The organism is Pseudomonas sp. F1_0610 (genome assembly GCF_047470865.1).
In the GTDB taxonomy this organism is placed as follows: Bacteria; Pseudomonadota; Gammaproteobacteria; order Pseudomonadales; family Pseudomonadaceae; genus JAZDRH01.
In genome coordinates, this window is record NZ_JAZDRH010000003.1 from 114933 (window position 1) to 172603 (window position 57671).

The 57671-nt window shown below is 43.9% G+C and carries 55 protein-coding genes (1 of these 55 only partly in view); 24 read left to right on the plus strand and 31 right to left on the minus strand.

Translation table 11 applies throughout. From position 1 onward, the window contains the following. Window positions 1-162: 162 nt before the first annotated feature. Window positions 163-1116 carry a DegV family protein gene (locus tag VQ643_RS02915; RefSeq protein WP_414197772.1) on the plus strand — a complete coding sequence of 318 codons (954 nt, stop codon included), beginning with the start codon at window positions 163-165 and terminating at the stop codon, window positions 1114-1116. A gap of 30 nt (window positions 1117-1146) precedes the next feature. Here VQ643_RS02915 and nhaD read toward each other — a convergent pair whose 3' ends face one another. The 6 genes from nhaD to prlC all read right to left on the minus strand — a co-directional run bounded on the left by nhaD (window position 1147) and on the right by prlC (window position 7794). After that, window positions 1147-2388, minus strand: a complete 1242-nt coding sequence (gene nhaD / locus VQ643_RS02920; RefSeq protein WP_414197851.1) for a sodium:proton antiporter NhaD — start codon at window positions 2386-2388, stop codon at window positions 1147-1149. Between the two features lie 91 nt (window positions 2389-2479). After that, window positions 2480-4012 carry a GTPase gene (locus VQ643_RS02925; RefSeq protein WP_414197773.1) on the minus strand — a complete coding sequence of 511 codons (1533 nt, stop codon included), beginning with the start codon at window positions 4010-4012 and terminating at the stop codon, window positions 2480-2482. A gap of 2 nt (window positions 4013-4014) precedes the next feature. Further along, window positions 4015-5106 (minus strand): YcjF family protein, encoded by a 1092-nt coding sequence (locus VQ643_RS02930; RefSeq protein ID WP_414197774.1) that lies wholly within the window; start codon window positions 5104-5106, stop codon window positions 4015-4017. A 9-nt stretch (window positions 5107-5115) separates the two neighbouring features. Beyond that, window positions 5116-5448, minus strand: a complete 333-nt coding sequence (locus VQ643_RS02935) for a tetratricopeptide repeat protein (protein WP_414197775.1) — start codon at window positions 5446-5448, stop codon at window positions 5116-5118. A gap of 38 nt (window positions 5449-5486) precedes the next feature. Further along, entirely contained in the window at window positions 5487-5750 is a 264-nt protein-coding gene (locus VQ643_RS02940) for a YheV family putative zinc ribbon protein (protein WP_414197852.1), read from the minus strand. A 1-nt stretch (window position 5751) separates the two neighbouring features. Further along, window positions 5752-7794: an oligopeptidase A gene (gene prlC, locus VQ643_RS02945; protein WP_414197776.1), complete on the minus strand. Its 2043-nt coding sequence runs from the start codon at window positions 7792-7794 to the stop codon at window positions 5752-5754. A 97-nt stretch (window positions 7795-7891) separates the two neighbouring features. Between prlC and VQ643_RS02950 the strand changes: the two genes are divergently transcribed. Further along, window positions 7892-8434 carry a gamma carbonic anhydrase family protein gene (locus tag VQ643_RS02950; protein WP_414197777.1) on the plus strand — a complete coding sequence of 181 codons (543 nt, stop codon included), beginning with the start codon at window positions 7892-7894 and terminating at the stop codon, window positions 8432-8434. Between the two features lie 27 nt (window positions 8435-8461). Here VQ643_RS02950 and VQ643_RS02955 read toward each other — a convergent pair whose 3' ends face one another. From VQ643_RS02955 to def, 10 genes are all read right to left on the minus strand, one after another. Continuing rightward, the gene (locus VQ643_RS02955; protein ID WP_414197778.1) at window positions 8462-8917 is read right to left on the minus strand and encodes a hypothetical protein; all 456 of its coding nucleotides are present in this window, start codon (window positions 8915-8917) and stop codon (window positions 8462-8464) included. 87 nt (window positions 8918-9004) lie between these two features. After that, entirely contained in the window at window positions 9005-9517 is a 513-nt protein-coding gene (locus tag VQ643_RS02960; protein WP_414197779.1) for a YbjN domain-containing protein, read from the minus strand. Window positions 9518-9717: 200 nt separating this feature from the next. After that, window positions 9718-12813, minus strand: a complete 3096-nt coding sequence (locus VQ643_RS02965; RefSeq protein WP_414197780.1) for a molybdopterin dinucleotide binding domain-containing protein — start codon at window positions 12811-12813, stop codon at window positions 9718-9720. Then, entirely contained in the window at window positions 12806-13945 is a 1140-nt protein-coding gene (gene nrfD / locus VQ643_RS02970) for an NrfD/PsrC family molybdoenzyme membrane anchor subunit (protein ID WP_414197781.1), read from the minus strand. The genes VQ643_RS02965 and nrfD overlap by 8 nt, the downstream gene beginning before the upstream one ends. Further along, complete coding sequence (gene dsrO / locus VQ643_RS02975) at window positions 13929-14705, minus strand: sulfate reduction electron transfer complex DsrMKJOP subunit DsrO (RefSeq protein ID WP_414197782.1); 777 nt, start codon at window positions 14703-14705, stop codon at window positions 13929-13931. Before dsrO ends, nrfD begins: the two co-directional genes overlap by 17 nt. A 179-nt stretch (window positions 14706-14884) precedes the next feature. Beyond that, window positions 14885-16336, minus strand: a complete 1452-nt coding sequence (locus VQ643_RS02980; RefSeq protein WP_414197783.1) for a TrkH family potassium uptake protein — start codon at window positions 16334-16336, stop codon at window positions 14885-14887. 30 nt (window positions 16337-16366) lie between these two features. Continuing rightward, window positions 16367-17740, minus strand: coding sequence for a Trk system potassium transporter TrkA (trkA, locus tag VQ643_RS02985; protein WP_414197784.1), 1374 nt, complete (start codon window positions 17738-17740; stop codon window positions 16367-16369). Further along, complete coding sequence (gene rsmB, locus VQ643_RS02990; protein ID WP_414197785.1) at window positions 17737-19050, minus strand: 16S rRNA (cytosine(967)-C(5))-methyltransferase RsmB; 1314 nt, start codon at window positions 19048-19050, stop codon at window positions 17737-17739. The genes trkA and rsmB overlap by 4 nt, the downstream gene beginning before the upstream one ends. Continuing rightward, complete coding sequence (fmt, locus tag VQ643_RS02995) at window positions 19047-19991, minus strand: methionyl-tRNA formyltransferase (RefSeq protein ID WP_414197786.1); 945 nt, start codon at window positions 19989-19991, stop codon at window positions 19047-19049. Before fmt ends, rsmB begins: the two co-directional genes overlap by 4 nt. 58 nt (window positions 19992-20049) lie before the next feature. Then, complete coding sequence (def, locus tag VQ643_RS03000) at window positions 20050-20562, minus strand: peptide deformylase (RefSeq protein ID WP_414197787.1); 513 nt, start codon at window positions 20560-20562, stop codon at window positions 20050-20052. Between the two features lie 150 nt (window positions 20563-20712). Between def and VQ643_RS03005 the strand changes: the two genes are divergently transcribed. The 8 genes from VQ643_RS03005 (at window position 20713) to VQ643_RS03040 (ending at window position 28613) form a co-directional block, all read left to right on the plus strand. Then, window positions 20713-21738, plus strand: a complete 1026-nt coding sequence (locus tag VQ643_RS03005; protein ID WP_414197788.1) for a LysM peptidoglycan-binding domain-containing protein — start codon at window positions 20713-20715, stop codon at window positions 21736-21738. Window positions 21739-21853: 115 nt separating this feature from the next. Further along, window positions 21854-22966, plus strand: a complete 1113-nt coding sequence (dprA, locus tag VQ643_RS03010) for a DNA-processing protein DprA (protein WP_414197789.1) — start codon at window positions 21854-21856, stop codon at window positions 22964-22966. Window positions 22967-22992: 26 nt separating this feature from the next. Continuing rightward, window positions 22993-23550 carry an L-threonylcarbamoyladenylate synthase gene (locus VQ643_RS03015; RefSeq protein WP_414197790.1) on the plus strand — a complete coding sequence of 186 codons (558 nt, stop codon included), beginning with the start codon at window positions 22993-22995 and terminating at the stop codon, window positions 23548-23550. A gap of 17 nt (window positions 23551-23567) precedes the next feature. Then, window positions 23568-24476 carry an oxygen-dependent coproporphyrinogen oxidase gene (gene hemF / locus VQ643_RS03020; protein WP_414197791.1) on the plus strand — a complete coding sequence of 303 codons (909 nt, stop codon included), beginning with the start codon at window positions 23568-23570 and terminating at the stop codon, window positions 24474-24476. Next, the gene (aroE, locus tag VQ643_RS03025) at window positions 24476-25300 is read left to right on the plus strand and encodes a shikimate dehydrogenase (RefSeq protein WP_414197792.1); all 825 of its coding nucleotides are present in this window, start codon (window positions 24476-24478) and stop codon (window positions 25298-25300) included. The genes hemF and aroE overlap by 1 nt, the downstream gene beginning before the upstream one ends. Before the next feature lie 306 nt (window positions 25301-25606). Beyond that, window positions 25607-26959 (plus strand): magnesium transporter, encoded by a 1353-nt coding sequence (gene mgtE, locus VQ643_RS03030; RefSeq protein ID WP_414197793.1) that lies wholly within the window; start codon window positions 25607-25609, stop codon window positions 26957-26959. A gap of 141 nt (window positions 26960-27100) precedes the next feature. Next, window positions 27101-27808, plus strand: a complete 708-nt coding sequence (locus VQ643_RS03035; protein ID WP_414197794.1) for an MgtC/SapB family protein — start codon at window positions 27101-27103, stop codon at window positions 27806-27808. Between the two features lie 346 nt (window positions 27809-28154). After that, entirely contained in the window at window positions 28155-28613 is a 459-nt protein-coding gene (locus VQ643_RS03040) for a hypothetical protein (RefSeq protein WP_414197795.1), read from the plus strand. Between the two features lie 51 nt (window positions 28614-28664). On the opposite strand, the gene ilvD is transcribed toward VQ643_RS03040, so the two are convergent. Next, entirely contained in the window at window positions 28665-30503 is a 1839-nt protein-coding gene (gene ilvD / locus VQ643_RS03045) for a dihydroxy-acid dehydratase (RefSeq protein ID WP_414197796.1), read from the minus strand. Between the two features lie 179 nt (window positions 30504-30682). Further along, the gene (locus VQ643_RS03050; RefSeq protein WP_414197797.1) at window positions 30683-31879 is read right to left on the minus strand and encodes a class I SAM-dependent rRNA methyltransferase; all 1197 of its coding nucleotides are present in this window, start codon (window positions 31877-31879) and stop codon (window positions 30683-30685) included. A gap of 89 nt (window positions 31880-31968) precedes the next feature. On the opposite strand from VQ643_RS03050, the gene VQ643_RS03055 reads away from it, so the two are divergent. Then, a complete protein-coding gene (locus VQ643_RS03055; RefSeq protein ID WP_414197798.1) occupies window positions 31969-32874 on the plus strand; it encodes an SdiA-regulated domain-containing protein in 906 nt (301 codons plus the stop codon). A gap of 405 nt (window positions 32875-33279) precedes the next feature. Here VQ643_RS03055 and VQ643_RS03060 read toward each other — a convergent pair whose 3' ends face one another. Beyond that, window positions 33280-33894, minus strand: a complete 615-nt coding sequence (locus VQ643_RS03060) for a TetR/AcrR family transcriptional regulator (protein WP_414197799.1) — start codon at window positions 33892-33894, stop codon at window positions 33280-33282. Between the two features lie 170 nt (window positions 33895-34064). On the opposite strand from VQ643_RS03060, the gene VQ643_RS03065 reads away from it, so the two are divergent. Continuing rightward, the gene (locus VQ643_RS03065) at window positions 34065-35273 is read left to right on the plus strand and encodes an MFS transporter (protein WP_414197800.1); all 1209 of its coding nucleotides are present in this window, start codon (window positions 34065-34067) and stop codon (window positions 35271-35273) included. A gap of 55 nt (window positions 35274-35328) precedes the next feature. Here the strand turns inward: VQ643_RS03065 and rpiA are convergent, their stop codons facing one another. After that, complete coding sequence (rpiA, locus tag VQ643_RS03070) at window positions 35329-36000, minus strand: ribose-5-phosphate isomerase RpiA (RefSeq protein ID WP_414197801.1); 672 nt, start codon at window positions 35998-36000, stop codon at window positions 35329-35331. 123 nt (window positions 36001-36123) lie between these two features. Here rpiA and ilvA point away from each other — a divergent pair, with 123 nt between their 5' ends. The 4 genes from ilvA to VQ643_RS03090 all read left to right on the plus strand — a co-directional run bounded on the left by ilvA (window position 36124) and on the right by VQ643_RS03090 (window position 39635). Beyond that, a complete protein-coding gene (ilvA, locus tag VQ643_RS03075; protein ID WP_414197802.1) occupies window positions 36124-37641 on the plus strand; it encodes a threonine ammonia-lyase, biosynthetic in 1518 nt (505 codons plus the stop codon). Window positions 37642-37651: 10 nt separating this feature from the next. Then, entirely contained in the window at window positions 37652-38098 is a 447-nt protein-coding gene (locus VQ643_RS03080; RefSeq protein ID WP_414197803.1) for a DUF2269 family protein, read from the plus strand. 135 nt (window positions 38099-38233) lie between these two features. Next, window positions 38234-38674, plus strand: coding sequence for a hypothetical protein (locus VQ643_RS03085; protein WP_414197804.1), 441 nt, complete (start codon window positions 38234-38236; stop codon window positions 38672-38674). Window positions 38675-38741: 67 nt separating this feature from the next. Next, window positions 38742-39635, plus strand: a complete 894-nt coding sequence (locus VQ643_RS03090; RefSeq protein ID WP_414197805.1) for a cation diffusion facilitator family transporter — start codon at window positions 38742-38744, stop codon at window positions 39633-39635. Between the two features lie 30 nt (window positions 39636-39665). Here the strand turns inward: VQ643_RS03090 and VQ643_RS03095 are convergent, their stop codons facing one another. The 4 genes from VQ643_RS03095 to VQ643_RS03110 form a co-directional block, all read right to left on the minus strand. Further along, window positions 39666-40151 carry a GDYXXLXY domain-containing protein gene (locus VQ643_RS03095; RefSeq protein ID WP_414197806.1) on the minus strand — a complete coding sequence of 162 codons (486 nt, stop codon included), beginning with the start codon at window positions 40149-40151 and terminating at the stop codon, window positions 39666-39668. Continuing rightward, a complete protein-coding gene (locus tag VQ643_RS03100) occupies window positions 40144-41229 on the minus strand; it encodes a DUF4401 domain-containing protein (RefSeq protein WP_414197807.1) in 1086 nt (361 codons plus the stop codon). The genes VQ643_RS03095 and VQ643_RS03100 overlap by 8 nt, the downstream gene beginning before the upstream one ends. Continuing rightward, window positions 41222-42199, minus strand: a complete 978-nt coding sequence (locus VQ643_RS03105; RefSeq protein ID WP_414197808.1) for a DUF2157 domain-containing protein — start codon at window positions 42197-42199, stop codon at window positions 41222-41224. The genes VQ643_RS03100 and VQ643_RS03105 overlap by 8 nt, the downstream gene beginning before the upstream one ends. 164 nt (window positions 42200-42363) lie before the next feature. Then, entirely contained in the window at window positions 42364-43158 is a 795-nt protein-coding gene (locus tag VQ643_RS03110; protein ID WP_414197809.1) for a thymidylate synthase, read from the minus strand. A 165-nt stretch (window positions 43159-43323) separates the two neighbouring features. On the opposite strand from VQ643_RS03110, the gene VQ643_RS03115 reads away from it, so the two are divergent. Then, the gene (locus VQ643_RS03115; RefSeq protein WP_414197810.1) at window positions 43324-43779 is read left to right on the plus strand and encodes a bacteriohemerythrin; all 456 of its coding nucleotides are present in this window, start codon (window positions 43324-43326) and stop codon (window positions 43777-43779) included. A 41-nt stretch (window positions 43780-43820) separates the two neighbouring features. Here the strand turns inward: VQ643_RS03115 and lgt are convergent, their stop codons facing one another. From lgt to VQ643_RS03150, 7 genes are all read right to left on the minus strand, one after another. Beyond that, complete coding sequence (gene lgt / locus VQ643_RS03120) at window positions 43821-44621, minus strand: prolipoprotein diacylglyceryl transferase (protein WP_414197811.1); 801 nt, start codon at window positions 44619-44621, stop codon at window positions 43821-43823. Between the two features lie 9 nt (window positions 44622-44630). After that, a complete protein-coding gene (locus VQ643_RS03125) occupies window positions 44631-45425 on the minus strand; it encodes a sulfite exporter TauE/SafE family protein (protein WP_414197812.1) in 795 nt (264 codons plus the stop codon). 42 nt (window positions 45426-45467) lie between these two features. Then, the gene (locus tag VQ643_RS03130) at window positions 45468-45956 is read right to left on the minus strand and encodes a GNAT family N-acetyltransferase (protein ID WP_414197853.1); all 489 of its coding nucleotides are present in this window, start codon (window positions 45954-45956) and stop codon (window positions 45468-45470) included. 87 nt (window positions 45957-46043) lie between these two features. Next, window positions 46044-47402: an MFS transporter gene (locus VQ643_RS03135; protein ID WP_414197813.1), complete on the minus strand. Its 1359-nt coding sequence runs from the start codon at window positions 47400-47402 to the stop codon at window positions 46044-46046. Between the two features lie 174 nt (window positions 47403-47576). Then, a complete protein-coding gene (locus VQ643_RS03140) occupies window positions 47577-49169 on the minus strand; it encodes a GMC family oxidoreductase N-terminal domain-containing protein (RefSeq protein ID WP_414197814.1) in 1593 nt (530 codons plus the stop codon). Window positions 49170-49173: 4 nt separating this feature from the next. Beyond that, complete coding sequence (locus VQ643_RS03145) at window positions 49174-49725, minus strand: twin-arginine translocation pathway signal protein (RefSeq protein WP_414197815.1); 552 nt, start codon at window positions 49723-49725, stop codon at window positions 49174-49176. A 27-nt stretch (window positions 49726-49752) separates the two neighbouring features. Further along, entirely contained in the window at window positions 49753-51168 is a 1416-nt protein-coding gene (locus VQ643_RS03150) for a coniferyl aldehyde dehydrogenase (protein ID WP_414197816.1), read from the minus strand. A gap of 254 nt (window positions 51169-51422) precedes the next feature. Between VQ643_RS03150 and glyQ the strand changes: the two genes are divergently transcribed. From glyQ to VQ643_RS03185, 7 genes are all read left to right on the plus strand, one after another. After that, window positions 51423-52370: a glycine--tRNA ligase subunit alpha gene (gene glyQ / locus VQ643_RS03155; protein ID WP_414197817.1), complete on the plus strand. Its 948-nt coding sequence runs from the start codon at window positions 51423-51425 to the stop codon at window positions 52368-52370. Continuing rightward, complete coding sequence (gene glyS / locus VQ643_RS03160) at window positions 52367-54424, plus strand: glycine--tRNA ligase subunit beta (RefSeq protein ID WP_414197818.1); 2058 nt, start codon at window positions 52367-52369, stop codon at window positions 54422-54424. Before glyQ ends, glyS begins: the two co-directional genes overlap by 4 nt. Before the next feature lie 67 nt (window positions 54425-54491). Then, window positions 54492-55022, plus strand: coding sequence for a D-glycero-beta-D-manno-heptose 1,7-bisphosphate 7-phosphatase (gene gmhB / locus VQ643_RS03165; protein WP_414197819.1), 531 nt, complete (start codon window positions 54492-54494; stop codon window positions 55020-55022). Window positions 55023-55031: 9 nt separating this feature from the next. Then, window positions 55032-55853 carry a lysophospholipid acyltransferase family protein gene (locus VQ643_RS03170; RefSeq protein ID WP_414197820.1) on the plus strand — a complete coding sequence of 274 codons (822 nt, stop codon included), beginning with the start codon at window positions 55032-55034 and terminating at the stop codon, window positions 55851-55853. Between the two features lie 279 nt (window positions 55854-56132). After that, window positions 56133-56606, plus strand: a complete 474-nt coding sequence (locus VQ643_RS03175) for a flavodoxin family protein (protein WP_414197821.1) — start codon at window positions 56133-56135, stop codon at window positions 56604-56606. An 84-nt stretch (window positions 56607-56690) separates the two neighbouring features. Beyond that, window positions 56691-57662 carry an HlyD family secretion protein gene (locus VQ643_RS03180; protein WP_414197822.1) on the plus strand — a complete coding sequence of 324 codons (972 nt, stop codon included), beginning with the start codon at window positions 56691-56693 and terminating at the stop codon, window positions 57660-57662. Continuing rightward, window positions 57650-57671: the start of an ABC transporter permease gene (locus VQ643_RS03185; protein WP_414197823.1), read on the plus strand. 1127 nt of this gene lie beyond the right edge of the window; 22 of the gene's 1149 nt are visible here — the first part of the coding sequence; the start codon lies at window positions 57650-57652; its stop codon lies off the right edge, out of view. The genes VQ643_RS03180 and VQ643_RS03185 overlap by 13 nt, the downstream gene beginning before the upstream one ends.

Consider the following 57671-nt stretch of genomic DNA (forward strand, 5'->3'; position numbering starts at 1 on the left):
GGTTATTAAGCATAAGAGGCTCTTAAAATAAAGTTATTTTATGACTGATAAGTATTGTTGTGTTACTTATATGACTATGGTTGGATGGTTAAAAACGCATAAACCGATAAATTAGTCATGAAAAATTTGCTAACAAAATAACAATTATAAAACGGAGCTTTTATGCGCTTGGGCTTAACTATTGATTCTGCTTGTGATCTGCCTAGCTCGTTTATCGAGCGCCATAAAATTGTAGTTATTCCAATCAAAATTGAAACAGGCAAACAGATTCTGTTAGATACGCGTGATGAGGCGGCTACACAGGCGTTTTATCGCAGCGGTATCTTAAAACAGAATGCGGGTGTGCGTTCTACCGCTTTAACCGAAGATGAAATCACGCAGTTATTTAAAGAGCAAGTAGTACAACAGTTTGACTTTAACCTAGTACAAACTATCACCCAAAGCCGCAGTTTAATCTTTGCAAATGCATCACAAGCAGCGCATCGTATTCTGTCAGAGTACCGCTCAATCCGTGATGCTCAGTATAAAAAGCCGTTTTCGATCAGAGTGGTAGATACCCACAATATGTTTGCTGGGCAAGCTGTGATTGCAGCTGAAACTGTACGTTTAGCGCTAAGTAATTTATCGCGCAGTGATTTACGTCGACGTGTCGAGTTGTTAGCGTCGCAAGCGTATTGTTATGCCGTATTGCCAGACTTAGCCTATGCTCGTGAGCGTGGCAAGCTGCGCGGTGATAAAAGTATTAGTTTTCTCGGTGCTTTAATTGGTAAGGCACTTAGTATTTCGCCAATTCTGTGTGTGCATCAGGGAAAAACTTTTCCTGTGGCTAAAACACGTGGTTATGAGCAATCTATTGAGTACTTACTGCGCTATGTAGAGCAGAGAATCTATAAAGGGTTGATCTCTCCTTACATTGTTATGAGTTATGCTGGTGATATTCATGACCTTAATTATTTGCCAGGTATCGAGCGCTTGGAGCGTTTAGCTCAGGCCAATAACTTGCGTATATTGCGTACCGTAATGAGTATGACGGCAGGTGCCAATCTGGGGGCGGGAGCCTTTGGTATTGCTTTTTGTGATTCGCCACATCAGTTCAGTGATTTTGCGGATAACTAGCTCTGCTTCAAACAGAGCTAGTTATTGTCATTAAAGCAAGAAGCTCACTAGGTAGACGCCAGCAAAACCAATAGTATAAGCCACTAATAAATAACCTGAATAACGTAAGTAGGTTAAGAAGGTTAATGCTTCTACTTTGCTCATAGCCACTACGCCAGCGGCAGAGCCAATAGCTAATAATGAGCCGCCTACACCAACGCTGTAGGTTAGGGTTAACCATTGCGCTTCGTTCATGTCAATGCCTGACTTCAGCAAAGCAGCAGTTAATGGTACGTTATCAAATAAGGCAGAGATTAAACCCACCACGAAGTTAGCGGCTAAGGGTGGTAAGTGTTCATAGAGTTTAGGAAAGTGGGCGAGTACACCCAATTCTTTGAGAATACCCACAATCAATAAAACGCCTAAAAAGAACAATAAGGTGTCGAATTCAATACGGCGTATATATTCCAAGACAGGCTCATCTTTATTCAGGAAGTGCACTACCATAAACATCAGCGCTAGCCCAAATAAGAACGTCAGTACGGGCGGAATACCAAAAGCAATATTGGCGATAATAGTGCCTATGATGGTGCACAAAAACATGCCTGCAATGATTTTATCGCTAGTCGCAATATTAAAGGTGCGCGTTTCTAAACTTACTGTACCTTTTAGTGGAATCGCCAACAATGTTGCTAATACAATCACAGCAAAAATAGCCGGTAGGCTGAGTAAAATAAGATCAAATATTTTTACTTTACCAGCTAAGAAAATCATTAATGTGGTTACATCACCAGTGATTAACGCAGCGCCTCCCGAGTTAACCGCAAATACTGTAAGTACCAGATAGCGGATTAATTTATCGGTGGATAAACGCAAGCTAAGTAAAACAGTAATACACACTAGGGTAGCGGTAATGTTGTCCGCCATGGATGAAAACACGAAGGCAAACAAGCCAACAATAATCATCAATTTGCGCTCAGACATTTGTTTGGGCAGCACTTTATTGACAATAGCTTCGATAATGCCTTTGCTGGATACATAAGCAACAAAGGTCATTGCAGCCATTAAAAAAAGCCACAAGGTGGCTATTTCTAAAAGGTTTTCATTGAGCGATTGCATAATGCTGTCAACATTTTGCTGCTCAGGGGGAAACATGAAGTACAGCATCCACGCCAAAGTACCGAAAAACAGCGTACTTTTGGCTTTATCTATATGAATAATATCTTCAAGGATAATGGACAAAAACCCTAATATGGCAAGGCATAGCAGAACGATTGTCATAGCAGATCTCAGGTTGGAAAAAATAATATCAGTTTAACCAGTTAATCTTTTCATGATATGTGCCATTAGTCGGTGCATCTATATCAATTAAAGGTCAAAGCTACTACTTTTGGTTATGCCTCTTTAAGGCACAAGCAGATTTTAGCAGATTGCCCATTGTATGCAGCTCCTGCTTAATGCTGAATTCACTGGCTTCATGACGGCGGCGGTTAAGTTGAACATTTAATGCAGCGTCGTAGTTTTTTTCAAGCACTGCCAGTAGCTGCTGCTCGTTAAATATCAGTTGATCATCAGTATTTAGCGCTACAGGTACTATTGCATCTAATTTCAATAGCTGTTGGTTGTAACTGACGGCTTGTTGGATAGTTACGGCCTCTGGACTGTTTGCAGTAGGCATATTAGGTAAGTTTTTGACGAGCTTATCGACCTGAGTTAATACACCAATAATGGGCGGCATTTTGCGTGAGCGCTGCTTCTTCTCTGTAAACCACGTACGCAAAGTAGTTAGCATAAGTTTATCTAATTCACGTGCTGGCTGGTTGGCTTTAAGCGCCCATAAAATAAGGTCGCACTCTTTTAAGGATGCTAGGTTTTGCGCTTGCAGTTTTTCGTTGTGATCAATACCTGGTAAATCAACTAAATGAGCAGCTTCTCCAGCATGTGTGGTGAATGAATAAACCTGTTCCTGTTCAGCACAAGGAATGGCACCCACTTCCGCTTGAAAATGCCCAATGAAATAATTTACAAGAGATGACTTTCCAGCGCTGACCTGCCCAATAATGCCAATACGCAGTGGTTCTGCTTCAGGTGCCATCCGTTTGCTATCTGCTTGTCCTGCTTTGGATAGGCGTAGTTCATCATCAACAAAGGTAAAGTGCCCACCATAGAGATCGATAGCCACCCGTAGGGCTTCGTTAACTAGTAAGTATTTTATTTTGTCTGTAATTTCATTACTTACACCATCAAAGGCTTGATCAAACATCATACTGCGCGCTTCAGCCAGTAACCCTGTAGGTGTAATGATACGGAGCTTGCGATATACCTTATAGGCTGTGTGAAAGAACTTAAACCGCTGTAGCTGATCATGCCCGCGTAGTATTGAGGAGATTTTTATATGCTCAATGGCCGGCACATTTTCTTTGAGGACCCGTCGATAACGCTGACTAATATTTTCCATTACTTTAAAAAACTCAGGTAAGGAAAATGACCACTGAGCATAGGCTTTATCACTATAAGCACTAGCCGTAAGTTGCATAATGGTTAAGCCGTGGTTGTGCAAAGAGTTCCAGTCGGCATTTTCTGTTAATAAAGCTTGTGCTTGGGGTAGTAACTGATCATATTGTTGTCGATCAAAATCTGTCCAGTAGGCTGGCTGCTTATCTTGCGTAATTGTTTTAGCATCAAGCTGTTTAGTTTGAATAGGTTTGGGGCGAGTGACTAAAAGCAGTGAAACAAATATTAAGGTGCTAATTAGTAATGCGCCTACCAGCCATAACCACCAGCCTTCCACGAAAATGGCATAAACACCAAAGCCTGCAAAAACCAGTAAAGGTACAAGAGAGTATAGGACCAGCATAGGTATAACACGCTGTGAAAGACGCTGAAAAGTAGTCAGCGTTTGCAAGTTTTTATCCATACTCAGCTCTTTTCGCGTAAGGTCAGCATTTGCGTAAAGGTATCATCAAAGGTGCGTTTTAAGTCGTCACGACTAACCGGCTCTTGGCGAACTTTACGGTAGAAATACATGGCGGCTACGCGCCCTAAGGCATAGGTCACGGCATAACTAATGGCGGCGGCGGTGACACTACCAACAACTTGACCATATACGGGAATAAACTTAATCAGCTGGCGTAAGCCAAAACGCGAAGCCTGCTGGATAAGAAAACCTGTACCTAATGCACCGATAAATTCAGACAGCAGCTGCTTGTCCCAAGGTAAACCATATTGTTGGGCTAGGCTATGTAGCATTTTGCCTTGAATTGTAGGTACTACAACCGCACCAATGGCAGGAACAGCATCGGCCGCACCAGCTGCACCTGCATACCAAAGGACTTCGGTTTTAAAGCGTTGGAAGTTTTCTGCTTCTATATCGCTATGCTGTTGGTCAATGAGAATTTCGTTAAGAATAGGTAGCATTTGGCTGATTTTTGGCACTAATAGCTGCTTAGCTTTAAGCTCGTCTAAAAAGCTCACTGCAACGTTATCAGTATCACCTAAAATGGCCTTTACTTGCTCTTGATTGTATTTAATGCAATGTTGTAACTCAGTGTCGTCGGCAATAAGGTCGATTCCTGTATGAATAACTAAGCACTGTTCAATGGTGCCTGCTTTTTTAATTTGTTTGAGTGCATCCAGCACTTGTTTTTGTTCAGGTTCATCAACACGCATTAAAATTAGTAAAGCATGGCTTTGTTGGGTGCAGGCTTGTATATCAGCACTGGCATCGTAGTCTGCTTCTGCTAGACCACGGGTATCCAAAAACGCTATGGTTGGAAAGTTGCTAGGATAAATATAACGCTGAGCGCTTTGTGTACAGGGTTGAAAGCCATTGCCAATCTCTACTTCAGTTAAACCCGTTAAACAGCGAATCAAGCTTGATTTTCCAGTGCCTGTTTTACCCAACAACCAGAGTGTAGGTAGGTGCTTTTCGCTGTAGCTGAACGCTGTTTTTAGCTCATCATCTTTTTCAGGGTTAATGGCTTGGTAGATTTTTTGCAGAAAGTCTTTCATCCCTAATACTCACTCTTTGGTTAAGTTTTTTTGCTCACGGCGCATAAAAACTTCTAACTCCTTGACCACTTGCATATCACCTTTGGCTTGGGCTACAGCTAAACCTTGCTGATAAGTAGCCAGTGCTTTCTCTGATTCACCTAAAGCACTGTACGAGCGCCCTAGTAATTTCCATGCGACTGAATAGTTAGCATCATGGCGTACTGCTGCGTCTAAATGAGTCGCTGCTTTGCCAAATTCTTTTGCTGCAAAATACGCATTGCCTAAGGAAAAGCGCAACATGGCATTGTCTTGCCCTTTGGCGAGCATTTGTTCGAAGCGTTCAATGATATCAACGGGCATGCTAACTCCTAGCAAGGCAGCTTAGCTGCCTTGGGTTGTTATTGCTTAAGCTTAGGATTAGGGAAAAACTGCATGGTATGGCTAGCCGTTGTTTTTTTTGGCTGCGCTTGGGTTTGATTAACGCGCGTGCTTAACTCTTTAGGCACTATATTACCTTGGGCGTTGAGCTTGTCACTGTAACCACATTGGACACATTCCCGATGTTGTTCATCGTTTTCTTGCCAACGACGAATAGTATCCATAGTTTCGCAAGCGGGGCATACTGCCCCTGCGATAAAGCGTTTTATAGGTTGGTTGTTCATATCAGACATTACTGGTTAAGCCACTATGGCGCAATAAGGCGTCTGTGGAAGGTTCGCGGCCGCGAAAATCAACAAAAAGCTGCATAGGCTCTTGTGAGCCTCCGCGCGCTAAAATAGCATCACGGAAAGCGCGGCCTGTTTCAGGGTTAAGTACGCCTTCTTCCTCAAAGCGTGAGAAGGCATCAGCAGAAAGCACCTCTGCCCATTTGTAACTGTAATAGCCAGCAGCATAGCCGCCAGCAAAAATATGCGCAAAGCTATTGGCAAAACGATTCCAGCTTGGCGGTTGGTTTACAGCAACTTCATTGCGCACAGTATTGAGTACTTCTAGTACGCTACGTCCATCACCGTGGGTTGCGTGTAGTTCAAAATCAAATAAAGAGAACTCAAGTTGACGCACCATCATCATACCCGAGTGAAAGTTTTTCGCGGCTAACATTTTATCAAGTAGTGCTTGTGGTAAGGCTTCGCCTGTTTGGTAATGACGAGAGATTAAGGCTAGACCTTCAGGTTCCCAGCACCAGTTTTCCATAAATTGGCTTGGCAGCTCGACAGCATCCCAGGCCACACCATTGATGCCTGACACACCAAGGTAATCAATACGGGTTAATAAGTGATGTAAGCCATGCCCGAATTCATGGAATAAGGTAGTGACTTCATCATGTGTGAGTAAGGCTGGCTTACCTTCAACGGCAGGCGTAAAGTTACAAACTAAATTGGCGACTGGCGTTACTAAGCTATTGTCTGCTTTGCGATAACGGTCACGTGCGCCATCCATCCAAGCGCCACCGCGTTTATTAGGTCGGGCGTAAAGATCGAAGAAAAAGCGGCCAATGGTTTGCCCGTCTTCTTTAATTTCAAATAAACGAACGTCCGGGTGCCAGCTTTCAAAGTCATGCAGTTCATTAATGTGAATGCCGTAGAGCTTTTGCACAATACTAAATAAGCCGCTTAATACCGTATCAATAGGGAAATATTCACGCACTTGTTCTTGGCTGATGCTATAGCGTTGCTGGCGCAGTTTTTCGCTGTAGTAACTCATATCCCAAGCTTCCAGTTGCTCTACACCTTGCTCTTTGGCGAAGGCACGTAAAGCGGCTAAGTCTTGCTCTGCAAATGGCTTACTTTGCTGCGCTAAGGTGCGTAGGAAGGTTAAAACCTGCTCAGTGGAGTCTGCCATTTTGCTGGCAAGAGATAACTCGCTGTAGTTTGCAAAACCTAACAGTTGTGCCAACTCGGCGCGTAGCTCAAGAATTTGCTGCATGATAGGGCCGTTATCATGTTTTCCTGCATTCGGCCCCTGATCAGAAGCGCGAGTGCTGTAAGCAAAGTAGATTTCTTCACGCAATTGACGATTATCTGCGTAGGTAATAACCGCATAGTAACTAGGGAATTCTAGGCTGATTAGCCAGCCATCTAAGCCTTTTGCTTGAGCGGCTTGCGCCATTTGAGCAGTAGCTGATTCAGGCAGCCCTGCCAGTAGCTCTGGCTCAGTAACATGCTTACTCCATGCCTGAGTTGAGTCCAATAGCTGATTGGCAAACTGGCTAGTTAACTCTGAAAGTTTCATTTGAATTTCGCCATAGCGCTTTTGCTGTGTTTCAGGCAGATCAATGCCTGATAAACGAAAATCACGTAGTTCGTGGGCTAAAATAGTTTTTTGTGCCGTATCTAGATTTTTACTCTGTACGCCGTTCGCTAGTGCAGAGTAAGCCTCAAATAAAGCTTTATTTTGACCAATTTCAGTGGAGTAAGCTGAAAGCAATGGCAGACAAGCTTCATAGGCTTCACGCAGCGCAGGGTTATTACAAACCGCATTGAGATGGCTAACCGGACTCCATGCTCGGCTTAAACGCACACTGAGCTCGTCTAATGGCTGTACTAGGCTGTCCCATGTAGGTTCGGTTTGTGGTAGCAATTTTGCAATGGCTTCACGGCTTTGTGCCAAGATATGTTCAATAGCAGGTTTTACATGCTCAGGCTTAATGCTAGCGTAAGGTGGTAAATCAAAATCTTGTAATAACGGGTTAAGCTCTTGGGTCATGGGTTCACCTTAAAATAGTTACGCGTGAGCTTGTCACACGATCTTGGCTTCTATGGTATAGCCTTAAAACATTATTCGCAGCTTGAGGATGACTATTGTGTCGATTAGAAACTTTAACAACATACGACCACACTTTGCTGAGCGGGTATTTATTGACCAATCAGCGATCATCATTGGTGATGTAGAAATAGGTGCTGATTCTTCGGTTTGGCCATTGGCGGTCATTCGCGGCGACATGCATAGTATACGTATAGGCGAACGCACCAGTATTCAAGATGGCAGTGTGTTACATATTACACATAAAGGGCCTTATAACCCCAATGGCTATCCTTTAATGATTGGTGATGATGTTACCGTTGGTCACCAAGCATTATTACATGGCTGCACTATCGGCAGCCGCGTTTTAGTGGGTATGCGCAGTACGGTGATGGATGGCGCTGTTATAGAAGATGAGGTAGTGCTAGGCGCAGGCAGTTTAGTACCACCAGGTAAGCGTTTAGAAAGCGGTTTTTTATACGTAGGTAGCCCAGCTAAAGCGGTTCGTCCTTTGACGGAAAAAGAACGTAGCTTTTTTGCTTACTCAGCACAAAATTATGTGAACTTAAAAGATGAGTATTTAGCAGAAGAAGGGCATATGTAATAAGGCGCTTGAAGCGCCTTATTGGTGCTATGGACGCGAAAGGTACATTTCTTCGAGCTGTTCCACAGTGCTTGCCCAAATTTCAAAATCAGTTTTCAAATTGAGCGCATTAACTTGGCCTAAGGTTCGTACAGGCATTGTTAACACCAGTTGGTTGTCTTTACGGAAAAGGCGACCATAAAGCATGTGTTGATTCCAATGATTAATCCCTTCTAAGTTTAGGCTGGTTGCGGGGTAGCGAGTAGAAAACACCATATACTGGCAACCTTGCTGGGCATCACAATCATAGAAAGTTAGCCTGTACTTAGCGTTATAGACATCTCCTTGTATGCTTGGTTGAGCACCAGTAGTAACTAACTGGGCTGTGCCAAAGCCTTGGGCAAACTGAGCGATGGCTTGAGGTGAGTTGTCAATTAAAGCCTGTGCGCTCGCTGAGCCAACAAAGGCTAAGTTTAATAGACTCAATAAAATAGTTTTTTGCATAGTAAATCATCTAAAAGGGTTAGATAAAATGCAAACAACCGCGAAAATCGCGGTTGTTTAGTGTGTCGCTAGTACAGCCGTTGACGGCTATTTTGTTTCCTGTGCTTTCTCTGATGCTTCAACGGCTGCATTTTCAGGGAAAATAGTGCTTTCAAATTCTGGAACAACATCATTCCACCATTGAAAGCTAGCACGTAAGTTATCTTCTGTTACACCGCCATCAATATTGACTGACATTTCTAAAGTAGGGTCTTTTTCGCCATCTAAGTAGGCTTGGCCGTATAGCATTTCAGAGTTCCAAGTATTCACTTGCTCTAAAGTAATATTGCCAGAAGCTGACCATGCGGATGAAAACATTAAATCTGTGCAGTTTTTACCGTTTTGGCAGTTATGGAAAATGATGCTGTAATCTGTTTCGTTCATTCTGCCAGTAATCAGAGGATCACCCTCATCATCTGTAGATAATTCTGCTGTGCCAAATTCTTGCGCCATGGCTAAGATAGCTTTGGTATTGTTGTTATCAATTACCTGTGCAGCATACAGTGGAGTAGCAAGCAGTAGGCTGCTCAGCGCAGCAGCGCCAACAAGTTGTTTAAGCATGGTATGTACTCGAAGGTTGTGGTGTTGGGCACTATAACAAATATAATGACGTATTAGTTAGGCTTAGAATCACTAAAACAGCGAGTTTTCAGTAGTGAGCTTGATAAATAAAAAGACATACAAAAGGCAATGCTGTTAGAACCAGTCTGGCTATTTAGATGACTAAGAGCAGCAGCAAGTACTGCTCTTAGTGTGGTTAATTAGCCTGTAACTTTTCGTACCTTTACAGGCAAGCCTTGCCGAATACTCGCGCCGCTGACGTGCTCTAACCAAGTGGCGGGTACTTTACGTGTAGGATCTGCAAAGCCTAGATCATTGAGGTTAACGCCTGCACCTACCCAGTCGAGTGAAGGTTTGGCTTGGCCATCAATAATATGTTGGCTAGCGCCCAATTCACGATGGCCAAAGCCATGCTCAATACCTATAGCACCACGTTTAACGCCCTCATTGATGAGCGCCATGCCTAATACCTTTCCGCCAGGGCTTTCAATTTCAATGATATCGCCATGGGCAACGCCAAAGGCTTTAGCATCTTCCGTATGCAGTAGCACAGGGTTGTAGGGCTTAATCATTCGTAAGCGTTCTAAACCAATGGCATAGGAGTTCATGAGATTAGACTTAAAGGAGAATGCTAATAGCGGCCATTCGTCTTGCGTGTAAATTTCACGCATAGGCGTACCATCATAAAAACGTGCTTCTTGAAACTGAGGATGACCGACATAACGCTTGCCAGTAAGGCTATCTATAGCAGTACCAAGCTCTTCGTTATACAAGCACATAGGTTTTAGCCAAGCATGTTTATGTAATCCGTCCTTAAAGGCTTGATCATAGTCCTCAAAGCGCCCGCCTCGGCTATACATATAAGTAACTGGGCCGCGTTCCTCCGCTTTTAACGTGCGTTCAATCATAGGTAGTAAACGCTCTACGCTGCCGTATTTTATATCTTCGGCATGAGCGATAGGTAATGGTTTGCCTTGGAAGGCCACGTTAGCGGCGGCGCGTAGATAGAAATCTTCTGCGCGGTTAAGCGGGTGCAAATTACCTTGTGCGTCTGGAATGGCATTTTCGCCAAACCCTGGCAAGTTTAAACGCTTGGCCACGGCAATTAAGAAAGCGTCCATTGTGACAGGTTCGCCTTCCGCTGTTTTTTGCTGGCGCGGTTCAACTACAGGCCAGCAAGCCGTTGTTGTTTTGGTGTTGGTACCGCCCCATGAACCGGTAAAACCCCATACTTCGTACATAACAGAGTCAGGCACTAAGTAGTCAGCATAGCGATTAGTTTCATTAATGAAACCATCGATACCAATAAATAAGTTAATTTTGCTCGGATCTTTAAAATCATCGCCAATTAGGTTATTTAAGCCCGCTTGCCCATAAAGCGGGTTAGCCATGCTGCTGATAACAGCCTTTAAGTGATAGGGATAACCATTGATGCCTGATGATAAGTGCTCAGTCACTAAAGGCGGTGCTAGTGGACGCCATGGGCCATCGGCAGGATAAGGATTTTGCCCTGCTTCTTTCTTGCGTTTGAACTCCGAAGACTTGGCATACGGAAATTTTGAACGTGATAAAAATACGCCCTTGGGTGTACGCATGTTCGGAAAGCTGGCCATGTCATAGCGAGGGCCAGCGCCAACGCCATTAAATTGCCCGCCATCTTTAATAGCGCCGCCGCGACGGTTAAAGCTACCCGCTAAAATATTGAGAGACGCAATGCCAAATGATGCATAAACGCCAGTGGCTGACATCATACCGCCATGGCAATCAGCCACTGACTGACGACCATGTTGCGCAAATTTAGCCGCAATAGCTTCAATGGTTTTTACATTGACACCGCAATTATCGGCATAGTGTTGCATGCTAAATTCATTGGCGGCACGACGTAGCTTACTTAAGCTGCTGCTGACAATAACGGGTGAGCCATCGGCCAAGGTGACGCTTTGTTGGTCAACAAATAACTGTGCTTGATCAAGGCTAGTGCTGGCAACCAGCTGGTTGTTTAGGTCAAATACCATAGGCACATCGTCTTCTGCGCCGGCTTGGCTTAGACCTAAATCAGAGCGGCGTAAGAAAAATCCTGCCCGAGGATGGCTATCGGTTTCAATAACCAAATGTGTTGCATTGGTGTGGCCTGCTTCTTTAGCAGCAAGCGCAGCTTGGGCGGATGGGATGCTCAGGTATTCAGCCGCGTAAGCCTCATGCTTGAACAGCCATTGAATAATTGCCATGACAAAGGCGCTGTCAGTCCCTGGTAAGATAGGCACCCAGTTGTTACGCTCCTTAGCGGCATGTGAAGCAGTAGCTGTAAGGGCTGGGTCAACAATCACATATTCTAATTGGCCTAACGAGCGCGCTTCGGCTAACAATCGTCCTTGGCGCTTAAAGGGATTGCCAGCTTGGCTAGGAGCTGTACCTATAAAAAGAGCAAAACGGGTGTGCGTATAGTCAGGTTTAGCGTGGGCATTCTTGTCGATATCATTCATCGCTGCGCCGTAACCAAGACGGAAAGCCAAACCACAATAAGGGCCATGTGCACCAAAGTTGCGTGTGCCAAAGCTGTTGAATGCAAAGCGCTTGAGGATAGCGGTGCGTCCATAGTCAGTGGCATCCATAACTAGTAGCTGATTAGCAATAGGGCCGTATTCAGGGTTTTTCGGGTCGATTAATGTATCGTGATCACATAACTCAGCTAAGCCTTGCACATGGCCTTCGCCAAATAGATCGCCACCGTCACAAACTTCTTGAACGAGCTGCTCAAAGCTGATTTTTTGCCATTGTCGTTCACCACGTTTGCCAACGCGCTTTAAGCAGTGAGTTAGACGAAACGGACTGGTAATTTGCGCCATCATGGCGTTACCACGGGCGCAGGCTGTTGAGCGACCTGCAAGCCCTTGCTCTTGGTAGGCACTAACACTTTTTAAGGCGTCAAGAACAGGAGTTTGCTCGGGCAAATGCGGATCACCTGAGAGCGGATGATAAGGGTTGCCAGCCACGCGCAAAACATCATCTGTTTTGTTATCAATACGCACTCGCACACCGCATAAGGTAGTGCAGCCGTAACATACAGTAAAAGCTGTACGCTGGTTGGGATTAAGCGTTAGCTCACCTGTTTTTGGGTTAATGCTGTACTCAGGCTCTAAGGAGTTGCCATTGATGCGGTCTTTAGGGATTTCGCCTGATGAGCCTGAAATACCTTTTGCCATTTTGCTTAAAACATCAGAATAGCCGGCAGCAAAGGTAGCTACGCCACCCGCAGCAATAGTGCCTTTTAATAGATTACGACGGGATTTATCCATGGCTTGGTACTCCTGTTACTACGGCGGGCGAAGGGTTGACGGGTTTAGGCTCGCCGCGCCAAGGAATAAACATATCAATAAGTAAAATAAGTGCGATCCATAAGCCAAAGGTGCCAATAATTCCGAGCAAACCAGAAGGGCCTAATGCCAGCACATAATCATTAAAACCAGCGGTATTACGGCCAATAGTTTGTACATCCATTAGTACTGTCCAACGGAACATCCAAGTCACATGCAAGGCCAGTAAACCTAATAGCCATGAGTAACCTTGAAGACGATAATTGCGGCGTAAGAACCATGCAGTGAGCATAGTGAGGCCGCCAGCGGTTAAGCCCCAGAATGCGGTTTCGCGCCAAATAGAGTTATTCTGCACGGCTTTCAAGGCCACAGTAACTGATGGGTTGATTTGGTTAATGCCATCGGTGTACCAAGTCAGGGCGATGATCGCGCAAAGTACGCAAAATGCCATAATGACCGTGAGCATTTGCTTGTTCACCACTGAACGTTGCATGCCAGAAAAACGATTCAGTACGAGGATTAAGCCGCAGGCGCCTAACATGCCAGTGGTAACAAACATCGGTGGCAACCAGGGCGTGTGCCATAAAGGACGACCTTTAACAACAGCAATTTCCATCCCTGTATAAAGTGCCATGCCGAGTGACCAAAGAATGGCGCAGAGTGCAAAGAAAGGAACGAGCCAAGCCGGTGTTTTCCATTGGCCAAGTGAAAGCAGGCGACCTAACCAACCCGCAAAACCTTGCTGTTGGCCTTGCAGTTGTAGGCTTGGACGCCAAAAAGCCCAGCCAAGTGCCATAATGCTGGCGAAGTACAGTGGCAAAATGAGGCTGCCTAGGTTCATCCATGACCATGGTGTTGGATAGGCATAGAAGTGCCAGAATCTCAGTGGTTGGTGCAAGTCAGCCAGCAAAGCGATAGGTGCAACGATGGCTGTAGAAAAGCAGACAAGCATGCCTAATCGGGTTGTCGCTTCCCAGTTTTTCTTGCCAAATAAACCTGGCAAGCTGAGCCATAGGCTGGTATAGGAAATGGCAGCAAGAAAGAAATATTGCACAGCCCAAGGATACCAAGCGATGCCATAGCGAGGCGCGAGAACTTCAGTGACCAAACTCATAGCCTATCTCCTTGCCTTGTTGATCTAACACTTCCCAAATAGCTGCAGTGGCCTCTGGACGTTGGGTGAACTGCTCATCCATACCCAAATAAAACACTTGAGGTAAGGTATTTTTATCTGGCTGTAGAACCATTAGTTGATCATGGTGTTCACGCAGTATTTGGCTGATTTGGCTATTAGGATCACGCATATCACCAATAATACGAGCGCCCCCTACACAGGACTCGACGCAGGCAGGTAATAAGTTCGCCTCTAAACGGTGTGCGCAGAAGGTACATTTATCCGCTGTTTGTGTTTTTTCATTGATAAAACGTGCATCGTAAGGGCAAGCGTTAACACAATAAGCGCAACCTACACAGCGCGTATTATCCACAACAACAATGCCGTCTTCACGCTGGAAAGTAGCTTGCACAGGGCAAACAGGTACGCAAGGAGGATTTTCACAATGATTGCACAAGCGAGGCAGCATAAAGGTGGCTGAGGCGCCTGTTAACTCATCTTCTACTTCGTATTGAGACACTATGGTACGAAAGTTACCCAGTGGTGCTTGATTTTCGATATGGCAAGATACTGTGCAAGCTTGACAGCCAATACAGCGTCTAAGATCAATGACCATGCCATAACGCTTACTTGGATCACCTTCTCTACGTGGAGGCTGGTCGTTTATCCCTGCATGTGCAAGACCAGATAGCGGGATTAATGCCGCTCCTGCAGTGAGTTTAGCAATTTGTCCAAGTAAGGATCGTCTTAATAAATCCACGGCGATTCCTCAGGCTATTTTGTTATTTATTAATTCATATTACTTATAAGCGCTAAAATTGACCTGATAAAAATCAAGGGAATAAGCCGATGGTTTTATATTTCGATATATAATAAAAAATATAGCGCAGGCTAATTCAAGCAAATCAAAAATTTACTTGAATTAGGTAAGAAGGTAGATTAATAGCGCCAGAAGGCAGGGGAAATAAGTACTAACAATGAAAAGACTTCAAGACGGCCCAGCACCATAGCAAAGCTTAAAATATACTTAGCGCTGTCAGGCAGGCTACTAAAGTTGGCCGTGGCATCACCAAAAGCCGGACCTAGGTTATTCATGCAAGAAGCTAAGGTAGAAAAGGCCGTAATCGGATCTAAACCACAGGCTAATAATGCGAGCATTAGGGTAAAGAAAGCTCCCATGTAAATGGCACAGAATCCCCAAATAGATTCCATAACTCGGTCAGAAACTTTGTGCTTACCCAACTTGATAGTGAATACGCCATTAGGGTGCAGTAAGCGTGCAATTTCACGCTGTCCTTGGCGAAACACTAACATGACCCGCATTACTTTCATGCCACCACCGGTTGAGCCAGCACAGGCACCAATAAAAACGCTAAAGAGTAACAAGTAGGGTACAAAGGTTGGCCAAGTGCTGAAATCAGCAATACCAAAGCCTGTGGTAGTGGCCACTGAAACTACTTGGAAGAGCGCATAACGAATAGAGTCAATTGGCGACTCATAAGTGCTATAAAGCATTAGCATGCCAGCGCAAATTAAAAACAACGTACCTAGGATTTTTAGATACGCCATACATTCAGCATCTTCCCAATAATGTTTTAGTGAATAGGTGCGTAAGGCTAAGAAGTGTAAGGCAAAGTTAATGCCTGAAATGGCCATAAAGAAAATACAGATGAGCTCGATCATTGGGCTATTAAAAAAGCCAATGCTGGCGTCATGGGTGGAGAAGCCACCGATAGCAATGGTAGAGAAACTATGCCCAATGGCATCAAATAACGACATGCCTGCTGCCCAGTAAGCAAGGGCACAAATTAGAGTAAGACCGCAGTAAATAACCCAAAGTGTTTTGGCTGTATCAGCAATACGAGGGGCAATTTTCTTATCTTTTAATGGTCCTGGAATTTCAGTGCGATAAAGCTGCATGCCGCCTACACCAAGCATCGGCATAATAGCTACGGCCAATACCACAATACCCATACCACCTAACCATTGAAGTTGCTGGCGATAGTACAGAATCGAATGGGGCATGTTGTCTAGCCCTGTTAACACGGTAGCGCCTGTGGTGCTTAAGCCTGAGAAAGCTTCAAAGATTGAATCAGTGAAACTCATGGCAGGCACATCAGAGAGAATAAAAGGAACTGCCCCGAAGGCGCCTAATACTGTCCAGAAAAGTGCAGTAATCAAATAGCCATCACGAATACGCATGTCAGCACGAACCTTGCGCACTGGTAGCCAAATGCAAAAACCCGTGATTAGCGTAATGCTAAAGGAGGCAAGAAATACGCTCCATAAGCCTTCATCGTAATAGATGTCAATCAGCAAGGGCGGTACATGGCTCAAGCTGAGTATCATTAATAAAATGCCAAGTACGCGGCAAACAGCACTAAAATGCATGGTTAGTATCCCGCTTGTAATAACAAGCGATTAGAAAAAAGTTAATCCTGGTTGGAAAAGGCGCTCAACATCACGAATATGTTTTTTATCCACCACAAATAAAATAACGTGATCTTCGGCTTCTATCACCACATCATTATCGCCAATAAACACTTCTTCGCCACGCACTACCGCGCCTATGGTGGTGCCAGCAGGGAGATGCACGTCACGAATTTTGCGACCAATGACTTTGCTTGATTTTTTGTCGCCATGAGCCACAGCTTCAATGGCTTCAGCCGCTCCGCGTCGTAGTGAGTGCACGCTCACAATATCGCCCCGGCGCACATGCGCAAGCAGCGTGCCTAAGGTGGCTAGTTGAGGGCTAATCGCAATATCTATAGCGCCACTTTGCACAAGATCAACATAGGCTGGATTGTTAATAATGGTCATTACCTTGCGCGCACCAAGGCGTTTAGCAAGCAGTGATGCCATAATATTGGCTTCATCGTCGTTAGTTAATGCAAGGAAGATGTCAGCCTCATCAATATTTTCTTCTACTAACAAATCACGATCTGATGCACTACCATGCAAGACGACTGTTGAATCTAGCGTGTCTGATAGGTATTGGCAGCGCTCAGGGTCGATTTCAATAATCTTAACCTGATACAGACTTTCAATGGTTTCGGCTAAGCGTTCGCCGATATGTCCACCGCCTGCAATAATAATTTTACGATAACTATCATCAACACGGCGCAGCTCGCTAATCATGGAGCGAATATGAGTACGTGGCGCAATAAAAAAGACTTCATCATCCACTTCAATGATGGTGTCACCCGTCGGAAAAATAGGGCGGTCACGGCGGAAAATAGCGGCAACACGGCTATTTACATTGGGCATGTGCTTATGCAATTGGCGTAGTTCTTGGCCTACTAAAGGGCCGCCATAGTAGGCGCGAACGCACACTAACTGTACTTTACCACTGGCAAAATCCAGCACCTGTAGTGCGTTAGGGTATTCAATTAAGCGCTTGATGTAATTAGTAACAGCCTGTTCAGGACTGATCAGTACATCAATGGGAAAAGCTTCAGGGCTAAATAATTCAGTGCGGGTTAAATAAGCTGATTCACGCACGCGGGCAATTTTTGTTGGCGTGCGAAATAGGGTATGAGCAATTTGGCAGGCGACCATATTGGTTTCATCGCTGTTGGTCACTGCCACTAGCATATCCGCATCATCTGCGCCTGCTTGACGTAAAATTGTAGGGAAGGAACAAGGACCATGCACAGTGCCAATATCCAAGCGGTCACCTAAGTCACGTAAGCGTTCACCATCAATATCAATCACAGTAATATCATTGGCTTCACTAGCAAGATGTTCTGCAAGCGAGCCACCTACTTGGCCAGCTCCCAAGATAATAATCTTCATCCTACTTTACCCTTTGTATGTTTACGCAAGAGCGCATAATAAAAACCATCGTGACCTTGTTGCTGTGCTAATAATTGCCGTCCATATGGCTGAGCGATACCGTATTCCACATCTAACGGCAGGTGCTCAGCATCTGTTGCTTGAGCCATAAATTGTTCAATAACTTCGGTGTTTTCTGTAGGTAATGTGGAACAGGTGGCATACAGCAAAAGCCCGCCTTCTTTAAGCGTTGGCCATAATGCCTGAAGAAGTTCTAGTTGCAGTTGCGCTAAAGCAGCTATATCTGTTTCTTGACGAGTAATTTTAATGTCTGGGTGGCGGCGAATAACACCTGTTGCTGAACAGGGTGCGTCCAGCAAAATACGGTCAAATTGCTCTCCGTCCCACCAGTGTTTTGTATCGCGAGCGTCAGCAGCTACGAGTGTTGCCGACAGCTTTAAACGTTGCAGGTTTTCTGTCACACGTTCTAGGCGTTTGCTCTCTAAGTCTAAGGCGACCACTTCGCTTAGATTCGGTTGAGCTTCCAATATATGGCAGGTTTTACCGCCCGGTGCACAGCAGGCGTCCAGTACACGTTGTTGCGGAGCTAATTGCAATAATGAACAAGCTAACTGGGCGGCTTCGTCTTGCACACTGACCCAACCCTCTTTAAATAAAGGTAAAAGATTCACATCACAGGCTGCGGCTAAAGTGATGCCATCTTGGCTAAAGGTGCAAGGCTGTGCGGTAATATCAACCTGTTTAAGTCTTTTCAGGTAGTCATCGCGGGAGGTTTTGCTTTGGTTCACACGCAAGGTAAACGGTGGGTAAAGATTATTGGCAGCGCAAATAGCTAACCATTGCTCTGGGTAGCAAGCTTTTAAGCTTTTTTGGAGCCAGCGAGGATGAGCAGTAACCACAACAGGATCTTTTTCTAGTTGAGGCAGCAAATCGGCAGCTTCACGCTGCGCTTTACGCAGCACTGCATTGAGTAAATTTTTTGCCCATACTTTTTTTAATGGCTGTGCACACTCAACAGTTTCACTAATGGCAGCATGTGGCGGAATGCGCATATAGAGCAGTTGATACAAGCCAATATAAAGCAAGGCTTCGACATCGCGGTCAGCATTGCGAAAAGGCTTACTTAGCCATTGGCTGGCGAGTATTTGTAAGCGAGGAAACCAGCGCGCAGCACCATAAGCTAACTCTTGAGTTAAGGCTTGGTCTTTAGGCGCCACTTTAGCCAATTGTTGCGGTAAGCTGCCGCCTAATGAAGCTTTTCCAGCAAGGACTGTAGCCAGTGCATTGGCTGCGGCTAAGCGGGGATTCATTGGCCTAAAACCTGATGTAATTTAAATAACTCTTTTTTGCCATTTAACACGTCACTAACCGACAGCGCTTTTGCATTTGGCAATTGCACGCGAGTAATGCGTAATGCTTGCTCACCACAGGCTACAACTATAGCCTCTTTTTCAATGCTAATAATCTCTCCTGGGCGTCCTGTTTGCGCACAAACTTCAGCGCTGTGTATCTTTAGTTGTTGTTGCTCAATACGGGTGTGGCAAATTAACCAAGGGTGTAAACCACGAATTTTTCGATCTAATACCTGTGCAGGTAACGACCAGTCGATTACAGCTTCTGTTTTGATTAATTTACTGGCGTAGCAACTGAGAGCATCATCTTGCATTTCACCACTAAGGCTGCCTTGTGCCAATTGGTTTGCGGTATTAATGACGGCTTGTGCGCCTAGTTCAGCTAAACGGTCATGCACTGTGCTGGCAGTGTCTTGCTGGCTAATAGGTGTCGTAACTTTAAGCAGCATAGGGCCTGTATCTAAGCCAGCCTCCATTTGCATAACAGTCACTCCTGTTTCTGTATCACCAGCTTCAATGGCACGCTGAATAGGTGCTGCACCACGCCAGCGCGGCAATAATGATGCGTGACTATTGATACAGCCAAGGCGTGGCGCATCAAGTACGGCTTGCGGTAGCAATAAACCATAGGCAACCACCACCATAAGGTCAGCGTTAAGCGCTGCTAGTTGTTGTTGCGCTTCAATGCCTTTTAGCGAAACTGGTTGGTAAACAGGAATAGTGTTTTCTAGCGCTAATGCTTTTACAGGCGATGGCAGTAGTTTTTGTCCGCGCCCAGCAGGACGGTCTGGTTGAGTGTAAACAGCAATTACTTCATGCTGGCTAGCGAGTAGCGCTTGCAAATGCTTAGCTGCAAATTCAGGCGTACCTGCAAAAATAATACGTAAAGATGGGCTCATGAAATAATTACCTTACAACGCAAAACGGGCTTAGATTCTAAACAAACCGCATCAGAAATTAACTGCGGCTATTCAAACGATGCTGTTTTTCTAGTTTTTTACGAATACGGTCGCGTTTTAGTTGTGAAATATGATCAACAAATAATTTGCCATTTAAATGATCACACTCATGCTGGAAGCAAATGGCTAAAATACCTTCAGCTTCCTCTTCAAAAGGAGTTCCATCTTTATCTAGGGCGTTGAGTCGAATACGCAATGGACGTTCAACTTCCTCGTAAAAGCCAGGTACAGATAAGCAACCTTCTTGGTAAATATTGCCTTCATCGCACAAAACGGTGTATTCAGGGTTGATAAATACGCGAGGTTCGTTACGATCTTCAGATAAGTCCATCACTACAACCCGCAAATGCACGTCGATTTGCGTTGCTGCTAAGCCAATTCCGTTTGCTTCGTACATGGTATCTAGCATGTCCTCAACAAGGTTTTGGATTTCGCTGTCAACTTTTTCCACTGGTTTTGCAATGGTTCGTAGACGAGGGTCAGGAAATTCTAAAATAGTTCTGATAGCCATATGTCTTTGTGATCTACTTATGAAATAAATTAAAAGTGGGCTGTTAATATGCTCAAATAGCTATTAGCACAGTGCCAAATCCAGATGTTTAGCTTTACAATGTGCATCTGGCGTTCTATCTGTCAAACATATGATAAAGGGATTCACCTCATGAGGAAATCACTACTCGCTTTACTGTTATTAGCAGTTAGCGGACTAACTCACGCAGAAGTGCAGTTAAAGCAAGGTCATCCTGAGAGTTACACGGTAGTGAAGGGCGATACCTTGTGGGCAATTTCTGGCAAGTTTTTAACTAGCCCGTGGAAGTGGCCAGAATTATGGCATGCTAATCCACAAATTAAAAATCCTCACCTGATTTATCCTGGTGATACTTTAAGCCTTATTTATGTGGATGGTAAGCCGCGTCTTACTTTAACGCGCGGTGCATCACGTGGCACAGTTAAATTGTCGCCAAAAATTCGCTCTACCTCTGCGGCAGAAGCTATTCCTACTATCCCATTAGAAGCTATCAATGGTTTCTTATTACGTAACCGTATTATTGATAAAGAAGCAGAATACACTAAGGCGCCTTATGTCTTAGGTGGTCAAAAAGAAAGTATTTTAGCTGGTATTGGCGATCGTATTTACACCAAAGGTAAGTTAGAAGAAGGTACCATTTATAACATCTTCCGTTTAGGTAAAGTTTACAAAGACCCTAAAACTAAAGAGTTCTTAGGTATTAACCTAGATGATATGGGTAGTGGCGAAGTGATCGCCATGGATGGTGATGTAGGTTCAGTCAACCTTATCCGTAGCACCCAAGAAATTCAGCCAGCTGATCGTTTATTCATCACAGAAGAACGTGCTGTCACTTCTATTTTCGTTCCTAGTGAGCCAAAACAAGTGATTGATGGCGTCATTCTTGATGTGCCACGCGGTGTCACACAAGTAGGTACTATGGATGTTGTCACTATTAACAAAGGTGCACGTGAGCAGCTTGAAGAAGGCAACGTATTAAGTATTTACCGCAGAGGCGAGCTAATTCGTGACCGCGTCTCTGGTAAATTAGTGAAAGCACCGGATGAAAAAGCAGGTCTGATGATGGTTTTCCGTGTGTATGACAAAATTAGTTATGCGCTGGTATTGCATTCAACTCAACCATTACGTGTAAACGATGTGGTGAAAAACCCTCGTTAACCTTAAGCGAGTGTTTACGTTTAAAACCACGGTCGTGACCGTGGTTTTTTTATGTTTGTGAATTGCCAAAAAGCCCTTAGTTTTAGTAGTGAACCAGTAGATTAGAGATTGGCGTATGATGAATATATCCTCTGGCGAGCTGAATGCTTTACTAAGACTGCACTGTTTACCACATATCAGCACGCAACGTATTACAAGATTACTTAGCACTTTTGGCAATGCAGCTTCAGCGCTTAGCGCACCTGCAAGCGCATGGAGTAGTTTGAAAATGCCAGCAGAGAGCATTGCTTTGCGCCATAGTGGACAAATAGGTGAACAGGTTGATGCTATCTTACGTTGGTTAGAGCATCCTCAGCACGCCGCACTTAGTATTACACAAGATCAATACCCTGCTTTATTAAAAGAAATTAGTGATGCTCCACCTTTGCTGTTCGTACAAGGTAATCTTGATGCTTTGCATATACCGCAGTTGGCTATTGTCGGTAGTCGAAATGCTTCAGCGCTTGGTATCAGCCATGCAGCACAGTTTGCGCAGTGCTTTGCTAAAGCCGGTGGTGTAATTACCAGTGGATTGGCACGAGGAGTGGATACGGCAGCCCATCAAGGTGCATTAAAAGTAGGTGGCAAAACAGTGGCGGTAATGGGAACAGGCATGTTGCATACCTACCCTAAAGCCAATAGCAAATTACGCGCTCAAATTATTGAGCAGGCAGGCGCTATTGTGTCTGAGCTAGCGTTAGAGGTCGCACCTTTAGCGCATAATTTTCCTCGGCGTAATCGTATTATTAGTGGTTTATCTTTGGGTGTATTAGTCACAGAAGCTAGTATTCGCAGCGGCTCATTAATTACAGCGCGTTTAGCAATTGAGCAAGGACGAGAAGTATTTGCTATTCCAGGCTCTATTCATCATGCAGGGGCAAAAGGCTGTCATCAGCTGCTACGTGAAGGTGCTGTATTGACTGAAAGTATTGAAGATATTTTGCAGAATCTACAGCACTGGCAACAAAGACTCATGATTGAAAACTCTTCAGGCCAAGATCAGTGCGCGCAGGCACAACATCCCCTGATTACTGCATTGCAAGCCTGTCCATTAACACTGGACGATTTGTCAGCCGTTACTCAATTGCCCATCAATGATGTACTGGCTCAGCTAACCGATTTAGAAATTAGTGGCTATGTACATCAAGAAAATGGATTATGGCTGTATCGTCCTAACACACTGGAGTAACATGTTGACTCCACTGTGGAGGATGTATGGTATCTAATTGGCAAATTCAGCAAACAGCCCAAAAAATCAAGCAAGGTGCTGTGATTGCTTATCCCACTGAAGGCGTTTGGGGGTTGGGTTGTGATCCTTGGCAAGTAGCTGCGGTAGAGAAAATTTTAGCCTTAAAGCAGCGTCCTATGTATAAGGGGTTGATTCTAATTGCAGCTGCTATAGAGCAATTTGATTTTATTTTGCATGACATACCAGCAACGCAGCGAGCACAATTAGAAACCACATGGCCAGGCCCTAATACCTGGCTGGTACCTCACCAAGATAGGTTGCCTTATTGGATTACTGGTGAACATGATACTGTGGCTATTCGTGTTACTGATCATCCATTAGTACAGGCATTGTGTGCTTATACAGGGCCTATAGTATCTACTTCTGCCAACCCAGCAGGTCGGCCTTCTGCTAATAGCCGCTTAAAAGTTGAACAATATTTTCATGGCTGTTTAGATGCTGTGCTCAATGGCGCTTTGGGCGGACGTAAAAGTCCTAGTTTGATTCGTGATTTAATGACAGGTAGGGTTATTCGCCCCGCCTAAGTTATTTGGAGAAAAGTGTGTCTGATATTGCTGCCGTTAAGGCGTATTTATTATCGCTACAGGATCGTATTTGCCAAGCTTTTGAAACTCTTGATGGCAGCAGGTTTTACGAAGAAAGTTGGGAGCGCGAAGCAGGCGGTGGTGGCCGCACACGAGTTTTAGAACAAGGTAATATTATCGAGAAAGGCGGCGTTAATTTTTCGCATGTGTTTGGTGGGCAGCTCCCTGCCTCTGCTAGCGCACATCGGCCAGAGTTAGCGGGGCGTTCATTTCAAGCAATGGGTGTATCTTTGGTGATTCATCCCACTAATCCACATATTCCCACATCCCACGCCAATGTGCGCCTATTTGTTGCAGAAAAAGAAGGTGAAGCGCCTATTTGGTGGTTTGGTGGTGGTTTTGATCTAACCCCCTATTATGCCATCGAAGAAGATTGTGTGCACTGGCACCAAGTAGCCCATGATGCCTGTGCGCCTTTTGGCGAAGGCGTTTATAACGAATTTAAACATTGGTGTGATAAGTACTTTTATTTAAAGCATAGAAATGAACCACGGGGGATTGGCGGTTTATTTTTTGATGATTTAAATCGTTGGGATTTTGCAACCTGCTTTAAATTTATTCAGGCGATTGGTGACGCTTACTTGGCGGCCTATTTACCTATTGTTGAACGTCGCAAAGCAGAGCCGTTTACTCAAGCACAGCGCGAGTTTCAAGCCTTCCGTCGAGGGCGTTATGCTGAATTTAATTTAGTTTGGGATAGAGGTACGTTGTTTGGCCTACAGTCAGGTGGGCGAACTGAATCTATCTTAATGTCAATGCCCCCGGTTGTGCGCTGGGGGTATGATTGGAAACCACAACCTAACTCAGCAGAAGCGCGCCTGACAGAGTATTTCTTACAAGACCGCGATTGGTTAGGGCGGCAATAATGGATAGCTATGTTGTTATTGGTAACCCCATTGGCCATAGTCGATCACCTCAGATTCATCAAAGTTTTGCGCAGGCGACAGCGCAAATAATGAGTTATGAACGATTATTGGCACCTTTAGATGCCTTTGAGCAAAGTGTTCGTAACTTCATGCAGCAAGGTGGTAAAGGCGCCAATATTACGGTGCCTTTTAAAGAACAAGCCTTTGCCATGGCGGATGTGCTGACGCCACGCGCTCAGCGAGCAGGAGCCGTAAATACCTTTAAATTTGAGGATAATGGCTGCATTTTAGGCGATAATACTGATGGTGCTGGTTTAGTGTTGGATCTGAAACGCTTGTCTGTTCAACTCAGCGGACAGCGTATTTTATTGTTGGGTGCAGGTGGGGCGGCGCGTGGCGCGTTGGCGCCTCTGTTGGCAGAACAGCCTACACAATTAGTTATTGCCAATCGAACCTTAACAAAAGCTCAGCAGTTAGCAGCGTTATTTGCCGACTTAGGAGAAGTTCAAGCCTGTAGTTTTGATCAACTTCAGCAACCCTTTGATCTCATTATTAATGCGACTTCGGCTAGCTTAAGTGGTGAATTGCCGGCACTTTCACCAGCCTGTATCACAACGCAGCATACTCAATGCTATGACATGATGTATGGCGCTGAAATTACTGCGTTCAACCAATGGGCGTTAGCGCAAGGAGCCGCGCAAGTAATGGATGGTTTAGGAATGCTTGTTGCTCAAGCCGCAGAAGCTTTTCAGCTCTGGCGTGGTGTGTTGCCAAATAACCTGAATGAAGTCTTAACAAGCTTGAGAAAGACATTAACCCACTAACTTGAATGATACCTAGCTATCACTGGCCTTTGTCTATGAATAGTCAAAGGTTAGCTGAATATTTCTTGACATTTAAAATAATCGTGGTTGCGCTTTAATACGTGATCAACTAGGATTCGCGACGCCGCATTTGCGGTTTATGTGAGAAAAAATACCTAATGGAAAGCCCTTGTTGTAGTCCCTCGTGGACCATTACAAAAAATCTGCTGATCAGCATTCTGGCTGAGGCCTCTTCGTTAGCATCTATTAGCTAATCCTAATACATGCTTGTTAAGTAGCCCTTGGCTGGCTGCTAGGAGAACAAGCATGAGCAATACCAATAACTTAGCTCAAGTATTGAGCGCGACCATTGAAAATAACCAACTAGACAATGCATTGGCAGCTGTAAAAAGCTTACGCCCTATTGATTTATCTGATGTATTAGAACAGTTAGATCCGGCATTAGCTTGGCGTTTATTAGAGCTTCTACCGAATCGTGCAGAAGTTTACTCTTATTTTGAACCAGAAGAACAAGTCCGTTTTGCTCGCGAGTTTCCGCGTGCTAGTTTGGCAAAGCTAGTAGGCGAAATGCCGTCTGATGAACGTACTGATTTATTTAAGCGCTTAGACCAAAACCAACGTGACGCTTTATTGCCAGCACTGGCTCAGGCTGAACGTGAAGATATTCGCCGACTATCAGCTTACCTAGAAGGCACCGCAGGCGCTATTATGACGTCTGACTACGCTACGCTAAAACAAGAAATGACGGTCGAACAAGCGTTGGCAGCTTTGCGCTTGGAAGCGCCAGATGCAGAAACTATCTATCATGCCTATGTGATAGATGAAGGCCGTAAGCTACTTGGCGTGGTGTCATTACGTCAACTTATCCTTGCCAGCCCTGAAACAAGCATTAATGAACTCATGATTAGTGACTTTATTAGTGCGCAGGTGACAGAACGGCAAGAAGCTATTGCTAAAAAAATGGCACGCTATGACTTATTAGCTTTGCCAATTACTGATGATACAGGGGCGTTAATAGGTATAGTAACCTATGATGATGCCATGGATATTGTCAGTGAAGAAGCAACAGAAGACTTCTTAAAATCAGGTGGGGTAGTTGCTGAGCCAAGCTTTAATATTAAAGAAGCAACCTTTGGCTTAATGTACCGTAAGCGTGTTTTCTGGCTGGTGTTTCTAGTATTTGGTAATCTATTTTCTGGTGCGGGTATTGCTCACTTTGAGGATATTATTGCTGCCAATCTGGTCTTGGTATTCTTCTTGCCATTATTGGTTGATAGTGGTGGTAACGCCGGTTCTCAGTCTGCAACGCTCATGGTACGAGCGCTGGCAACAGGCGATGTTGTAATGAAAGACTGGCTCTACCTTGTTGGGCGTGAATGTATTGTGGCGTTATTGTTAGGCGCCAGTATGGCAGTGGCAGTCTCTATTTTAGGCTTTATTCGCGGTGATGAGTTGGTAGCTCTGGTGCTCGCATTAAGCATGGTCTCTATCGTTTTGATTGGTTGTATTATTGGTATGAGCTTGCCATTTGCTTTAAGCCGACTTGGCTTTGACCCAGCCAGTGCATCCTCACCTTTAATTACATCAATTTGTGATGCTTCGGGTGTGGTTATTTACCTGTTTATTGCTGCACAAATCTTAGCTGATGTGTCACTGTAATCTGATTTAACCCTTATCTAGCAAGGGTGCATTAAGTATTTTTTTCACATAAAAGACATAAATCGCTTCTAATCTAAGAAGCGATTTATTCCTGCCTCATTTTAGTTTCACCTTTGGGTGCTCAGTTAGAGGAGACCCGTTATGGATTGGAAAATCTTTTTACTACGCGTAGGCGTAGCCATGTTGTTGGGCGCTGTGATTGGTGTCGAGCGTCAGCTACGCCATCGTTTGGCGGGCTTGCGCACTAATGCTTTGGTGGCATCAGGTGCTTGCTTATTTGTTATGGTTTCTGCCTATACAGGTGACTTTAGTAGCGCCGGACGTATTGCTGGGCAAGTTGTCTCAGGCATTGGTTTTCTTGGCGCTGGTGTCATTATGCGCGAAGGCTTTAATGTTAGAGGTTTGAATACAGCCGCTACCCTATGGTGCTCAGCGGCTATTGGTGTGCTATGTGGACTGGGTTTACTCATAGAAGCGAGCTTGGGCATGCTGGTTATTCTATGTGCCAATATATTGCTCCGTGAAGCCGCTCAACGTATTAACAAAATAGAAGTAGTAAATAGCGATCAAGAACAGCATTATCGGGTAAAAATTGTATGCCATGCGGATGATGAAGTGCATGTTCGTACCTTATTGCTGCACTCTCTAGGTAATACAGGCTATGCCTTGCAATCGCTATTAAGCGAAGATATTGAAGGCAAATCTAATTCACTCTGTGTCATGGCAGAGTTAATTTCTAAGGCTGGTGGGCAATCGCAACTAGAGCAGATCGTGAGCCGTATTAGCTTAGAGCGTAGTGTAAGCTCAGTAAGCTGGAAACTGATTGCTGAGACTGAGGAAGAAATTTAATCTTTACTTGTTAAAGAGCCAACTTAGCTCCTATTTTGGCTCTTTAACTTTGTATAGGCTGGTGTGTAGCTGCACCGTTGCGCGGTTTTTCAATCACTTTGATTTTCATGTAAGGATAGCTATAAAGAAGCATCTTTTGTTGGTTGCAATAGTTATGTTGTTTTTCAGTGGTTGTTCTAACATTGTTGTGCAAGACCCTAAGCAGCCTAATGAGCAGGAATGAATACAGACCTTTTTTATTAGTAATGACAATCTTTATGCTATTTCTAATACAAGAAGTTATCGTCTTTTTAGCAACAAAGTAGCTGCGTTTCAGCAGTTTACTCAGTCTGAATGGGCAAGTAAGGTGGCTTCTGCTCATGCGCAAATGAAGGTGCAAGACCAAGAGCAAGTGGAAGGCACTATCTATTTGTTTATTCCACGCATGCTTATATCAGATGAGCAGTTTGCTAAGTTGCGTAATGAATATAGATACCCTTTATTTGTGGTGGAATTAGAAATAGATTCAAAGTTTAAAAGCGCAGCACGAGCTGTACTGAATGAAGAGCAATTGCAAGCTTCTTATCTGCCAATAGTGTATGCCAGAACAGGAAAAATAGTAGAGGTAGAAAATCGCGAGCTAATTTTGCAGCGTTATGCCTTGCCTAAGTCAATAACGAGTGACATTAGCTATTTTAAAACGAAAAAAGATATTGCCGGCGACGCTAAAGCCGCTGCAACAGTACCACGGATTCCTATTGCTATTATTGTGTCTATTTCCGTTATGATTATTTGGGGTGCAAGCTGCTCGGTGCATGGCTGCTAAAATCAGAACATTAAAAAGGGCTACTTATTACTTATAAGTAGCCCTTTGTTTTTAGTCGTCTAATAAGCTTTTATCACGTACAGCGCCTTTATCTGCACTGGTAGCTAACAAGGCGTAAGCTTTTAATGCTGTGGATACTTTACGTGAGCGAGGTGTTGCAGGTTTCCAGCCTTTAGCATCTTGTTGGGCACGACGCTGTTCTAATTCAGCATCGCTGACTAAGAGGTTAATGCTACGTTCTGGGATGTTAATTAGAATACGGTCGCCATTTTCTACTAAGCCAATAGCACCACCAGCTGCCGCTTCAGGTGACGCATGGCCGATAGATAAACCCGAAGTGCCGCCTGAAAAACGTCCATCAGTTAATAGTGCGCAGGATTTACCCAAACCTTTTGATTTTAAGTAAGAAGTTGGGTAGAGCATTTCTTGCATGCCTGGCCCGCCTTTAGGGCCTTCGTAGCGAATAATAACGACATCGCCTGCTTGAACTTCATCAGCAAGAATACCTTTTACCGCTGCATCTTGGCTTTCAAAGATTTTGGCGCTGCCTTCGAACACTAAAATAGATTCATCAACCCCAGCGGTTTTTACAACGCAGCCATCTTTGGCGATATTACCATAAAGTACAGCTAAGCCACCTTCGGTTGAGTAGGCGTGTTCTAGATCGCGAATGCAGCCTTCGCTACGGTCTAAATCAAGGCTTTCCCAGCGTGAGTCTTGGCTAAAGGCAACCTGTGTTGGAATGCCACCAGGACCTGCCTTGAAAAAACGATGCACGTCTTGATCCTGTGTGATGCGAATATCCCATTTAGCAATAGCATCAGCCATTGTTGGGCTATGCACTGTTGGTAAGTCAGTATGCAATAAGCCCGCACGTGAAAGTTCACCTAAAATACTGAAAATACCACCTGCACGATGCACATCTTCCATGTGATATTTTTGGATATTTGGTGCAACTTTGCATAATTGCGGTACACGGCGTGATAGGCGGTCAATATCACGCAGGTCAAAATTCACCTCGCCTTCTTGTGCAGCAGCCAATAAGTGCAAAATAGTATTGGTTGAGCCGCCCATTGCAATATCTAAGGTCATGGCGTTTTCAAAGGCTTTCACGTTGGCAATATTGCGCGGTAGAGCGCGCTCATCGTTATCTTGGTAATAACGTTTGCATAGCTCAACTATGGTGCGTCCTGCTTGCAAGAACAGTTGTTTACGGTCAGCGTGAGTCGCTAAAGTGGAGCCATTTCCAGGTAAAGATAGCCCCAGCGCTTCAGTTAAACAGTTCATTGAGTTGGCGGTGAACATGCCTGAACAAGAGCCGCAGGTTGGGCAGGCGCTACGTTCATATTCAGCTACTTTTTCATCGCTGCAGCTGTCATCAGCGGCAATCACCATGGCATCTACAAGGTCTAAACCGTGGTTGGCTAGTTTTGTTTTTCCAGCTTCCATAGGGCCGCCTGAGACAAAGACCACAGGAATATTTAGGCGCAATGCTGCCATTAACATGCCGGGAGTGATTTTATCGCAGTTAGAGATACAAACTAACGCATCAGCACAATGGGCGTTAACCATGTATTCGACAGAGTCGGCAATAATTTCTCGGCTAGGTAGCGAATAGAGCATGCCGTCGTGCCCCATAGCGATACCATCATCTACCGCAATGGTATTGAACTCTTTGGCTACGCCGCCTGCACGCTCAATTTCACGCGCCACCAGCTGCCCGAGGTCTTTCAGGTGTACATGCCCAGGTACAAACTGGGTGAAAGAGTTGGCAATAGCAATAATAGGTTTTTGAAAGTCTTCATCTTTCATTCCAGTGGCGCGCCATAATGCGCGGGCACCAGCCATATTACGACCGAAAGTAGAGGTTTTTGAGCGATAATCAGGCATGACGGTTTCCAGCACTATAAAAATGGTATGAACGAGTTATTGCACACTTGCAGAACTGTCGCGGGATGTCCGTACGGTTGGCAAAGTAAGCGGGTTTCCACAGTGTAGTGGCAGCCAATTTTGATTCTATGCCAGCCTTCGCAGGATAAGCAAAGACTGACTATGGATTAGCAAGAAAATTAACTATTTGGCAAAATACGACAAATAAAATGCTTCAAATAACTGCTTTCAGCAATGGCAGGATGTGCCGGAACATCAGGGCTTTGGCCTTGGCGTTCCAATACTTGTAAGTTGCGATCAAGGTGGCGAGCGCTAGCAAGTAAGCTGCTTTGCATTTCTTCTTGGCTAAAAAATAAAGAACGTGTAGATACCATAAACAAACCGTCTTTGGCTAGCAAGCGCATTGCCCCCTCATATAGTCGACGGTAGCCTGCTTCACCTGTTTTAAAGTCTTTTTTACGGCGAATAAAATCAGGTGGATCAGCCAAAATAATATCGAATCGTTCTTCGGTCGACTTGAGCGTATCTAAGCCAGCCAGAACATCGCCTTGATAGCATTCAATCAAGTCAGCAACATGATTGTCTTCAGCATTGGCAAGCAAAACATCTGTTAAGTCTTGGCTATGCTCTAAACAAACAACTTGGCTTGCGCCGTTTACAGCGGCATTCAATGCCCAGTCACCAACACCAGCATAGAGGCTAAGTACGCGTTTTCCTTGCACATAATCTGCAAGTCGAGCGCGATTTAAGCGTTGGTCATAGTTCCAAGGTGCGCGTTTTTTCAGCAGCAAAGGGCTGACATAGCGAATACCGTTTTCAATAACTTCTACCGCATCATCATCATCGCCATAGGCCGTTTCTAGGTATTTTTCTAGCCCTTCTAAATCACGGTTGGGCAGGTCGTTACGCCAGATAATAGTGCGCGCTTTGCAGCTTTTTACTAAGGCTTCAACAATGCTGTCTTTTAGCCGCTCCATAGCTTGAGTGCTAATTTGCACACTAAATACGTCACCAAAACGATCAATTTCAAGACCTGGTAATAAATCTGCTTCAGCATTGATGAGACGATAAAAGGGACTTTCAAATAGGTTTTCACGTAATGACAGTGCTACTTTTAGGCGATGGATTAGCAGTGATTTGTCTAAACTGTAGCCAGTATCGCGTGATACTATGCGCGCGCATACGAGTTGTTGTGGGTTTAATGCGGCTACGCCCATAGGTTTGCCATTGGCATTTTCAACGATGACTTGATCACCCATTTGGAAGTCACCTAAAGGGGTTGCTTTGGTGTCAACCTCATTGCTGTAAATCCAAAGGTGGCCACTGCGCAAGCGGCGGTCAGCATTGGGCTTTAAACGCAAAACCGGCAAATTCATAAGGATCTCCACTGTCAAAACTAATTTGCACGAGCCTTGTCTATTTAAGCCCGTTTTTCATTTTGACTATTATAGGTAGTTCGCAAACGATGCGTAGCGCTAATTCGCCTTGGGCACTAATAACTTTTTTGATTGTTTTTATTTTGGCTATTTTGACTGTAGTTCTACAGTGGGATAAGCAGGTTATGCTGTGGTGGCAAGAGCATCACACCAGTCTAGAAGAGCGCCAACGTAGTATTTGGCTACCTAATTATGAGGTGGCAATTGAGGCTAAGGTTATTGCAAAAATTGGTGAGGAAGAAACCTCAGGTCTAAGCTGGAACGATCAAAGCAATACCTTATTCACAGTGACAGGACAAAAAACACAAATTGCTGAAATGTCATTAACAGGGGAAACCTTACGCGTTATTCAGTTAGAAGGTTTTGGCGATCTTGAAGCAATTGAAGTGCTCGATGACGGCTATGTGGCTGTGATTAATGAGCGTAATGGGCAGCTAAAAATTTTTAAGTTGCCTACAGAAGATCAAACAGTCCATTTGAAAGACGTAGAGATCGTTGAGATTGGTATCGGCGATGGCGGCAATAAAGGCATTGAGGGCATGGCCTGGGATTACAAAAATAAAGTGTTATGGGTAGCCAAAGAGCGCGATCCTAAAGGGTTATTTACGGTTGATATCAAAAGTAGGCCAGTGAAAGTTACGCAGGTCGCAAGTAAAGGCATTTTTATGAAAGATTTTTCAGCGATGGAGGTAGACCCACGCACAGGTCATCTTATTGTGCTGTCGGATCAATCGCAGATGCTCATGGAAGTCAGCCCAGAAGGCAAGCCTGTTAGTTATATGAAACTCACATTAGGTGCTAATGGTTTAGCAAGCACCATTGATCAAGCTGAAGGTGTGGCGATGGACGATAAAGGCAATATTTTTATGGTCGCTGAGCCTAATCTGTTTTACTGGTTTGCGACGCCTGAGTCTGCGGCGGCAGTGGGCAAATAATCTATTACTGGCGTAAAAACGGTGCTAAAGAAATTTTCGGCCTTAGTGGTTTGGCGCTAGGGCTGAAAATAGTAACAAGTAAATCTTGTGTGGCGTGCTCAGGTAATAGCGTTAGCTGCCTTGGGCACGTAATCAGGTGGTAAGTTGCGCCATTCCAGCGCCTGCTGTCATAGCGACTAATACTCAATTGTTAGCCGTAGTTTTTGGCAGAAAAGATTTCACGCCTACCTTTAGTTTTGGATAGCAAAGCCTAACGCTGCGGCAGTGCATGCAGATAAGCTTGATGTTATTGCAACTTTGTATGCTGGTGTTGTGCTCTAAGCATGATGTATAAAGGGGTGACTTTGCTAGTAGAGCCTTATCGATCACCCTATTACTGTACATTAAAACAAAGGTTAGCCCAATTTAGGGTTGAGCTTGAAAAATAGGCCAAGCTTGTATCGCATTAAAAATAACGTGATTGAGTTCTTCTAAGCTGGCACCATCGCAGGCTTGCACAGTTAGGCCATTGATAACAGTAAGATAAAAATCAGTGATGGCCTGTATGGGAGCGTTAGCGGCGACATCGCCTTGTTCTATGCCAAGTTGTAACCGTTGCAGCAAATGCTGTTTATAGCTTTTGCGTTTTTCTTGCACATTGTGTTGCACTTCCGGAATTTCATGCGCACCGCTCATAGTGGCTGTGATGAGCATGCAACCCATAGGCTTATCTGGTTGAACTAGTCTTTTGGCTGAATCGTACATCAGTAATTCAAAAGCAACTTTGGCGGTTTTAGCCTTTTCCATAATAGGTAGAATAGGGCAGGCTTCATGTGTGAGATAATAATCAATACAACGATTAAATAACGAAGCTTTATCGCCAAAACTACAATACAAGCTAGGCGCAGTAATGCCTAAAGCCTGTGTTAAGTCGCTAATAGACGTAGCAATATAGCCATTTTGCCAAAATAATAACATGGCTTTTTGTAAGGCTTCTTGTTCGTCAAAGCGTTTAGGGCGTCCGCGTTTTGTAGTACTCATAATCTCACGTTGTTCAGCAAATGATGCGCTCCACAGTATGATTTAATTTTGTAACGATTGCTAAAAAAATAATTGACAGCCGTCAGCAACCTATGAAAAATAGCTGCTCTATTTTATAGCGATCATTATAAAAATAGAATTTATAGCGATCAATTTCTTTTGGTACTTGTATGACAACATCTCATTCTCCGTCGCATAATGGTAGCTGGCTGGCGTTACTTTCGGCAACTTTTGCTTGTTTTATCATTGTGACAGGCGAGTTTTTGGCTATTAGTGTTCTCAATAATATTGCCCATGATTTTCAAATATCCGTAGGTTCAGCGGGCTTAACAGTCACTGTAACCTCTATTGCAGGCATGATGTCTTCATTGTTTATTCCTATTTATGCGAAAAATTTAGATAGACGTATTGTGCTCTTGTTGTTGGTTGGGCTGATGATTGTGGCTAATTTGATTACCGCTTTAGCTACAGATTTTACTTTAGTACTCATTGGGCGCTTTGCTTTAGGCATTGCTCTAGGGGGCTTTTGGGGTGTGGCTGCAGGTTTGGTGTTACGTTTAGCGCCTACTCGTTTGTCCGTTGCGACCGCAGTGACCATCTTTTTTTCAGCAGTCACCTTAGTCACTGTGATTGGCGTACCTTTAGGCGCTTGGCTAGCGGATCACTATAGCTGGCGCACACCTTATTGGGCGTTAGTGGTGGCAGGTTTGCTAGCGTGGGTTTTGCAGTATATTTCATTGCCAAGTTTAAAACCCACCTCTGTTTTACGCTGGAAAGAGCTACTGTTAATGCCTTCACACCCTATTGCACGTAAAGGCTTAATTTTATTCACACTAATCTTTTTAGCGCATTTCTCTGTGTATAACTATTTCACCGCTTTCTTTAAGAAAACTGCAGGCTTTTCAGATTCAGAAATATCAGGCTTATTATTGGTTTTTGGCGTGGCAAGCGTAGTGGGTAATCTGCTAGCAGGTTATTTGGGTAGATATAATATCCGTTATAACTTTGCGCTAAGTGCATTTTTGCTGAGTTTGACGTTTGCCTTATTTGCTGTTTCAGCCATTAACGTTTGGGTTGCAGTTACCTTAATTTCATTGTGGGGTATTGCATCAGGGCTGGTTCCTGCCAGCATCAATATCTGGATGCATATTCATGTGCCGCATCTGATTGAAAAAGGCTCGGCACTAATAACCTTTATGTTCTTAATCTTAATTACTATTGGTAGCTTAGTTGGCGGATTTATTATGGATTACTACAGCGGCATAGTACTGATGCTAAGTATGCTGGGGATTGCTATGTTGGCGTTGTTATTAGTTTTTACCATGGCAAAAGGGCTGTCGAATACATCAGCGCAGTGCTCAACGACAGATGCCTGTTAATCTGCTAAACCAGTAAAAAGCAGTAATAGCTGATGTGCTATTACTGCGCATAGGCTTAGGGTTTTAATGTTTCTACGCCATTTACTGTACCCAGTAAAAGCACATCGGCTGGGCGTGCTGCAAATAAGCCATTCGTTACAACGCCTACAATATTGTTTAGCGCGATTTCTAATTCGACAGGATGGTTAATTTGCATGTTATGCACGTCTAGAATCACATTGCCGTTATCAGTAACAACGCCTTGGCGGTAAACAGGGTCACCACCAAGCTTTACAATTTGACGTGCAACATAACTACGTGCCATAGGAATAACCTCTACAGGTAGAGGGAAGTTACCCAACACTTCTACTTTTTTACTGCCGTCAGCAATGCAAATAAAGGTTTTAGCGACAGCGGCGACAATTTTTTCACGCGTAAGTGCTGCACCACCGCCTTTGATGAGTGCTAAATTGGCATCGGCCTCGTCAGCCCCGTCAATATAATAATCAAGGCTGGCAACAGTGTTTAAGTCATACACTTCAATACCGTGTTTTTTTAAGCGCTCGGCTGTAGCCTCAGAGCTAGCAACAGCACCGGCAAAATCGCCACGTAAATCAGCCAGCCTATCAATAAAAAAATTGGCAGTTGAGCCAGTGCCAATACCAAGAACAGTATCCTTAGCTAAATAAGGGCGGATGTAGTCAATTGCCGCCTTGGCAACAGCTTGCTTTAATTGATCTTGATTCACAGGGAGGTCCACACTTGGTTGTAAATTGCGGTGATTATACGCTTTTGTTTAGTTTTGGTGTGGTTGTTCGCCAGTTCGTGGAGTAGACTCATAGGCTTTCGTTAATTTCTAGAATTTCCCGCCATGCTTGAACAATATGTAAGAAAAATCCTGACGGCGCGTGTTTACGATGTCGCAGAAGAAACACCACTACAATCGGCCTATCAACTGTCACAGCGCTTAGGCAACAGTATTTTATTGAAACGTGAAGATTTACAACCTGTTTTCTCGTTCAAAATTCGTGGTGCTTACAATAAAATTGCTCAGCTGAGTGAGGCTGAAAAAGCACGCGGAGTAGTGACAGCTTCAGCAGGTAATCATGCTCAAGGTGTGGCGTTAGCTGCAAAGCACTTAGGCATTAAAGCTACTATTGTTATGCCTAAAACTACGCCTGAAATTAAAGTAAAAGCGGTGCGCGCGCGTGGAGCTCGTGTGGTACTCCATGGTGATGCTTTCCCTGAGTCGTTAGCCCATTCATTGCGTTTAGTTGAAGAAAAAGGCTTTGTATATATCCACCCTTATGATGATCCGGATGTGATTGCGGGGCAGGGCACTGTTGCGATGGAAATCTTACGTCAGCATCAAGGTGCGTTACATGCTGTATTTGTACCTTGCGGTGGCGGTGGGCTAATTGCAGGTGTGGCCGCCTATATCAAATATGTTCGCCCTGAAATTAAGGTGATTGGTGTAGAGCCAGAAGATTCTAATTGCTTACAGGCAGCTATGGCGGCTGGCGAGCGTGTTTCTTTACCTCAAGTAGGGCTTTTTGCTGATGGGGTTGCTGTATCGCAAATTGGCGAGCATACCTTTGCTGTATGCCGTGATTATGTTGACGAGGTAATCACAGTAAGCAGCGATGAAATTTGTGCGGCTATGAAAGATATTTATGATGATACGCGCTCCATTACTGAGCCATCAGGCGCGTTGGCTGTTGCAGGTATCAAAAAATATGTAGCACGCTCAGCTATTAAAGATCAAAACCTTGTTGCTATTGATTCTGGTGCCAATGTCAATTTTGACCGTTTACGCCATGTGGCTGAACGTGCCGAGTTAGGCGAGCAACGGGAAGCTATTATTGCTGTTACCATTCCAGAGAATCCAGGCAGCTTTAAACGCTTTTGCGAAGCTATTGGAAAACGTCAAATTACTGAATTTAATTACAGATTTCATAGCAAAGAGCAGGCGCATATCTTTGTTGGCGTACAAACGCATCCTGAATTAGATCCTCGTTCTGAGTTACTTAAACAGTTGGATGAAGCAGGGTTTCCTGTGATTGACCTAACAGAAAACGAACTGGCGAAGTTACATATTCGCCACATGGTGGGTGGCCATAATGATGCGGTAATAAATGAGCGTTTATATCGTTTTGAGTTTCCAGAACGTCCTGGCGCGTTATTTAATTTCTTAAATAAACTCGGCGGTCATTGGAATATTTCAATGTTTCATTATCGAAATCATGGTGCCGCTGAAGGGCGCGTATTAGCTGCATTGCAAGTACCTGATGATGAAATGCATCTTGTCCCTGAAGCCTTTAATAGTATTGGTTACCCATATTGGGATGAAACGGACAACCCTGCATATAAACTGTTTTTAGCGCAATAAAGAGAAGTCTATGGACACTTATTTACTCATTCGTATCGCACATGGCGTTCCTGCTGTTCTGCTCATAGCAGGTATGTTGGCGCATATTATTATGCTGTGGCGAGCAAGCAGCAAAGCCGAGGTTAATGAGAGCCTGTTGCTACGTAAAATTGTGCGCAGTGCGCGTATTAGTATTCCTGCCTTTATGCTACTTAGTTTAAGTCTGCCAATATCAGGTTGGTGGATGGCGCATATTGCACATTGGCCTTTGGATTTAAAATGGTTAGCGTTGGGTATTTACCTATTGCCATTGGTGTTTATTTTAGCAGCACTCTTAGGTCGTCAATTACTTGTTTGGTCAAAACAGCCAAAGCCATCGCTGGCCTCAAAGCAGAAACGCTGGTGTTTAGTGTGGGCGCTTTTAATTTTGCTTGTACTGATAGCTATTAGTGCGATCATGGGTGCTAAACCGCTCTAGCTAAAAACGCCAGCTTTTAATAACCTAACTCATAAAATATGAGATAACTCACTGTTTTATGCTTTATCTTTTCACTATTGAGTAAAAACCGTTAAGCTTAAACAAACTATTTTTACTCATTTCAAGGAATTACACATGGCTATAGAAAAAGCTGTAGCAGAACAGAAAGCCCACCATATTCAACAATTATTAAAAGCTGAAGGTTTTGCAGAAGGCGAGCTAAGTTGGGATGAGCAAAGCAAAACATGGGATTTAGTGTTTAAGTATGAAAAAAATAACTGTCTACTCATGACAGATGCTGAAGATACAAACTATGTCTCTATTTTACTGCCTAATTTCTGGGAAATTGAGTCTGCTGAGGAACTAGAACGTGCTTATCGTGCGGCGAATCGTGCTAACTTAGATTCAAAAGGTGCAAAGGTTCAGGTCAAGCGTGATGAAAGCAACCTAGTTGCTGCTGTTGAGTTTGTTGTCGAAAATGATCAAGCGCTAACTGGGGCTGTCTTTTTCCGCTATTTAGGCATGCTAACTAACGTAGCCAATACCTTCGTCAATATCATGCGTGAAAATGGCTAAGCTTTGATTGAAAATGGCGACCTTGAGTCGCCTTTTTTATGCATGATTATTTTTCAGTGGTGAATGCATGGCCCATGATCATCAACATGATATTTCTAAGTTACCAGAAACACGGCTGACTATCGCCTTTGCATTAACTGCGGGCTTTATGTTGGTCGAGGTACTTGGCGGCTGGTTAACGGGTAGCTTGGCATTGATATCAGATGCAATGCACATGCTGACTGATTCTATTGCACTATTGCTGGCGCTAATTGCTATCTATGCTGGGCGTAAAGCTGCCGACTTGCTGCGTACTTATGGCTATGCACGTTTTGAAGTGCTGGCAGCAGCGGCTAATGCATTGATTTTGTTAGCTGTCGCTATTTATATTTTGTACGCCGCTATTAAACGCATTGGCTCAGATAGCGATATTCAAACCTTAGGTATGTTGTTGGTGGCGGTTGCTGGCTTAATAGTTAACCTAGTGTCTATGCGCTTATTAAGCAAAGCCAAAGATGAAAGTCTGAATGTAAAAGGTGCTTACCTTGAGGTTTGGGCAGACATGCTAGGTTCGCTAGCCGTTATTATTGGCGCCATTATTATTTGGAATACAGGCTGGCAATGGGTAGATTCAGTGTTAGCCGTGCTTATTGGCTTTATGGTGTTTCCGCGTACTTGGGTATTGCTTAAAGAGTGTTTGAACCTACTGTTAGAAGGCGTACCGAGCCATATGGATGTGCAAGAAATTGAGCAGTTGATTACTGAAACTGAAGGTGTCGCGAGTGTGCATGATCTACATCTTTGGGCATTAACGCAAAATAAACCCATGCTAACAGCTCATGTGGTATTAAAAGAAGGCTTTGCTAGTGACAGAGTACGGCTTGCAATTGAGCAACGAATTAGCCAGAGCTTTGCGACATTAAAACATACGACACTGCAAATGGAATATGCGGATAATAGCGAAAATGAGCACTTACATTAAAAACAGCGACTTGGAATCGCTGTTTCTCGTTTAAGGTTTAATCAGTTTTAGCTCAGCATCATACATGTCTTTCAGTAATAGCTCACCACTGTCGGATACTCTAAACTCACCATACTGTGCTGCATCGTAGGCTGAGCCGTGGCCTTCTTGAAAGAAGAACGCATTGGTGGCTAGCATGACCCGGCCGCGGCGTATTCTAAATTGCATGCGAAGCTGATTGACGTTCAGCGCTTGGCCTTCATCCAGCGCATTAAAGTGGGCTATTTGTTGCTCATCAAGATCAACAATAACATGCCCCTCAGTAGATGACCTTGATTTCAGTGATTGCTGTATTTTGTTTGCGATATCAAAGTGTAGCACCATATAGTCGCCCTGCATGAGAGAGCGAGGATCAACAGGTGCTAGTTTTAAAAAGGCAACTCTGCCTTGAGCCAACTGTTGTTCTTTTTGCCAAATGCTGTAATTAATCACTGCTAAGCAAAGCACTGCAAAGGCAATAGTTAGCCATTTACGCATTTACTAGCTCCTTATGAAAGCGGTTGAGGATCCAGCTAATCAATAGCAAGCCAGCGCCTAGTGCCATTAACATTAATGATTTATCAAATAACGACCATTGCAAACTGTAGTAGAACCAAGAAATATACAAAACTGTACTCACTAACCCTGCCCACTTGATAACTGGAACTGCCAAGGTAAAGCCAATCAATATAAGGCCAGCTAATATACCTAGTGGCGGCATAAAATATTGCGCAGTTAAGATTAACGCCAAAAGTGGCAAGTAAAGAATATAGAGCCTGGACTTAGGTTGACCATGGAAGCGAATTAGGTGAGCTAAGATAAATAACTCTGCCGCAATCAATACACCTTGTTCTAGCCACTTTGGCGTTTGCGACCAAGTATCTCTCCATGCGCTATAGCGTATAAAGTCATAGATTAACTCCAGCCACCATGTCCACATGCAGATGAGCAATATGAGACTCACCAATAGTCCGTACATAAGTGGACGTATAAATGAGATAAAAGACAGGTTGCGGTACTGGTGACTGGCGCAGAAAGCTAATAGCAGTAAATAAATAGCTGGAAAGATAGATAAAGCATTAAAGCGATTAACTAAAATTAAACTTATACTGAAGCCAACAACGCTTAGAATTCGGTGCCAGTGGTTATTAAATAAGAAAAATAAACCAGCATATAAGAAAGTACTGACTAAACTCGCGGCATGTATGACTTCAGCTTTACCAGAATATTGGTTATAAAATTGAAACCATGTGGCGCCTACAATAAAGAATCCTTGTGCACACAAACTCAACGCTAGTGCTATTTGCTCAAAGAAAGAACTGAACTGCCCTTTACCCCGAAAGAGCCAGAATACCACAAAGAAAAACACCCCACTCCAAAGCAGCAATATACTCGGTGATTTAAAGAGCCACCAGCCACTTATGGCACACGCAATACCTAGAAATAAAGCCGCTAGCCATGCAGAAAAACCCTGCAAAATAGCCATAAAAATACTTTTCTGTTCGGTATGAGCAGGTGCATCTGCTGTAATTAGTTGCTTATCTTTTAGTGATTGCCATAGCGCTAAATTATGCATGACGAACCTCTCTAGCCACTTTGCGTAGCCAAATTAAAGCGCTACTGGATAAGGCAATAATTAATAAGGCGTAGATAAAAAAGGACAGGGCATCAAAGTCATGTATTAAATCAGCAACTATAGTAAAAATAACCACACTAATAGAGAGCGTAAAACTACTTAAAATAAATAGGTTAATGCTGCGTACTCGGTAAATATAGTACATGGTTGCCAGCATAGCTGTCCAAACTACAACAGTAAAAATGTAGTGAGCATCGTAGTTATAAGAAATGATTTCTGAGCATAGCAAATAGGTTGCGCAGAACATGCAGAAAAAACTAAATGTCTGGCAGATTAAACGCAGTGTGGCGCTGTTTGGATTACGTTTAGAGGCATAACCAAAAGCAAGTAACCAAGCCAGCGATTGTATAAATAATACCCAAAACTCAACCTGCTCATCATTTATCAAAAATTGGTTAAAACTATACACAACTAAATAAAGGTGACTGGCCAAAGCCAGTAATAAGGCACTACATAACCATAAGGTAGCGGAGCGAGCTAACGCAGATAAAGGCATCAACATCAAAGCCCAAGTAAGGAATAACTGATAAGGATCAGCGCCTGTTTGGTAGGTTTGCCCAAAGAGTGCCAGATTTGCACCTAAAATCAGACCTATGGCAAAAATAATCGCTTGTCCTACTAAGCTGTGTAATTGAGCAAAGGCTAGGGCCAGTAAGGATAACGCCAGTACAGCTTGTGCAATGGCAAATTTTTCAAAACGTGTAAGTTCTGCCCAGTTATATGCAAAAAAGAAAATGATACCGCTACATAAGAATAAAACGCCAAAGGTCAGTAGTAGGCGCTGTAAAAACTGAATGCCTTGTGCGGTATTAGGGAAAGCTTGAGCCTCATGCAAGGCTTGTTCTAAGTGTTTAGCAGGTATCACACCATTTTCTACCCACTGCACTAATTGCTGAGCGTCTGAGCTCATAATTGCTTCCTTACGGTTAAAAGTGGAACTGCAAGGTCGTGCCTAATTGGCTTCAATTTAGCATGTGTTAGGCGGTTAACTATATGACGTTAGATCAGTAAATGAGTTACATTTTGAGCGGGATACTTGCAACATAGGATAAGCGAGGAGCCCTCGCCTATCTATTATACAGCTACTTCAGCTTTAATATGAGGATCGGCTTCATAGTTAAGAAGCTCAAAGTCTTCAAAAGTAAAGTCATTTAACTCTGTTCTAGCTGGGTTTATTTGCATTGTAGGCAGCGCATGCGGCGTGCGTGATAACTGCAAGTCGGCTTGCTCTAAATGGTTGCTATAAAGGTGGCAATCACCGCCAGTCCAAATAAAATCGCCTGCTTGTAAACCGCATACTTGGGCTACCATCATAGTCAACAAGGCATAGCTTGCAATATTGAAAGGGACACCAAGAAAAATATCTGCAGAGCGCTGGTAGAGCTGGCAGCTTAATTTACCTTCAGCGACATAAAATTGGAATAAAGCGTGACACGGAGGCAATGCCATGTCGTCTACAAGAGCAGGGTTCCAAGCTGAGACAATTAAGCGGCGTGAATCGGGTGTGTTACGAATCATCTCAATGAGCTTGCTGATTTGGTCAATGGACTCACCATTAGGCGTTGGCCAGCTACGCCATTGATAGCCGTACACAGGGCCAAGATCGCCATTTTCATCAGCCCACTCATCCCAGATGCGCACACCATGGTCTTTTAGATACTTAATATTAGTATCGCCACGTAAAAACCATAACAACTCATAAATAATTGAGCGTAAATGACATTTTTTAGTGGTCACTAAAGGAAAACCATCGGCTAAGTTAAAGCGCATTTGGTAGCCAAAAACACTTAATGTACCTGTACCTGTGCGGTCGCCTTTAAAGCAGCCGTTTTCGCGTACATGGCGCATGAGGTCTAGATATTGTTTCATTCGATCACTTATGGGTCAGGATGCAGCACCTATAGTGCCTTAATTAGCCGCAGGCATAAAGATGTAATAGTTCCGTAACATTACAAGCATTGATCTAGGCTTAAAGAATAAAAGGCTATTTATGGTACAAAAACAACTTCAACAGTACAGGTTTAAATTCTCATTATGGCAGTTTTAGATTTAACTTGGTCCGACGAGTATGTGTTGGGCATTGATGTCGTTGATCAGCAGCATCGACAATTATTTACCTACTTTAAAGAAATTGATGACGCTATTGCTGCACGCAATGCACAAGAGGTTGAGATAGTAGTTAATGGATTAGTGAACTACGCTATTTCCCACAATACTTTTGAAGAGTCTTTAATGGAGCAGGCTAACTATCCATTGCTAGAGGCGCATCATAAGATTCATGAAAGTTTTAAAAAACGAGCAATGAGCTATTTAGATAAGCTCAATAGTGGAGCAGATCCCTTTAAAATAGCAGAGCAAGTACGCATCTATATTGGCTTATGGTTAGTCAGCCATGTAAAACATGAGGATCGAGATTATGTGCCTTATGTAAAGAAAATCACTAAGAAAAGTGGAGTAGTCAGTTCTTTATTAGGACGCTTTTTCCGTTAATGCTCAAATGCCCACTTATTCAGTCTAAGTGGGCAAAAACATTATCTTGCGGCTAAGCTTGCTTGGCGTTTATAGGCCCAAAGCATTAAACCAACACCAAAAGCCATCATAGGTAAGCTTAGAACTTGCCCCATGGTTACCCAGTTGAAGGCTAAGTAGCCCAGTTGCGCATCAGGTTCTCGTACAAACTCAACCATAAAGCGGAAGATGCCGTAGCAAGTCACAAATAGACCTGAAATAGCGGCTGTTGGCCGTGGTTTACGTGAGTAAATCCAAAGAATTAAGAATAGCGCAACGCCTTCCAAGGCAAATTGATAAAGCTGGGAAGGATGACGTGCTAATTGCAGAGGATCTGTAGGGAAGACCATGGCCCAGCTTGCATCAGTGGCTTTACCCCACAACTCGCCATTAATAAAGTTACCAATACGACCCGCACCTAAGCCAATAGGCACTAAGGGGGCGACGAAATCAGCGAGCTCGAAGAAGGGTTTTTTCTGTTTTCGGCTAAAGATCACCATGGCCAGAATGACGCCTAATAAGCCGCCGTGGAACGACATGCCGCCTTTCCATACTTGTAGGATCAGTAGAGGCTGATTGATGTAGGACTGCAAATCATAAAACAATACATAACCAAGGCGCCCACCTAGCATAACCCCCATAGCACATAAAAAAACCAAGTCAGATAGGGTTTCATTGGTCCAGCTAGGATCAAAGCGTTTCATACGCATTTTGGCAAGCGCCCATGCGGCGCCAATGCCGATTAAGTACATAAGACCATACCAATGTACTTGCAACGGCCCTAGAGCGAAAGCTACAGGATCAATATTGGGATAGGACAGCATGTAAATTCCTTATATGAAAAAACTAGTTCCAACACTAACTAGTAATAATGCAAAGAGTTGTTTTAGCCGTTTAGGTTGCAAACGATGTGCTAAACGAGCGCCAAAACGTGCGAAAATCATTGAAGTTAGTGCAATACCTAGCATGGCGGGCAGGTAAACAAAACCTAAACTGTATTCAGGTAGTTGTGGGTCTCCCCAACCATTTAGCATAAACATGAATGCGCCTGATGCTGCAATAGGCACGCCACAAGCTGAGGAAGTTGCTACAGCCCGCTGCATACTAACGCCACGCCATGTTAAAAAGGGCACTGTTAAGGTGCCGCCACCAATACCAAAAATAGCCGATGCCCAGCCAATGACACCCCCTGCAGATAATAATGCAGGCTTGCGTGGAGAAGGACCTTGTGCTGGTTGTTTAGGTCCTATATCAAACGCCATTTTGATTGCCATTACGATGGCAAAAACGCCAATAATCTTCTGTAAATGCTCACCGTTGAGCAAAGCGGCTGTTTTGGCACCTAAAGCTGTGCCAAGAATAATACCAACACTTAGCCAAGCGACTAATGACCACAGCACAGCCCCTTTTTTGTTGTGCTCAAGTGCAGAGTTGATTGAGGTAAAAATAATAGTTGCCAGCGAAGTACCTATAGCAAGATGCGTCAAAATATCAGGTGCCACACCCTGTGCTTTAAAGCTATAAACTAAGGCAGGAACTATAATTAAACCGCCACCAACACCGAACAAGCCCGCCAGCACGCCAGCTGCTGCCCCAAGAACAAGATAGGTAAGGAGTACAGCAGCCATGTATAACCTCTCTTGGTTAATTTTTATTTTCAGCTAATCGGATTAAGCAGTGGTTAAATCACGTGTCATATATACCGCAGCTCCAGTATAGGTTGCTAATATTTGACGCTGTTGAGCTGTTAAGTCATGGCGGATGGTATAACCAAAACGTGACCAAAAAGGTGCAGAACCTTGTACAGAAACTAGGGCAGAGTAAGGTAGCTGATCTTGTTTGGCGAGAGATAATTTATGTTCTACCAGTGCAGGACCAATGCCACGGCCGCCAGCACGTGTTGATACCGCTAAATCATGTAGATAAAGGCAATCTGGGGTTTTGGCAGGGCAGAACTTACCATCCAATGGTGTTATTTCGCCCAAGTTAGACCGGTAACTAAATAAGTAACCACAGACACCAAGGTCATCTTCAGCAACCCAAGCTAGGTCAGGGACTTCTTGCAGACGAGCAAAAATCACATCTTCGCTCTCTTGGGTTAATTCATGATAGGCTTGCGCCTGGATTTTCATGATGGCAGGAATATCATTAGCCTGCATTAAACGTATAGCAAAACTCATTATTAGCGAAGAAAGAACAAGCTTTCTTTTCTCCTATTGTTATAAGTCGACATATTTTAGCTTAGTTTAGTCTTTTTGACTGTTTTCTTCTTCTAGGGTGACATTGTCATTACTAACAGGTTCAACTACTTGTCCTTCAGGTTCGTAGTTGTGTGCTTCTAATTCAGCGGCATCCATAACCATTTCTTCTTGCACCATTTCTTCATCTATACGTGGATCTAAAGCAACCACAAGAGGCGAGCTGGTTAAGCTACTTGGCATATGCATATGTTGTACTGCATCGCTCTTAGCAATAGGTGCAGGAACAGCTTGTGAACGCGCAGTTAATACAATTAATAGAGAGGCGGCTGCAAAGAATGCAAAGAGCATATTAGGCCCAAAGTAAGTCATTAATAAGCCTGCTGAAATAGGGCCAATACTGGCACCGAGTCCAAATACAGCAAGCAAGACAGCGGTTAAAGATACGCGGCGACGAGGTGCTATATGGTCATTGGCAAAGGCAATAGCTAAAGGGTAAACACTAAATAAGAAGGCACAGGTTGCAGCACCTATAGCAAATACAATCCATTCATTAAGGTCAGTAAGTACCGCAAGGGGAATAGCACAGAGAATTAACCCAGCGCCTACTGCACGAATAACTTTTGGGCGTTGAAAGTGATCAGAGAACCAGCCCATGGGCCATTGAATAAATACCCCAGCAACAATGCAGGTAGCAACAAATAACCCAATGTGCGTTGTGTTAAATCCTAGCTGCTTCGCGTAAAAAGGTGCGAGTCCATAAAAAGAACCTTCCATCATGCCTGATAGAAAACTAGTAATCATAGCTACTTTGGCGTGTTTGAAATAATACAAGGGAGCAAGGCGAGCAGGCTTTAACGGATTAGGATGCAGGCGCTTGGTCAGTGCTACAGGCACTAAACACATGGAATAACACATAGCGACCAAAAGCAGTAGTTTGCTGCCTAACTCAGGAAAACTAGCTAATACTAGCTGCCCTAAAACTAGCCCCATATAGGCCGCCATCATATAGCCTGAAAAAATAATACCGCGGTTTTCGGTACTTGATTGCTCATTTAGCCAGCTTTCAATCACCATATACATACACATAGTGCTTAATCCAACCAGAAAGCGCAGCAATAACCACATGCTGAGCTGCTCAGTTAAACCATGGCACATAATAGCCGCAGTAACAAAACCAGCACAGGCAACAAATGCACGAATATGACCAACTCGGGCAATCAGCTTATGCCCTAATTTACCGCCTAGAACCAAACCAAGGTAAAACGACGTCATTAGCGCACCAACCCAGAATCCATTGGCATGCTGTGCAATATAGAGGCCTAAAAATGTACTTAATAGGCCTGAGCCCAACATCAAGAGTAAGGTTGAAAAGTACAGTGAACGGAAGTCTTTCCAAAGTTCCATGGTGGTTCCAGCAAGGGTTAAAACAAAATCTAACGTCAAAAATACTTATAAAAGAACAAGAAGAACGTTATAGAGGATAGGTTGATATGTACAGGGTAAAGATAAAGGCTAAAAAGATAACCTTTAAATGTAAAGGTTATCTTTAGCAAAATAATAAGAAGATATGACGTGGTTTTAACTATTTAAGCGTGTTGCAAGCTCGGCACTTAACTTTGCACTAATAGTGTAAATGCTAAGTTGAGGGTTGGCGCCAATACTTGTGGGAAAGATGGAGCCATCGTGAATGGAGAGGTTTTCAAGGTAATGATGCTGCCCAGTGCTATTAATTAAACCTTTATTTGTATCTTCACTCATGCTACAGCCGCCCATAACATGAGCACTGCCTAAGCGTACACGGAAGCGGCGCATGTCTAGATTAGAAATCATATCAATAGCCGCTTTTTCAGTAGTGACTTTATGCGCATCAGCATGTAGTGGTAGAACAAAGTTGGCTCCAGCAGCTAGCTGGATCTGTGCCATGCTAATAAAAGCACGGCGTAAACCATTCCAAATATAGTCATTAAGAGGATAATCAACGCTAGGCATGCCATCACTGAGTAGGCTGACAGTACCTCCAGTGCTTTGCGGGTGAAAACCATCACGTAATAACGACAGCATGGTATTACTACGTGGCAAGTCTCGCATAAGAGCAGCCTGTTGCTCACCAAAGCCAGTGAGTAGTGAGGCAGCAAATGAAGGCTGCATGGGTGGAACTTCTAACTTATAGGACATCTGCCCCGTGACGCCATCACTCCACTGAAATTGATCAGTATACGTCGTTTGAGGAGCACCATAAAAAGGTAGGATATCGTGTTTAAACTGGGCCCATGAAAAATTAACCAGGTGCAAGAATGTGCGTTTTCCACACAGTTTTTTCGGGTCGGGCGCTTTAGAACGTAATAAAATACCAGGCGTATTAATAGCACCACCAGCTAGAACAAAGTGTTTAGCTTTAATATAGAATTTCTGTTGACTTGGCTTATTCCCTACAGCATCTATTGCACGGCATTCGAGTCTCTGTACCCGCTGGTTTTTCCATTCTAGTTTAAAAGCGCAGGTACTATAAATAAGCTGGCCATTTTTCTGTAACAAGCTAGGAATTGTTGTAACTAGCATGGATTGCTTAGCGTTAAGCGGGCAACCCATACCACAATAACCTAAATTGCCACAGCCTTTTACATTGCGCGCAATATGTTGCCAATGCCAGCCTTTGGCAGCACAGCCTTTGCTTAATACTTCATTGTTCGGGTTAGGTGGAAAGGGTGATGGGGCAATGTTTAAGCGTTGCTCACGGTTTTCAAACCAAGGTTGCAGCTCTTGGCTAGAAAGCCCTTTAACTTGCCATTCTTGTGCCCAGTGTTGGAGTGTAGGCTCAGGTGTGCGAAAACTAGATGTCCAGTTAATTAAGGTTGAGCCCCCTACTGCACGGCCTTGCAAAATACTGATAGCGCCATCGGTAGAGGTTCTTCCTAAGCCTTCTTGGTACAATTCTGTATAAGCTGTATGTTCAAGCATTTTAAAGTCTTTACTAGTGCGTAAAGGACCTTCTTCTATTAGTATCACTTGAAAGCCTGCTTGCGCCAGAATTTCAGCAGTAGTTGCGCCGCCAGCACCACTACCTACAATGACAATATCTGTTTCTATGGTGCTATTTTCAGCGATTTCAGCGCCTGCTTTGACATTCCACCCCTGATCAACACCTTCTTGAAATATATCCCTAATAGCCATTTTATTATCCTTGTAATTTTGGAGGTCCTGGATAGCCGCAATGAGCCCATGAGCTAGGGCTGGAGTAGCGTGTAAGCGCAAATAACTGACACATTGAACTGTGCCCCATACGTAGTAGAGGGACTGGGTGATGTTCTAAACGGGACAAGGCTATTATTAAATCTTCCTCAGAAGCAGCGTTCCATGAGCGCCACATGCCAGTCACAGCTGTACGGGCAACAGTGACTGCCATGGCATCTAAGAGTTGAAATAATAAGCCTTGTTTGTTTGGAGATAAGTTAGTTAGCTTATAGTCTAAATCTTGTAAAAAATCCTGTACTTGCTCTTTTGTAATGAGCTTCTGAGCGCCAAAAGAGCCTGCTAATAAAACAGGAGTAATGGCTTGTAAAAAGGGTAAGTCAGCCTTGCGTAATATTTTAAAACCAGTCATTAATTCGCTTGCAGGCCACTCGTAGAGAACCCAACTTCCAATGCCAGCGCCGCCAATAGCTGCAACAGTTAAACTTAGTTTTAAAAAGCCACGGCGGTTAGGGGTAGATAATGTAGAGGATGTCATTGTAATTATTACCTCAGTGCTTTGTAGTTAACGAATAAATAGGCGGTATAGCATTTTTAAAATGAGTCCTCCATAGGGTGGGTAGATGATTTTGGCGCCATTAAAACGCTTTTTGCTAAAGATAGGTTTAGCTTTGCTAAAGGTTAAAAATCCCTCATGCCCATGGTAGTGCCCCATGCCAGAGCCTCCTACGCCGCCAAAGGGAAGATCCTCCTGCGCTACATGGGATAAGGTGTCATTAATACAAACACCGCCTGCAAGTGTTTGTTTGAGCACATAGTCTTGCTGTGTTTTTTGATAGCCAAAGTAATAGAGCGCTAAGGGTTTTGGGCGCTCTTGAATATAGTTAAGTGCTTGCTCCAGACTGTTGTAGGGGAGAATAGGCAAGAGAGGGCCAAAAATCTCATCTTGCATAACACGCATGTCATCAGTGACTTGTAAAATTAGATGAAGTGGTAGGCGCCTGTCTTCTTTTTCATTTTGACCTAGCGGAATAACTACTGCGCCTTTGCTGGTAGCATCATCTAGATAATCGTGTAAGCGTGCCAAATGGCGGTCATTAATAATACTAGTGTAGTCAGGGTTATCAGTAACAGATGGAAATAAGCTTGAAAAGGTAATTTTGGCTTGCGTAATAAACTCTTCTACGCGCGAGCTAGGCACTAACACATAGTCAGGTGCAACACAGGTTTGCCCAGCGTTCATGGTTTTACCAAATAGCAAGCGTTGCATTATTTCCGGCATGGGCATGTCATGTCCAATAATGACAGGTGACTTGCCACCTAGCTCTAAGGTAACAGGTGTTAAATTCTCTGCGGCAGCGCGCATGACATGGTGGCCAACAGCGGTTGATCCGGTAAATAGAAGATGGGCAAAGGGTAGGGTGGAAAACTCAGCCGCTAAGTTGGCATCACCTGTTTCTACGCGTATTAAATCGGCTGGGAAATATTGTTCAATAAGGGTTTTGAATAAGCCTGAAAAGCTGGGTGTGTATTCGCTCATTTTGAGCATCACACGATTACCCGCAGCTAATGCGCAAGCTAAGGGGCCAATGGCTAAAAATAAGGGGTAGTTCCACGGCACTATAATGCCAACAACCCCTAAAGGTTGATACATTACTTTGGCTTTGGCAGGTTGAAAAGCTAAACCTACATTACGCTTTTGTGGTTTCATCCAGCGTTTTAGATTTTTTTTACAGTAATGTATGTTTTGCACAGAGGGCATTAACTCTGCTAATAGGGTTTCATCAGCTGATCTATTACCAAAGTCATCATTAATAGCTGTAATAATGGCATCTTGATTATCTATAAGCAGTTTGCGTAGGTTATCTAACCAAAACTGGCGCAGTTTTAGTGTTGGCATGCGTTCTTGCTGAAAGCCGTCTTGTAGCTGGTTAAAAGGCACAATCAAAGATGTTGTGCAAGAATGAGTCGCGTAGGTCATTGTTCTATGCTCTTATTAGTCCCCTTATTGAATTGTTGTAGAGTAAAAATAGCAGTATGGCAAACCAACAATGGCGTTTTGCTATCATTTAAGACTAAATAATAGAATTTTAGCGCTGATCTTGAGTTTAGATAGCGGTCTAAAATCGCACTTATTAACAAATTTATTTGAATTTTTAATCCTACGCTGCGTCAATGCTCAGGCTTAGGTATACTACTGAGCTTTATGTAAGCTTTTACTAACGGGTAATTTTTGTGAGCCAGACAACACCTGCCATGCGCACTTTTCAGGATTTGATTCTCGCCTTGCAGAGCTTCTGGGCTGAGCAGGGTTGTATTGTATTGCAACCTTACGATATGGAAGTGGGTGCAGGCACCTTCCATACTGCAACATTTTTACGTGCTATAGGGCCAGAAAAGTGGAATGCTGCTTATGTGCAGCCTTCACGTCGTCCTACCGATGGTCGCTATGGAGAAAACCCAAACCGTTTGCAGCATTACTACCAGTTTCAAGTAGTACTCAAGCCTAATCCAGACAATATCCAAGATTTATATTTAGAGTCTTTACGTCGTATTGGCATTGATACCAATGTGCATGACGTGCGTTTTGTGGAGGATAACTGGGAATCACCCACACTAGGTGCTTGGGGTTTAGGCTGGGAAGTATGGCTTAATGGTATGGAAGTAACCCAGTTTACTTACTTCCAGCAAGTCGGTGGTGTTGAGTGCTACCCTGTAACAGGTGAAATTACCTATGGTTTAGAGCGTCTTGCTATGTATTTGCAAGGTGTTGATTCTGTTTATGACTTAGTGTGGACCGATGGCCCTTTTGGCAAAGTAACCTATGGCGATGTGTTTCATCAAAATGAAGTAGAGCAGTCTACCTATAACTTTGAACATGCCAATGTTGAAAAGCTGTTTGAATTGTTTGATTTCTACGAAAGTGAAGCCAATCGTTTGATTGCGCTAGAACTGCCTTTGCCGACTTATGAAATGGTCTTAAAAGCTTCTCATACCTTTAATTTACTTGACGCTCGTCGTGCTATCTCAGTAACCGAGCGGCAACGTTATATCTTGCGCGTGCGTGCTTTGGCACGTTCAGTCGCACAAAGTTATTTACAAGCGCGAGCTAAGTTAGGTTTTCCTATGGCAGATGCCGCTTTGCGTGATGAAGTATTAGCTAAACTGGAGGCAGCAGAATGAGTGCTCAAGACTTTCTCGTGGAATTGGGTACGGAAGAACTGCCACCAAAAGCCCTTAAAAATTTAGGTAAAGCTTTTTTAGAAGGCGTTAGTAAGGGCCTTAAAGAAGCAGGCTTAGCCTATAGCAGTGCGCGTTTTTATGCAGCACCACGTCGTTTAGCTGTACTGGTTGAGCAACTAGAAACGCATCAAGCAGATCGTGATACTGTTATGGATGGTCCGCCAGTTAATATGGCATACGATGAGCAGGGTCAACCAACTCAAGCCGCATTAGGCTTTGCCCGTAAATGTGGCGTTGAGCTCAGTGAGATTGATAAGTCAGGTCCAAAACTGCGTTACGTACAACAAGTTAAGGGTCAACCTGCGACTGAGTTATTACCTAGCATTGTCAACAATGCTTTAATGGGCCTACCTGTTCCAAAACGTATGCGCTGGGGTGCACGCCGTGAAGAGTTTGTACGTCCAACACAATGGCTAGTTATGTTGCTTGGTAATGATATTGTCGACTGCGAAATCTTAACGCAAAAGGCAGGACGTACCAGTCGCGGGCATCGTTTCCACTATAACTATGATGTAGAAATCACAGCACCTAAAGACTACGCACGTATTTTAAAAGCAGCCCATGTCATAGTTGATTTTGATGAGCGTCGAGCCTTAATTGCCCAAGGTGTAGAGCGTTTAGCAAAAGAGCAAAATGGTACAGCCATTGCACCTGCTTCATTGCTGGAAGAAGTCACTGCTTTAGTGGAGTGGCCAGTTCCGCTGGTATGTTCATTTGAGGAGCGTTTCTTAGCTGTACCACAAGAAGCGCTCATCATCACTATGCAAGACAATCAAAAATACTTTTGCTTGTTAGATGAGCATGGCAAATTACTACCGCGTTTTATTACTGTAGCGAATATTGAAAGTACAGATCCTACTCAGATTATTTTAGGCAATGAAAAAGTAGTACGCCCACGTTTAACAGATGCGGAATTCTTCTTTCTTCAAGACCAAAAACAACCATTAGATAGCTTTAATGAGCGTTTGAAAAATGTAGTCTTCCAAGCCCAATTGGGCACTGTGTATGACAAAGCAGAGCGCGTATCTAAATTAGCGGCCTTTATTGCGGAAAAAATTGGCAGTGATACACAACAAGCGGCGCGTGCTGGTTTGTTATCTAAGTGTGATTTAGCGACTGAAATGGTCAGTGAGTTCCCTGAAATGCAGGGTGTTGCAGGCTATTACTATGCTAAAGCAGCTAATGAACCTGGTGATGTTGCCGTGGCACTCAATGAACAATATATGCCCCGTGGTGCTGGCGCTGAGTTACCTAGCACAGCTACAGGTGCAGCGGTTGCCATTGCAGATAAGTTAGATACTTTAGTTGGTATTTTTGGTATTGGCATGCTGCCAACAGGTAGCAAGGATCCTTATGCTTTGCGTCGTGCTGCTTTAGGCGTACTGCGTATTCTAATGGAAAAAAATTACGAGCTAGATTTACACTTGGCAGTGGCTTGTGCTGTATCACTTTATGGTGATAAGGTCAAAGCAGAAGGCTTAGCAGAGCAAGTACATGAGTTTATTTATGACCGCTTGCGCGCACGTTATGAAGATGAAGGCGTTGATATTAGCGTGTATCAAGCCGTACGTGCACTATCGCCAAAATCACCACTGGATTTTGACCAACGCGTCAAAGCAGTGCAGGCTTTCCGTCAGCTACCCGAAGCTGCTGCATTGGCTGCTGCTAATAAGCGTGTAACTAATTTGTTAGGCAAGTCAGACAGCGATGCTAATCATCTGAAGATTGAAGCACGTTACTTTGATAACCCAGCAGAGTTTCGTCTTAACTCGGCTATTCAGCAAGCGGAGCAAGCAACACAGCCACTGCGTGAAGCTCATGACTACACCGCCGTATTAGAACGTTTAGCCAGCTTAAAAGAGCCTGTAGATAATTTCTTTGATGCGGTATTAGTTAATGTGGAAGAGCCAGATGTACGCGCAAACCGTCATGCGTTGTTAGCGCACTTGCGTGCATTATTCCTTGCTGTTGCTGATATTTCGTTGCTGGATTAATAGATAATAGATCGATAAGCCGCAGACTAAGTATACTTAGCTGCGGTTTTTCTGTCTTAGGATGCTTATGAAGTTACTGATTCTTGACCGAGACGGTGTGATTAACCAAGATTCTGATGATTATGTAAAATCATTGGATGAATGGATCCCTATAGATGGCAGTATTGCAGCCATTGCACGGCTTAGCCAAGCAGGATGGACGGTTGCTGTAGCGACTAATCAATCAGGATTGGCGCGTGGTTATTACTCAGAACAAACACTTGTACAAATGCATGAACATATGCATCAATTAGTAGCACAACAAGGCGGCGAGCTAGGCTTAGTTGTATATTGTCCTCATGGACCAGAAGCAGGCTGTAAATGCCGTAAACCATTACCAGGATTATTACAGCAAATAGCCCAACATTATGCTGCTGAGCTAGAAGGAGTCTGGTTTGTTGGGGATAGCCTGCGTGACCTAGAGGCAGCGCTAGCCGTCAATGCTCAGCCAGTCTTAGTACGCACTGGCAAAGGGCAAAAGACAGCGGCAAAACCTCTGCCAGAAGGCACATTGATTTTTACTGATTTAGCAGAAGTTGCTGATCAACTTTTAAGCTAGGAAGGAAGTATGTCGGTAATCCGAGGGTTACGCGTTATATTATTTTATATATTATTTGCGCTAAGTGCGGTGCTGTGGTTTCCACTGTGCATTCTGATTTCCCCCCTGTTAACTTTCGAGCAACGTTACCGTCTTATTTGCACCTGGTGGTGCGCTGCGGTAATGTGGTTATGCAAAGTGATTCTTGGTATAAAATATACAGTCACAGGGCGTGAAAATATCCCTGATGAGCGCTGTGTGGTGTTGGCAAAACACCAAAGCACATGGGAAACTTTTAATTTTTGCTATCTGTTTGCACCTGTTAGCCAAGTACTGAAAAAAGAACTCACCTATATCCCCTTTGCAGGCTGGGCGTTGAGTGTACTTAAACCAATTGCAATTGATCGTTCAAGCCCAAAGCAAGCTTTAAAGCAAGTAGCAAAACTGGGCGCTGAACGCCTTGCAGATAATAACTGGGTGTTAATTTTCCCAGAAGGCACACGTGTATTACCAGGGCAAATTGGTAAATTTTCGCGAGGTGGCGCTTCACTGGCAGTTAACGCAGGATTACCTGTATTGCCAATTGCACATAACGCTGGTCGTTTTTGGCCGCGTCATGGTTGGGGGAAAAAATCGGGCACTATTGATGTGCGTATTGGCCCTTTAATGTATCCACAAGGCGAAGGTTCAGAAGCCTCTGCTGAGCTGACACAGCGCGCCTTTATGTGGATTGCTCAAGCCCAATATGATATGGGTGATCTTGACGAAGAAGTAGCGCGTTCGCTTGGCCTGGTACTGAGAACAGAAGCACAGGTTATCGCTACTGAGGCACAAACTAATATTTCAGGCTAAACAGGGCTAATGAGCGAGGTTTTTAGCAACAGCTTATAGCCGTATAATCGCGCAACGAGTTGTGTAGCTGATTATTTAGATACTTCTTATTTTCTATCACTACCAAAATAGAGGTCGCTATTTTGGTAGTAGTTATTGTCTGCGCTAAGTTTCGCCAGTGCTGTTTTGGCCAAGTTCACAGTAGATAAGCGTGCGCAAAATAGCGGTTATTTGTCTAGTTGCATACTAGTAGTGTTAGATATTGTATGGTTATCACTTTATAACTAGGGCATACATAGAATGCAAACTATAAAAAAACAGCTATTAATTGTGATGCATGCTCCCTCAAATAATACACAACGTCTGTTGCATGCTTTACACACAGGTGCTTGTGACCCAGCAATTATTAATCTTCATGTAGTCTGTAAATCGCCACTGCAAGCCACCGCCGAGGATGTGATGCAGGCTGATGGTATTATCTTAGCAACGCCAGAAAACTTAGGTTACATGAGTGGGGCGCTTAAGGATTTTTTTGATCGCATTTATTATCCTGTGCTAGAAAACAAGCAAGGCTTACCTTGCGCAGTTTTAATTCGAGCAGGGCATGATGGTACAGGCACCCAGCGAGCCCTTGAAAGTATATTAACTGGGCTGCGTTGGTCGTTAACTCAGCCAATACTAGTGTGCCGTGGTGAATGGAAAGATGCATTTTTAGACCAAGCAGAGGAACTCGGTTGTTTAATGGCAGCAGGATTAGAAGCCGGAATTTTTTGATAAATTTTGAAAAACAGTTAGCTTGCTAATCATTATTTTTTTACACTACTCTAAATTTTTTAATCACTTAACAAGAGGAATGGCATGAGTAAACGAGTATGGATTACTGTGCTTATTATCATTATGGCAATTTCCTTAGCCATTCTCTTTCGCGCCAATAGCCATAAAATTTTATTACAAGGTGAAGTGGACGCACCTGAAGTGATAGTAACCTCCAAAGCCAAAGGCCGTGTGATGCAAGGCCATGTTCAGCGTGGAGATGATGTGCAACAGGGGCAGTTATTAATCACCTTTGACAGCCCAGAATTGCTAGCACAAATGGCGGCGCGCGAGGCTGCACGTGATAAAGCAAAAGCTGTTTTAGATGAGTCTATTAAAGGTACGCGTGAAGAAACAATACGCAGCGTGCAAGCGCAGTTAGCACAAGCTCAGGCTGTGTTGCAAGATGCTGAAAATGAATTTAAGCGTATTAGCACCTTAAGTGCTCAGGGCTATTTATCCAAATCGGCTTTAGACTCGGCGCGTAAAGCGCGTGACACAGCGTTACAGCAAGTGAAAGCAGCGCAAGCCAATGTGGATATGGCAAATACGGGTGATCGTGAAGAACAGCGTCGCGCCTATGAAGCGGCCTTTCGTCAAGCAGAACAAGCAGTAGAGGAGTTTGCAGAACAAACCAACGATCTGCTGCTAAAAGCACCTATTACTGGAGAAATCAGTGCGCTACCTGCAGAGGAAGGCATGTTGATGAATGCAGGTACTCCACTATTGAGCATCATACGCTTAGATCAAGCTTATTTTGTGTTTAATCTGCGTGAAGACATTTTAGTTGGGGTGCGTAAAGGTGATACTGTGAGCATTAGAGTGCCTGCGTTAAAAGATCAACAGATAGAGGCTCAGGTACGTTATATTGCTCCACTGGGCGCTTTTGCAACCAAACGAGCAACCCGTGCTACAGGTGATTTTGACTTAAAAACTTTTGAAGTCCATTTGTACCCCTTACAGCCAGTAGAAGGTCTACGTCCTGGTATGAGCGCACTGTGGCCATGGGAAGATTAAAAGCCATTT

What these genes read in the sequence shown, in the direction of transcription:
- VQ643_RS02930 (WP_414197774.1), bottom strand. Translation starts at nt 5,106, where the DNA reads ATGAAAGACTTTCTGCAAAAAATCTACCAAGCCATTAACCCTGAAAAA.
- glyS (WP_414197818.1), top strand. Translation starts at nt 52,367, where the DNA reads ATGAGTGCTCAAGACTTTCTCGTGGAATTGGGTACGGAAGAACTGCCA.
- VQ643_RS03035 (WP_414197794.1), top strand. Translation starts at nt 27,101, where the DNA reads ATGGATTGGAAAATCTTTTTACTACGCGTAGGCGTAGCCATGTTGTTG.
- ilvD (WP_414197796.1), bottom strand. Translation starts at nt 30,503, where the DNA reads ATGCCTGATTATCGCTCAAAAACCTCTACTTTCGGTCGTAATATGGCT.
- VQ643_RS03050 (WP_414197797.1), bottom strand. Translation starts at nt 31,879, where the DNA reads ATGAATTTGCCGGTTTTGCGTTTAAAGCCCAATGCTGACCGCCGCTTG.
- VQ643_RS03130 (WP_414197853.1), bottom strand. Translation starts at nt 45,956, where the DNA reads ATGCAGGCTAATGATATTCCTGCCATCATGAAAATCCAGGCGCAAGCC.
- VQ643_RS03100 (WP_414197807.1), bottom strand. Translation starts at nt 41,229, where the DNA reads ATGCATAATTTAGCGCTATGGCAATCACTAAAAGATAAGCAACTAATT.
- VQ643_RS03005 (WP_414197788.1), top strand. Translation starts at nt 20,713, where the DNA reads ATGAGGAAATCACTACTCGCTTTACTGTTATTAGCAGTTAGCGGACTA.
- VQ643_RS03150 (WP_414197816.1), bottom strand. Translation starts at nt 51,168, where the DNA reads ATGACCTACGCGACTCATTCTTGCACAACATCTTTGATTGTGCCTTTT.
- VQ643_RS03175 (WP_414197821.1), top strand. Translation starts at nt 56,133, where the DNA reads ATGCAAACTATAAAAAAACAGCTATTAATTGTGATGCATGCTCCCTCA.
- aroE (WP_414197792.1), top strand. Translation starts at nt 24,476, where the DNA reads ATGGATAGCTATGTTGTTATTGGTAACCCCATTGGCCATAGTCGATCA.
- VQ643_RS03180 (WP_414197822.1), top strand. Translation starts at nt 56,691, where the DNA reads ATGAGTAAACGAGTATGGATTACTGTGCTTATTATCATTATGGCAATT.
- ilvA (WP_414197802.1), top strand. Translation starts at nt 36,124, where the DNA reads ATGCTTGAACAATATGTAAGAAAAATCCTGACGGCGCGTGTTTACGAT.
- fmt (WP_414197786.1), bottom strand. Translation starts at nt 19,991, where the DNA reads ATGAGCCCATCTTTACGTATTATTTTTGCAGGTACGCCTGAATTTGCA.
- prlC (WP_414197776.1), bottom strand. Translation starts at nt 7,794, where the DNA reads ATGACCCAAGAGCTTAACCCGTTATTACAAGATTTTGATTTACCACCT.
- nrfD (WP_414197781.1), bottom strand. Translation starts at nt 13,945, where the DNA reads ATGAGTTTGGTCACTGAAGTTCTCGCGCCTCGCTATGGCATCGCTTGG.
- VQ643_RS03170 (WP_414197820.1), top strand. Translation starts at nt 55,032, where the DNA reads ATGTCGGTAATCCGAGGGTTACGCGTTATATTATTTTATATATTATTT.
- VQ643_RS02965 (WP_414197780.1), bottom strand. Translation starts at nt 12,813, where the DNA reads ATGGATAAATCCCGTCGTAATCTATTAAAAGGCACTATTGCTGCGGGT.
- VQ643_RS03140 (WP_414197814.1), bottom strand. Translation starts at nt 49,169, where the DNA reads ATGGCTATTAGGGATATATTTCAAGAAGGTGTTGATCAGGGGTGGAAT.
- VQ643_RS03110 (WP_414197809.1), bottom strand. Translation starts at nt 43,158, where the DNA reads ATGAAACAATATCTAGACCTCATGCGCCATGTACGCGAAAACGGCTGC.
- lgt (WP_414197811.1), bottom strand. Translation starts at nt 44,621, where the DNA reads ATGCTGTCCTATCCCAATATTGATCCTGTAGCTTTCGCTCTAGGGCCG.
- VQ643_RS02915 (WP_414197772.1), top strand. Translation starts at nt 163, where the DNA reads ATGCGCTTGGGCTTAACTATTGATTCTGCTTGTGATCTGCCTAGCTCG.
- VQ643_RS02960 (WP_414197779.1), bottom strand. Translation starts at nt 9,517, where the DNA reads ATGCTTAAACAACTTGTTGGCGCTGCTGCGCTGAGCAGCCTACTGCTT.
- VQ643_RS03115 (WP_414197810.1), top strand. Translation starts at nt 43,324, where the DNA reads ATGGCAGTTTTAGATTTAACTTGGTCCGACGAGTATGTGTTGGGCATT.
- VQ643_RS03055 (WP_414197798.1), top strand. Translation starts at nt 31,969, where the DNA reads ATGCGTAGCGCTAATTCGCCTTGGGCACTAATAACTTTTTTGATTGTT.
- rsmB (WP_414197785.1), bottom strand. Translation starts at nt 19,050, where the DNA reads ATGAATCCCCGCTTAGCCGCAGCCAATGCACTGGCTACAGTCCTTGCT.
- dprA (WP_414197789.1), top strand. Translation starts at nt 21,854, where the DNA reads ATGATGAATATATCCTCTGGCGAGCTGAATGCTTTACTAAGACTGCAC.
- VQ643_RS03090 (WP_414197805.1), top strand. Translation starts at nt 38,742, where the DNA reads ATGGCCCATGATCATCAACATGATATTTCTAAGTTACCAGAAACACGG.
- VQ643_RS03125 (WP_414197812.1), bottom strand. Translation starts at nt 45,425, where the DNA reads ATGGCTGCTGTACTCCTTACCTATCTTGTTCTTGGGGCAGCAGCTGGC.
- VQ643_RS03060 (WP_414197799.1), bottom strand. Translation starts at nt 33,894, where the DNA reads ATGAGTACTACAAAACGCGGACGCCCTAAACGCTTTGACGAACAAGAA.
- gmhB (WP_414197819.1), top strand. Translation starts at nt 54,492, where the DNA reads ATGAAGTTACTGATTCTTGACCGAGACGGTGTGATTAACCAAGATTCT.
- VQ643_RS03065 (WP_414197800.1), top strand. Translation starts at nt 34,065, where the DNA reads ATGACAACATCTCATTCTCCGTCGCATAATGGTAGCTGGCTGGCGTTA.
- trkA (WP_414197784.1), bottom strand. Translation starts at nt 17,740, where the DNA reads ATGAAGATTATTATCTTGGGAGCTGGCCAAGTAGGTGGCTCGCTTGCA.
- VQ643_RS03015 (WP_414197790.1), top strand. Translation starts at nt 22,993, where the DNA reads ATGGTATCTAATTGGCAAATTCAGCAAACAGCCCAAAAAATCAAGCAA.
- VQ643_RS02940 (WP_414197852.1), bottom strand. Translation starts at nt 5,750, where the DNA reads ATGAACAACCAACCTATAAAACGCTTTATCGCAGGGGCAGTATGCCCC.
- VQ643_RS03105 (WP_414197808.1), bottom strand. Translation starts at nt 42,199, where the DNA reads ATGAGCTCAGACGCTCAGCAATTAGTGCAGTGGGTAGAAAATGGTGTG.
- VQ643_RS03145 (WP_414197815.1), bottom strand. Translation starts at nt 49,725, where the DNA reads ATGACATCCTCTACATTATCTACCCCTAACCGCCGTGGCTTTTTAAAA.
- def (WP_414197787.1), bottom strand. Translation starts at nt 20,562, where the DNA reads ATGGCTATCAGAACTATTTTAGAATTTCCTGACCCTCGTCTACGAACC.
- VQ643_RS02980 (WP_414197783.1), bottom strand. Translation starts at nt 16,336, where the DNA reads ATGCATTTTAGTGCTGTTTGCCGCGTACTTGGCATTTTATTAATGATA.
- mgtE (WP_414197793.1), top strand. Translation starts at nt 25,607, where the DNA reads ATGAGCAATACCAATAACTTAGCTCAAGTATTGAGCGCGACCATTGAA.
- VQ643_RS03095 (WP_414197806.1), bottom strand. Translation starts at nt 40,151, where the DNA reads ATGCGTAAATGGCTAACTATTGCCTTTGCAGTGCTTTGCTTAGCAGTG.
- VQ643_RS02935 (WP_414197775.1), bottom strand. Translation starts at nt 5,448, where the DNA reads ATGCCCGTTGATATCATTGAACGCTTCGAACAAATGCTCGCCAAAGGG.
- VQ643_RS03085 (WP_414197804.1), top strand. Translation starts at nt 38,234, where the DNA reads ATGGCTATAGAAAAAGCTGTAGCAGAACAGAAAGCCCACCATATTCAA.
- VQ643_RS03080 (WP_414197803.1), top strand. Translation starts at nt 37,652, where the DNA reads ATGGACACTTATTTACTCATTCGTATCGCACATGGCGTTCCTGCTGTT.
- VQ643_RS02955 (WP_414197778.1), bottom strand. Translation starts at nt 8,917, where the DNA reads ATGCAAAAAACTATTTTATTGAGTCTATTAAACTTAGCCTTTGTTGGC.
- VQ643_RS02925 (WP_414197773.1), bottom strand. Translation starts at nt 4,012, where the DNA reads ATGGATAAAAACTTGCAAACGCTGACTACTTTTCAGCGTCTTTCACAG.
- VQ643_RS03135 (WP_414197813.1), bottom strand. Translation starts at nt 47,402, where the DNA reads ATGGAACTTTGGAAAGACTTCCGTTCACTGTACTTTTCAACCTTACTC.